The 49,618-nt window shown below is 61.4% G+C and carries 44 protein-coding genes and 2 pseudogenes (1 of these 46 running past the window's edge); 19 read left to right on the top strand and 27 right to left on the bottom strand.

What is annotated here, in order from left to right:
- A protein-coding gene (locus OIU37_RS33305; RefSeq protein ID WP_264259951.1) for an extracellular solute-binding protein crosses the window boundary here: on the bottom strand, positions 1 to 533 show its start. 613 nt of this gene lie to the left of the window's left edge; 533 of the gene's 1,146 nt are visible here — the first part of the coding sequence; its start codon is at positions 531 to 533; the stop codon falls past the left edge of the window.
- A 187-nt stretch (positions 534 to 720) separates the two neighbouring features.
- Between OIU37_RS33305 and msrA the strand changes: the two genes are divergently transcribed.
- Positions 721 to 1,230 (top strand): peptide-methionine (S)-S-oxide reductase MsrA, encoded by a 510-nt coding sequence (gene msrA / locus OIU37_RS33310; protein WP_029875362.1) that lies wholly within the window; start codon positions 721 to 723, stop codon positions 1,228 to 1,230.
- Positions 1,231 to 1,236: 6 nt separating this feature from the next.
- Here msrA and OIU37_RS33315 read toward each other — a convergent pair whose 3' ends face one another.
- A complete protein-coding gene (locus tag OIU37_RS33315) occupies positions 1,237 to 2,109 on the bottom strand; it encodes a LysR family transcriptional regulator (RefSeq protein WP_264259952.1) in 873 nt (290 codons plus the stop codon).
- 95 nt (positions 2,110 to 2,204) lie between these two features.
- On the opposite strand from OIU37_RS33315, the gene OIU37_RS33320 reads away from it, so the two are divergent.
- Positions 2,205 to 2,990, top strand: a complete 786-nt coding sequence (locus OIU37_RS33320) for an SDR family oxidoreductase (protein WP_264259953.1) — start codon at positions 2,205 to 2,207, stop codon at positions 2,988 to 2,990.
- 27 nt (positions 2,991 to 3,017) lie between these two features.
- Positions 3,018 to 3,716 (top strand): ribonuclease activity regulator RraA, encoded by a 699-nt coding sequence (locus OIU37_RS33325; RefSeq protein WP_264259954.1) that lies wholly within the window; start codon positions 3,018 to 3,020, stop codon positions 3,714 to 3,716.
- A 252-nt stretch (positions 3,717 to 3,968) separates the two neighbouring features.
- Here the strand turns inward: OIU37_RS33325 and OIU37_RS33330 are convergent, their stop codons facing one another.
- From OIU37_RS33330 to OIU37_RS33355, 6 genes are read right to left on the bottom strand one after another with little or no spacing between them, the layout of a single operon-like run.
- Positions 3,969 to 5,258: an amidohydrolase family protein gene (locus tag OIU37_RS33330; RefSeq protein ID WP_264259955.1), complete on the bottom strand. Its 1,290-nt coding sequence runs from the start codon at positions 5,256 to 5,258 to the stop codon at positions 3,969 to 3,971.
- 26 nt (positions 5,259 to 5,284) lie between these two features.
- Entirely contained in the window at positions 5,285 to 6,229 is a 945-nt protein-coding gene (locus tag OIU37_RS33335; protein ID WP_264259956.1) for an ABC transporter permease, read from the bottom strand.
- Complete coding sequence (locus OIU37_RS33340; RefSeq protein WP_264259957.1) at positions 6,226 to 7,275, bottom strand: ABC transporter permease; 1,050 nt, start codon at positions 7,273 to 7,275, stop codon at positions 6,226 to 6,228. Before OIU37_RS33340 ends, OIU37_RS33335 begins: the two co-directional genes overlap by 4 nt.
- On the bottom strand, positions 7,265 to 8,797 hold the full coding sequence (locus tag OIU37_RS33345) for an ABC transporter ATP-binding protein (RefSeq protein ID WP_264259958.1): 1,533 nt from the start codon (positions 8,795 to 8,797) through the stop codon (positions 7,265 to 7,267). The genes OIU37_RS33340 and OIU37_RS33345 overlap by 11 nt, the downstream gene beginning before the upstream one ends.
- A complete protein-coding gene (locus tag OIU37_RS33350; protein ID WP_264259959.1) occupies positions 8,794 to 10,206 on the bottom strand; it encodes an amidase in 1,413 nt (470 codons plus the stop codon). The genes OIU37_RS33345 and OIU37_RS33350 overlap by 4 nt, the downstream gene beginning before the upstream one ends.
- A gap of 8 nt (positions 10,207 to 10,214) precedes the next feature.
- Positions 10,215 to 11,201: a BMP family protein gene (locus OIU37_RS33355; protein ID WP_011649722.1), complete on the bottom strand. Its 987-nt coding sequence runs from the start codon at positions 11,199 to 11,201 to the stop codon at positions 10,215 to 10,217.
- 216 nt (positions 11,202 to 11,417) lie between these two features.
- Between OIU37_RS33355 and OIU37_RS33360 the strand changes: the two genes are divergently transcribed.
- Genes OIU37_RS33360 through OIU37_RS33370 form a run of 3 tightly spaced genes read left to right on the top strand, consistent with a single transcriptional unit; the run spans position 11,418 to position 13,590 of the window.
- Complete coding sequence (locus OIU37_RS33360) at positions 11,418 to 12,047, top strand: CDP-alcohol phosphatidyltransferase family protein (protein WP_171605256.1); 630 nt, start codon at positions 11,418 to 11,420, stop codon at positions 12,045 to 12,047.
- Positions 12,044 to 12,664: a 1-acyl-sn-glycerol-3-phosphate acyltransferase gene (locus OIU37_RS33365; protein ID WP_168307735.1), complete on the top strand. Its 621-nt coding sequence runs from the start codon at positions 12,044 to 12,046 to the stop codon at positions 12,662 to 12,664. The genes OIU37_RS33360 and OIU37_RS33365 overlap by 4 nt, the downstream gene beginning before the upstream one ends.
- Entirely contained in the window at positions 12,661 to 13,590 is a 930-nt protein-coding gene (locus OIU37_RS33370; RefSeq protein ID WP_171605257.1) for a phosphatidate cytidylyltransferase, read from the top strand. The genes OIU37_RS33365 and OIU37_RS33370 overlap by 4 nt, the downstream gene beginning before the upstream one ends.
- A 13-nt stretch (positions 13,591 to 13,603) precedes the next feature.
- On the opposite strand, the gene OIU37_RS33375 is transcribed toward OIU37_RS33370, so the two are convergent.
- The 3 genes from OIU37_RS33375 to OIU37_RS33385 form a co-directional block, all read right to left on the bottom strand.
- Complete coding sequence (locus OIU37_RS33375; RefSeq protein ID WP_264259960.1) at positions 13,604 to 13,927, bottom strand: chaperone modulator CbpM; 324 nt, start codon at positions 13,925 to 13,927, stop codon at positions 13,604 to 13,606.
- Between the two features lie 2 nt (positions 13,928 to 13,929).
- The gene (locus OIU37_RS33380) at positions 13,930 to 14,844 is read right to left on the bottom strand and encodes a J domain-containing protein (protein ID WP_264259961.1); all 915 of its coding nucleotides are present in this window, start codon (positions 14,842 to 14,844) and stop codon (positions 13,930 to 13,932) included.
- Between the two features lie 143 nt (positions 14,845 to 14,987).
- On the bottom strand, positions 14,988 to 15,455 hold the full coding sequence (locus tag OIU37_RS33385; RefSeq protein ID WP_264259962.1) for a universal stress protein: 468 nt from the start codon (positions 15,453 to 15,455) through the stop codon (positions 14,988 to 14,990).
- 158 nt (positions 15,456 to 15,613) lie between these two features.
- Between OIU37_RS33385 and OIU37_RS33390 the strand changes: the two genes are divergently transcribed.
- Positions 15,614 to 16,516: an NAD(P)-dependent oxidoreductase gene (locus OIU37_RS33390; protein ID WP_264259963.1), complete on the top strand. Its 903-nt coding sequence runs from the start codon at positions 15,614 to 15,616 to the stop codon at positions 16,514 to 16,516.
- 66 nt (positions 16,517 to 16,582) lie between these two features.
- Here the strand turns inward: OIU37_RS33390 and OIU37_RS33395 are convergent, their stop codons facing one another.
- Entirely contained in the window at positions 16,583 to 17,407 is an 825-nt protein-coding gene (locus OIU37_RS33395) for a phosphoenolpyruvate hydrolase family protein (RefSeq protein WP_264259964.1), read from the bottom strand.
- Between the two features lie 10 nt (positions 17,408 to 17,417).
- Positions 17,418 to 18,614, bottom strand: coding sequence for a Tm-1-like ATP-binding domain-containing protein (locus OIU37_RS33400; protein ID WP_264259965.1), 1,197 nt, complete (start codon positions 18,612 to 18,614; stop codon positions 17,418 to 17,420).
- A 131-nt stretch (positions 18,615 to 18,745) separates the two neighbouring features.
- Between OIU37_RS33400 and OIU37_RS33405 the strand changes: the two genes are divergently transcribed.
- The 8 genes from OIU37_RS33405 to yghU all read left to right on the top strand — a co-directional run bounded on the left by OIU37_RS33405 (position 18,746) and on the right by yghU (position 26,221).
- Positions 18,746 to 19,411, top strand: coding sequence for a GntR family transcriptional regulator (locus OIU37_RS33405; RefSeq protein ID WP_182211147.1), 666 nt, complete (start codon positions 18,746 to 18,748; stop codon positions 19,409 to 19,411).
- A gap of 89 nt (positions 19,412 to 19,500) precedes the next feature.
- Positions 19,501 to 20,754 carry an ABC transporter substrate-binding protein gene (locus tag OIU37_RS33410; protein ID WP_264259966.1) on the top strand — a complete coding sequence of 418 codons (1,254 nt, stop codon included), beginning with the start codon at positions 19,501 to 19,503 and terminating at the stop codon, positions 20,752 to 20,754.
- 59 nt (positions 20,755 to 20,813) lie between these two features.
- Positions 20,814 to 21,761: a carbohydrate ABC transporter permease gene (locus OIU37_RS33415; RefSeq protein WP_372353399.1), complete on the top strand. Its 948-nt coding sequence runs from the start codon at positions 20,814 to 20,816 to the stop codon at positions 21,759 to 21,761.
- Positions 21,758 to 22,585, top strand: a complete 828-nt coding sequence (locus tag OIU37_RS33420; RefSeq protein WP_180695501.1) for a carbohydrate ABC transporter permease — start codon at positions 21,758 to 21,760, stop codon at positions 22,583 to 22,585. Before OIU37_RS33415 ends, OIU37_RS33420 begins: the two co-directional genes overlap by 4 nt.
- Positions 22,586 to 22,587: 2 nt before the next feature.
- Positions 22,588 to 23,679: a Gfo/Idh/MocA family protein gene (locus tag OIU37_RS33425; RefSeq protein WP_171605266.1), complete on the top strand. Its 1,092-nt coding sequence runs from the start codon at positions 22,588 to 22,590 to the stop codon at positions 23,677 to 23,679.
- A gap of 16 nt (positions 23,680 to 23,695) precedes the next feature.
- Complete coding sequence (locus OIU37_RS33430) at positions 23,696 to 24,076, top strand: cupin domain-containing protein (protein WP_129417095.1); 381 nt, start codon at positions 23,696 to 23,698, stop codon at positions 24,074 to 24,076.
- 34 nt (positions 24,077 to 24,110) lie between these two features.
- Positions 24,111 to 25,190, top strand: coding sequence for an ABC transporter ATP-binding protein (locus OIU37_RS33435; RefSeq protein WP_180695499.1), 1,080 nt, complete (start codon positions 24,111 to 24,113; stop codon positions 25,188 to 25,190).
- A gap of 155 nt (positions 25,191 to 25,345) precedes the next feature.
- Entirely contained in the window at positions 25,346 to 26,221 is an 876-nt protein-coding gene (yghU, locus tag OIU37_RS33440; protein ID WP_171605268.1) for a glutathione-dependent disulfide-bond oxidoreductase, read from the top strand.
- A 78-nt stretch (positions 26,222 to 26,299) separates the two neighbouring features.
- Here yghU and OIU37_RS33445 read toward each other — a convergent pair whose 3' ends face one another.
- The 5 genes from OIU37_RS33445 to OIU37_RS33465 are packed head-to-tail and all read right to left on the bottom strand — an operon-like array spanning position 26,300 to position 32,268.
- Entirely contained in the window at positions 26,300 to 27,814 is a 1,515-nt protein-coding gene (locus tag OIU37_RS33445; RefSeq protein ID WP_180695497.1) for an ABC transporter substrate-binding protein, read from the bottom strand.
- 19 nt (positions 27,815 to 27,833) lie between these two features.
- Complete coding sequence (locus tag OIU37_RS33450; protein ID WP_264259969.1) at positions 27,834 to 29,543, bottom strand: ABC transporter ATP-binding protein; 1,710 nt, start codon at positions 29,541 to 29,543, stop codon at positions 27,834 to 27,836.
- Positions 29,540 to 30,391: an ABC transporter permease gene (locus OIU37_RS33455; protein ID WP_264259970.1), complete on the bottom strand. Its 852-nt coding sequence runs from the start codon at positions 30,389 to 30,391 to the stop codon at positions 29,540 to 29,542. Before OIU37_RS33455 ends, OIU37_RS33450 begins: the two co-directional genes overlap by 4 nt.
- The gene (locus tag OIU37_RS33460; protein WP_182211158.1) at positions 30,388 to 31,326 is read right to left on the bottom strand and encodes an ABC transporter permease; all 939 of its coding nucleotides are present in this window, start codon (positions 31,324 to 31,326) and stop codon (positions 30,388 to 30,390) included. The genes OIU37_RS33455 and OIU37_RS33460 overlap by 4 nt, the downstream gene beginning before the upstream one ends.
- A 51-nt stretch (positions 31,327 to 31,377) precedes the next feature.
- A complete protein-coding gene (locus tag OIU37_RS33465) occupies positions 31,378 to 32,268 on the bottom strand; it encodes a proline iminopeptidase-family hydrolase (protein WP_264259971.1) in 891 nt (296 codons plus the stop codon).
- 129 nt (positions 32,269 to 32,397) lie between these two features.
- On the opposite strand from OIU37_RS33465, the gene OIU37_RS33470 reads away from it, so the two are divergent.
- Positions 32,398 to 33,210: a LuxR family transcriptional regulator gene (locus OIU37_RS33470; RefSeq protein ID WP_264259972.1), complete on the top strand. Its 813-nt coding sequence runs from the start codon at positions 32,398 to 32,400 to the stop codon at positions 33,208 to 33,210.
- 64 nt (positions 33,211 to 33,274) lie between these two features.
- Positions 33,275 to 34,177, top strand: coding sequence for a proline iminopeptidase-family hydrolase (locus OIU37_RS33475; RefSeq protein ID WP_264259973.1), 903 nt, complete (start codon positions 33,275 to 33,277; stop codon positions 34,175 to 34,177).
- A gap of 54 nt (positions 34,178 to 34,231) precedes the next feature.
- Here the strand turns inward: OIU37_RS33475 and OIU37_RS33480 are convergent.
- A pseudogene (locus tag OIU37_RS33480) lies at positions 34,232 to 35,144 on the bottom strand (acetamidase/formamidase family protein).
- 358 nt (positions 35,145 to 35,502) lie between these two features.
- Here OIU37_RS33480 and OIU37_RS33485 point away from each other — a divergent pair.
- On the top strand, positions 35,503 to 38,478 hold the full coding sequence (locus OIU37_RS33485; protein WP_264259974.1) for an NAD(P)-dependent oxidoreductase: 2,976 nt from the start codon (positions 35,503 to 35,505) through the stop codon (positions 38,476 to 38,478).
- Between the two features lie 273 nt (positions 38,479 to 38,751).
- Here OIU37_RS33485 and OIU37_RS33490 read toward each other — a convergent pair whose 3' ends face one another.
- Genes OIU37_RS33490 through OIU37_RS33500 form a run of 3 tightly spaced genes read right to left on the bottom strand, consistent with a single transcriptional unit; the run spans position 38,752 to position 41,412 of the window.
- Positions 38,752 to 39,534 (bottom strand): 3-hydroxybutyrate dehydrogenase, encoded by a 783-nt coding sequence (locus tag OIU37_RS33490; RefSeq protein WP_029875400.1) that lies wholly within the window; start codon positions 39,532 to 39,534, stop codon positions 38,752 to 38,754.
- Between the two features lie 11 nt (positions 39,535 to 39,545).
- Complete coding sequence (locus OIU37_RS33495) at positions 39,546 to 40,286, bottom strand: acetoacetate decarboxylase (protein ID WP_264259975.1); 741 nt, start codon at positions 40,284 to 40,286, stop codon at positions 39,546 to 39,548.
- Positions 40,276 to 41,412 (bottom strand): patatin-like phospholipase family protein, encoded by a 1,137-nt coding sequence (locus OIU37_RS33500; protein WP_264259976.1) that lies wholly within the window; start codon positions 41,410 to 41,412, stop codon positions 40,276 to 40,278. The genes OIU37_RS33495 and OIU37_RS33500 overlap by 11 nt, the downstream gene beginning before the upstream one ends.
- 535 nt (positions 41,413 to 41,947) lie before the next feature.
- Here OIU37_RS33500 and OIU37_RS33505 point away from each other — a divergent pair.
- Positions 41,948 to 42,626: pseudogene (locus OIU37_RS33505) on the top strand (ISNCY family transposase); the annotation flags it as partial.
- Positions 42,627 to 42,716: 90 nt separating this feature from the next.
- On the opposite strand, the gene OIU37_RS33510 reads toward OIU37_RS33505, so the two are convergent.
- The 5 genes from OIU37_RS33510 to OIU37_RS33530 form a co-directional block, all read right to left on the bottom strand.
- A complete protein-coding gene (locus OIU37_RS33510; RefSeq protein WP_171605280.1) occupies positions 42,717 to 44,195 on the bottom strand; it encodes a lipopolysaccharide biosynthesis protein in 1,479 nt (492 codons plus the stop codon).
- 278 nt (positions 44,196 to 44,473) lie between these two features.
- Positions 44,474 to 45,502: a polysaccharide pyruvyl transferase family protein gene (locus OIU37_RS33515; protein ID WP_264259977.1), complete on the bottom strand. Its 1,029-nt coding sequence runs from the start codon at positions 45,500 to 45,502 to the stop codon at positions 44,474 to 44,476.
- Between the two features lie 87 nt (positions 45,503 to 45,589).
- Entirely contained in the window at positions 45,590 to 46,348 is a 759-nt protein-coding gene (locus OIU37_RS33520) for a TylF/MycF/NovP-related O-methyltransferase (protein WP_319004768.1), read from the bottom strand.
- A 127-nt stretch (positions 46,349 to 46,475) separates the two neighbouring features.
- Positions 46,476 to 48,362: a N,N-dimethylformamidase beta subunit family domain-containing protein gene (locus OIU37_RS33525; RefSeq protein ID WP_264259978.1), complete on the bottom strand. Its 1,887-nt coding sequence runs from the start codon at positions 48,360 to 48,362 to the stop codon at positions 46,476 to 46,478.
- A 633-nt stretch (positions 48,363 to 48,995) separates the two neighbouring features.
- The coding region (locus tag OIU37_RS33530) for a TylF/MycF family methyltransferase (RefSeq protein WP_264259979.1) at positions 48,996 to 49,618 on the bottom strand (623 nt) is incomplete at its 5' end.

Genomic DNA, 49,618 nt, shown 5'->3' on the forward strand with positions numbered 1-49,618 from the left:
TTGTAGATGAACTGGCCCGGATTGGCCTTGATCCAGGCGGTGAGCTGATCCCAGCTCTTCGGCGCATCCTTCGGATCGAGCTTGGTCGTGTCGTAGGCGAGAAGGACCTGCGAACCGCGATAGGGCAGCGAGTAGGGGGTATCGAAGGCAAGCGGGTTGATATGGTCGTAGCCTTCGATGTTCTCGGCGGAGAACTTGACCCAGAGCCCGGCATCGATGCCGCCGGACGGCAGGCGCGGATCGAACTGCTCGAAAAGGTCGGCCTGCGGATCGGTCTTCGTCTTCAGCGCCGCGAGCGCACGGTCGGCGATGGCGCGCAAGCCGTTATTGTCGCCGGCATCGGTCACCTTCAGGGCAACACCCGGATGTGCCTTTTCGAAGGCCGGACGGATGACGTTGTTCCAGAGGTCGACGATGTTGGCATCCGAACCGCTGTAGAGATCGATCGTGCCGACTGCCGCCGATGCGAAACGCGGAAGAGCCAGCAGACCGGCTGCCGCCGACGATGTGATCAGAAATTCGCGTCTATTCATAACCCGTCTCCATCAGGTGTCGAGGCTCAGCCTCCGCAGGATTGTCCAAGGCCTTGCTAGCGCCGGCGCGTAACATCGACATGACAGGATCGGGCGTCTCGGCAGGGAAATTGCACAGCTGTGCTGATTGCGCCGTGTGGAAATTGGCGGCAGGAGACACTATCTCTTGCGGAAAAGGAGATATCCAATGACCGAAGAACGTGCAGTCCTCGCCGGTGGTTGCTTCTGGGGCATGCAGGACCTGATCCGCCGATACAAGGGCGTGATTTCGACTCGCGTCGGCTATTCCGGCGGCGATGTGCCGAATGCCACCTACCGCAACCATGGAACCCATGCCGAGGCGATCGAGATCGTCTTCGACCCCGCAAGGATCAGCTATCGGGAAATTCTCGAATTCTTTTTCCAGATCCACGACCCGAGTACACGCAATCGCCAGGGCAACGACGTTGGCTTGAGCTACCGCTCGGCGATCTTCTACGTCACCCCTGAGCAGGAGCGCGTCGCTAGGGATACGATCGCTGATGTCGATGCATCCGGCCTGTGGCCCGGCAAGGTCGTCACCGAAGTCGTGCCGGTCAGCGATTTCTGGGAGGCCGAGCCCGAGCACCAGGATTATCTGGAGCGGATTCCGAACGGCTATACCTGCCACTTCGTCCGGCCCGGCTGGAAACTGCCGGTCCGTCAGAAGATCGCCTGAAATTGATCAGGCTCCCATCGCCGCGCGGCTGGTTTCCAGAAGCGCGGCGACGAGATTTGTCCTCGGCGAGGATCGCGTCACCACGATGCCGACGGTGCGAACGGCGGACGAGCGGGGCAGGGGCAGCTTGACGATATCCAATCCCGCCGGCCAGGGCGGCGCCCAATCCGGCACGATCGAGATTCCGAGACCGCGGTCTACCATGACCGCGATCGCTTCCAGCGCGTCGAGTTCATAACGCTCGACCGGGTGGATGCCGATCTCGCGCAGATATTCATCGGCGATGTGACCACCCCACTGGTTGCGGTCGTAGCGGATGAACGGCAGAGTCTGCAGCAGTTCGAGTGGATCTGCCCCCTCGCAGTCCCGCGGAGCGATCAGCACCAGGGGTTCTTGGCGCAGCTTGTTGAAGGTCAACGTCTTCTGCATCGGAAATCGCGGTTCGATGATGAAGGCGGCGTCTAGCGCGCCGTTCAGGACCTCGGCATAGAGGTCCATCGACGCCCCCGGCTTGAGGAAGATTTCGATCAGCGGATAGTCCTGCGCAAGGCGGTGGAGAATGCCGGGAACGAGACCGGTCAGCGCCGTATTGATCGCCCCGATCCGCATCTCGCCTGAAATCGTCGCGGTACCGGCCATCGCCTTCAGGTCGCGTGTATCGCGCACCAGATCCCTGCAGCGTTCGAGAATGGCAAAACCCGCCTCCGTCGGCCGCATGACGCGGCCGGAGCGCACCAGCAGCCGCACCCCGAGCTCGGCCTCCAATGCGCGGATGCGCTGGGCGACGGCCGCAGGCGTAAGGTTCAGCCGCTGCGCGGCTTCCGCCAGCGAGTGCCGCTCGGCAATGACAATGAAGGTTTCGAGAAAACGCGTATCCATCGATAGTTTTTCTATCTCTTGAACGAAGCAGAAGCCATATTTTATTTATAGTCCGTTGCTCCGAAAGATGGCCGATCATTGAGGAGACGGATGGAATGGATTTCGGCCTGAAGGACAAGACGGCCCTGGTGCTCGGCGCCGGTGGCGGACTGGGCAGCGCGATTGCCGTCAAGCTTGCGCGCGAAGGCGCCAGAATTGCCACGGCGGATATCGATCTCGCCGCCGCTGAGAAGACCACGGCTGCGATCGAATCCGAAGGCGGCAAGGCGCTGGCACTGCAATGGGATCTTTCCGATCTCGGTTCGATCGATGCGCATGTCGCTGCAATCGAACGGCAGTTCGGACCGGTCGACATCCTCGTCAACAATACCGGCGGCCCACCGCCGACCACCGTCTCCGGCCAGGATCCGACGGTCTGGAACCAATATTTCCAGAGCATGGTCCTCTCCGTCATCGCCATTACCGATCGCGTGCTGCCTCAGATGCGGGCGCGCAAATGGGGGCGCATCGTCACCTCGACCTCGTCGGGCGTGGTCGCACCGATCCCCAATCTCGGCATCTCGAATGCGCTGCGCCTGTCATTAGTAGGCTGGTCGAAAACGCTGGCGCGCGAGGTCGGGCGCGACGGCATCACCGTCAACATCGTCCTGCCGGGCCGGATCGCCACTGGCCGCATCACCTTCCTCGACGAGCAGAAGGCCAAACGCGAAAACCGCTCCATCGATGACGTCGTCACTGAGAGCACCGGCAGCATTCCGCTCGGCCGCTATGGCCGGCCGGAAGAATATGGCAATGTCGTCACCTTCCTGGCGAGCGAACCTGCCTCCTATCTCACCGGATCGGTGATCCGCGTCGATGGCGGCATGATCCAGAGCATCTAACAGAAACCGAATTGGAACCGATACCCGATGGCCCTCAGCGCTGACGCGATAGCAACCCTCAAGGCCGTCTCGACGGCGACCCTGACGACCGTTCTTCTGAAGAAGGGCCTGCGGAACGTCTGGATCCGCGGCGCCGTTCCCCTGAAGCCCGGCCAGCCGCGCATCGTCGGCCCGGCCTTCACCCTGCGCTTCGTGCCTGCCCGCGAGGATCTGGCGACGCCGGCCTCCTGGGCTTCGCCGATCTCGACCCGCGCCGCGATCGAGGCGATGCCAGAAGGCTGTGTTGCCGTTGTCGATGCGATGGGCGTCACCGATGCCGGCATCTTCGGCGATATCCTCTGTGCCCGCATGCAGAAGAGAGGCGTTGCCGCACTCGTCACCGACGGCGTCGTGCGCGACCTTGCCGGCGTGCTCGATGCCAACCTGCCGGTCTGGTGCAGCGGCGTCGCAGCACCCCCCTCGGTCGCCGGCCTCACCTTCGTCGCCTGGCAGCAACCGATCGGCTGCGGCGGCGTGGCTGTTTTCCCTGACGATATCATCGTCGTCGACCAGGACGGCGCGGTGCTGATTCCGGCCGATCTGCTCGAAGTGGTGCTGGCCGAAGCGCCGGAACAGGAGCGCGTGGAAGCCTGGATCATGACCAGGATCGATGAAGGCACGCCGTTGCCCGGCCTCTACCCGATGAACGCCGAAACCAAGGCGCTTTATGAGGCTTCGAAGAAGTAATCTCCAGGCCCGGGCGAATCGAAAAGGGTCGCGGCTTCCACTGCTCGATTTGTTGACGAACCTCCCCATTTACTCGACGTCATCCTCGGCCTTGTGCCGAGGATCTGCTGGACCGGCTGCAGATACTCGGGACAAGCCCGAGCATGACGAAGAGAAGTTGGCCGACTTTGTCAGCAGTCTGACAGGCCTCAGCTTCGCGGCTCCTTTTGTTTGACTCCGATCTATAGCTGTTCCGGAAGCTACCGCCACATCTCAATAACGAGGCACGTAATCCATGCCGCCGTCGATCCGTGCCGGGCGCCCGTCCAGAAAAAGTTCGCCGATGCGCGGCGCCGAGCGGGCGATGACTTTGCCGCGGCGGATCACTGCCAGGCGGTTGGGTTTCAGCCGCAGCGCTTCCAGCGTGTCGCTGGCCTGGAGAATGACGAGGTCGGCACTGCATCCCTTTTCCAGGCCGTAATCTGCAAGCCCCATCGTCTTCGCCGAATTGACGGTCAGCGCGTCAAAGATCTTCCTCTTGTCGTCGATGCCGGCCATCTGCGCGACATGGATCGCCATATGGCCGACCTCCAGCATGTCGCCCGATCCCATCGAATACCAGGGGTCCATGACGCAGTCGTGCCCGAAGGAAACATTGAGCCCGGCATCCATCAGCTCCCGCACGCGGGTCATGCCGCGGCGTTTCGGATAGGTGTCGTGCCGGCCCTGCAGCATGATGTTGATCAACGGATTGGGGATGACGTTGATCCCGGCCTCTGCCATCAGCGGAATGAGCTTGGAAACATAATAATTGTCCATCGAATGCATCGACGTCAGATGCGAGCCGGCGACGCGCCCCTGCAGGCCGAAGCGGATGGTTTCCGCAGCCAGCGTCTCGATATGGCGCGAGAGCGGATCGTCGGTTTCGTCGCAATGCATATCGACCGGCAGGCCGCGATCGGCGGCGATGCGGCAGAGCGCCTCGACAGACGCCGTCCCTTCGCCCATCGTCCGCTCGAAATGGGGAATGCCGCCGACGATATCGACGCCCATGTCGAGGGCGCGGTTGAGCGCATCGATCGCGCCCGGCGAGCGGTAATAGCCATCCTGGGGAAAGGCGACCAGCTGCAGATCGATATAGGGCGCGACCTTCTCGCGAACCTCGATCATCGCCTCGACGGTCACCAGTCTGGGATCGCTGGTATCGACATGGCTGCGAATGAAGAGCAGCCCTTGAGTGACCGCCAGGTCGCAATAGCGCAGCGCACGATCGACCAGTTCCTCCTTCGTCACGATCGGCCGCAACTCTCCCCAGAGCGCAATGCCCTCGAGCAGCGTGCCCGACACGTTCATGCGCGGCAGACCGAGCGACAGGGTGGCATCCATGTGGAAATGCGGATCGACAAAGGGCGGACTGACCAGCCGGCCGGTCGCGTCGATCTCTTCTTGCGCCTGCGCCTGGAGATTAGGCTCGACAGCGATGATCTTGCCGCCCTGGATGCCGATATCGATGCCGGTTCGGCCATCGGGGAGATTTGCATTTCTGACGATCAGATCGAACATCGGAGCCTCATTGGGACAGAAGTGGTTCAGCGTTCGCCGCGGCGATAGGGCTGCATCAGCGCCTGTGGAACGCGGGCGCGGCGGGCCATGACGGCAAGGGCGGCAATGGAAAGGATATAGGGCGTCATCAAAAAGAGCTGATAGGGCACGAGCCCGCTCAGTGCGGTTTGCAGCCGAAGCTGAAAGGCATCGAAGAAGGCGAAGAGCAGGGCGCCGAAAAGCGCGCGGCCCGGCCGCCAGGAGGCGAAGACGACAAGCGCGATGCAGATCCAGCCACGCCCCTGCACCATGGTCGGGAAAAAGCTGTTGAAGGCCGACAGTGTCAGGAAGGCGCCGCCTATTCCCATCAGCGCGCTTCCCATGATGACCGCGCCATAGCGCACCTTCATCGGATTGACGCCCTGGGCTTCCGCCGCATGCGGATTTTCGCCGGTCATGCGGATTGCAAGGCCGACGGGTGTGCGGAAGATGATGTAGGCCATCAACAGGGCGATGATGATCGCAAGATAGGTCGGCGCCGTCTGGGTGAAGAAGGCCGGCCCGATGAAGGGCAGCGTCGAGAGACCCGGAATGGCGATCGGCTGGAACGGCACGATGGTGGGCGGAGTATTGGCAAGCGGCACGATCAGCCGGAAGACATAATAGCTGAAGCTGGAGGCAAAGAGCGTGACGCCGAGACCGGACACATGCTGGGAGAGACCGAGCGTCACCGTCAGCCCCGCATGCAGCAGGCCGAAGACGCCGCCGGCCAGCGCAGCAATCAGCAGGCCGGTCCAGAGATCGGCGCCGTGATAGACGGAAAGCCAGCCGATCATCGCGCCGAAGGTCATGATGCCTTCGATGCCGAGATTGAGCACACCGGCCCGTTCGCAAAGCAGTGCGCCGAGCGTGCCGAAAATCAGCGGCGTGGCGATCCGCAGGATTGCCGCCCAGAGCCCGGCGGAAGCGATGATGTCCAACAGCTGCATCATCGCCGGATCCTGTATTGGGTAAAGAACAAGGCAATCAGCATCGTCAGCAGCGACAGCGCCACCGTGACATCGGCGATATAGGTCGGGATGCCGAGGCCGCGGCTCATGCCATCCGCGCCCACGAACATGGTGGCGGTGAAAATAGCGGCGAAGACGACGCCGAGTGGATTGAGGTTGGCAAGCATGGCGACAACGATGCCGGCATAGCCGAAGCCGGGCGACAGATCGGTCGTCACATAACCCTTGACGCCCATGACCTCGATCGCTCCCGCCAACCCTGCAAGCCCGCCGGAGAGACAGGCGACCTTCACCAGCGTTCTGCCGAGCGGGACGCCGGCGAAGATGGCCCCGCCGGGGTTGAGGCCTGCGGCGCGCGACTGCATGCCGAACACGGTGCGCGACTGGACGAAATGGACGATGATGGCCAGCGCGATCGCGATCGCAAAGCCGATATGCAGGCGCGAGCGGGCGATCAGCTTCGGCAGCATGGCGTGATCGCTGACGGATTGCGACTGCGGCCAGCCGAAGGCCAGCGGATCCTTGAGGATGCCATCGATCAGCATCGAGACGAACAGCACGGCGATGAAATTCAGGAGCAGGCTGGTGACGACCTCATCGACGGAGAAGCGCAGCCTGAGCCAGAGCGGGATCAGGATCAGCACCATGCCGGCAATGGCGCCGACCAGCAGCAGCAGCGGAATGAGGATGGGGGCGGGAAGATTGCCGAGCAGCTTCGAGCTCGCAGCAGCAACGGCGATGGCACCGAGATAGAACTGGCCCTCCGCACCGATATTCCAGAGCCGCGCCCGGAAAGCGACGGCAGCAGCAAGCCCCGTCAGCATCAGCGGCGTTGCCCGCGTCAGCGTCTCCGTCGCCGACAGCCGCGAGCCGAAGGCACCGATCAGGATGCGCCAGTAGGCATCGATAACAGGCGCGCCGGCGATTGATATCAGAATGCCGGCCAGCGCCAGTGCCGCGATGACCGCGATCACAGGCGTGACGATCAGCAGGTAAAGCGGACGGTGCTCGCGGCGCTCAAATCGCATGGCCGACCTCTGGGGTTTCCTGCCATTCGCCGGCCATCATCAGCCCCAGCCTGCGGGCATCGGCGCTTTCGGCCGCGACGGGCGGGGACAGGCGGCCGCCGACGATCGCCTGTATGCGATCGGCAAGCGCGATCACCTCGTCGAGGTCTTCCGAGATCAACAGCACGGCAGTACCCTGCCGGCGAGCTTCGAGCAGGCGGGCGTGAACGGCGGCCACCGCCCCTTCGTCGAGACCGCGCGCGGGCTGCGCGGCAATCAGGATGCGTGGCCGCCGATGCAGGTTGCGGCCGAGAATGAGCTTTTGCATATTGCCGCCCGAGAGCAGCCGGGCGCGAATGGCCGGGCCGCCGCCTCGAACATCGAACCCGTCGATAATTTCGCTCGCGAAGGCCATGCCCGCCTTGCGGTTGACGAGGCCACGGCGCGAAAAGGCCGGTGAGGCGATGCGCTCCAGTACGGTGTTTTCCCAGATCGCCATTTCGCCGATCACGCCCTCCTCATTGCGATCCTCGGGAATGCGGCCGATCCCGGCTTCGACGACATCGGAAACACTGAGATTGCCGATGGCTTCGCCAAACAGCAGCAGGTCGCCGGCGTTCCGCGCCAGCATTCCGGAGAGAAGATGCGCCAATGTCGCCTGGCCATTGCCCGAAACGCCGATGATGCCGAGGATCTCGCCTTCGTGCAGCCGGAAGCTGATCGACTTCAGCCGATCGATGCCGCCGGTGCGCACCGTCACATCGGCCGCTTCGAGGGCAAGGGCGCCGGGTGTCGACGGCTCGCGCACGGGCCGCGTCACACGGCGGCCGACCATCAGTTCGGCGAGCTCCGCCTTGCTGGTGTTCGACGCCCTACGCTCGGCGACCATCTTGCCGCCGCGCAGGACGACGATGCGGTCGGCCGCGGCCATGACCTCGTCGAGCTTGTGCGAGATGAAGATCAGCGACAGGCCCTGGCGAGCCATTTCCCTCAGCGTCGTGAACAGCCGTTCGGCCTCGATATTGGTCAGCACCGCCGTCGGCTCGTCGAGGATCAGGATGCGGGCATCGTTATAGAGCGCCTTGAGGATCTCGACGCGCTGCTGCTCGCCGACCGACAGGTCGCCAAGGCGGGCATCCGGATCGACCTTGAGGCCGAAGCGCTCGGAGATTGTGAGCAGCTTCTTCCGTGCCGCCGATGTTCCCGAGCGCCAGGACCACAGTTTTTCGGTGCCGGTCATGACATTTTCGAGAACGGTCAGATTGGGCGCGAGCGAGAAATGTTGATGCACCATGCCGACGCCGGCGCGGATCGCTGCACGCGGCTTGCCCTGCGGCACCTCCGCGCCCTCGATCAGGATTCGGCCGGCATCCGGCATGTAATGGCCGAAAAGGATACTCATCAGCGTGGTCTTGCCGGCACCGTTCTCGCCGAGCAGGGCGACGACCTCGCCCTTGGCCAGGGTCATGGAAATATCGTCATTGGCGAGATTGTCGCCGAAACGCTTGCTGACACCTGTAATCTCCAGCACCGGCCCGGTCATGACGGCTGTCCTGCAACGGGAAAACGGTGCTGCCATCGCCCCTCTGCCTCCAGCCGTGCGGCAAGCGACAGGAGACGTGGCTCATGGCCCATCGGCGCCATGATCTGCACCGGCAGCGGCATGGCATGCTCATCCTGTCCGAAAGGCAGTGTCAACGCAGGAAAACCCGAAATATTGGCGAGGCAGGCAAGCGGCGCAAAGGCCGTCATCCGCTCAAGATGCAGATCCGTATCGGCATGATCGGACGGAAAGGAGCCGATCGCAAGAGGCGCAGAAGACAGCATCGGCATCAGGATGCAATCGACCCTGTCGAACAGCGCCCAGAGCTTATGGCTCACCAGGACGGCATCGTTCAGCGTGTTCCAGAGCGATGTAGCCGAAAGCGCCCTTCCGCGCACCGCGAAGGCCTGCGTCAGCGGCTCGGCCCTGCTTTCATCGAGAGCCGCCCCCTCGATGAGAGCGGCGAGGTTGGCGGAGACGATATCGGCGAAGACGCGGCCGCTTGAAGTAACGCTCCATTCGAACTCGGCCCAGCTCAGCGGAACGATGTCGTGTCCGTCGCTCTCGAGCGCACGAGCCGCATCTTCAATTGCCACGAGCCGATCACCCTCAGTCGGATAGGCCGGCCCGGTATCGGCAAGCAGGCCGATCCGCAAACGGCCATTGCCGCTATCGACAGGGAAGGGGTCCGGAAAAGGTCCTCGCGATTTGCCGCTCAGCCTGTCCAAAATCAGCGCCGTATCCCGCACCGAGCGGCAGACCGCGAGTTCGCTCGCGATACCGGCCAGGTGGTTGCCGAAGGCTGGCCCGCCGGGAATGGCGCCGCGCGTCGGCTTCATTCCGACAAGGCCGCAGCAGGCGGCGGGCACACGGATCGAGCCGCCGGCATCGGTGGCATGCGCAATCGCGACGATCCCGGCGGCGACCGCTGCCGCCGCACCGCCGGAGGAACCGCCCGCAGTGCGTGCCGGATCGAGCGGGTTGCGACAGATCGACCCGATCGCCGGTTCGCTGGCGAGCGACAGGCCGAATTCCGGGCTCGTCGTCAGGCCGAACAGGCAGAAGCCGGCGTCGCGGAAACGGGTAGCCAGATCAGAATCCGCTTTGCCGCCCTTTCTTTCGAAGAGACGGGAACCGGCGGTCACCGGCAGCCCGGCAAAGGGGCCGCCAAGATCCTTTGCCAAGGTCGGTACACCGCCAAAGGGCCGGGCGGCAGAGCGTTCGGGCTCGCTCCGCCGTTCCCGGTCGCTGTCGTTCGCCGAGGCGAGGCCTATGGCGGCATCCAGATAGGCGATGGCGCCGAGCGGCTCCTGCCGCTGAGCCGCCTCAAGGGAAGCCTGCATCGCCTCCGTAGCGCTCAGGCTGCCATGCCTGATCGCCGCCGCCAGATCCGTCGCATCACCTTGCATGAGCCGGATTACTTCGGCTCGTCCATCATCTTCGGAACTTCGAAGGTGCCGGCCTTGATCTCCGCCCGCTTGGCTTCCATCGCAGCCTCGGCCTCGGCGGGTGCCACGCCCTTCACGAAGACGATGTCGCTGCCGCCTTCCTTCATCAGGCCGTAGGACGTGTAGTTCCTGCCGACCGGCTTTCCGGCAGCGACATCGGCGATCGCAGCGTCCAGGATCGGGCGGAAATACCACATGGCGTTGGCAAACACCGTATCCGGATAACGCGGCGTATAGTCGATCAGCGAACCGACCGACTTGATGCCGCGCTCCTTGGCGGCATCGGCGGTGCCGATGCGCTCGCCGAACAGGATGTCGGCGCCGGCGTCGATCTGGGCAAGACCGGCTTCACGGGCCTTCGGCGGATCGAAGAAAGTGCCGATGAACGAGACGAGGTGCTTTGCGTCCGGGTTGACCGCCTTGACGCCCGCCGCGAACGCGTTGATCAGCATGTTGACCTCGGGGATCGGGATGGCGCCGACCGAACCGACGACATTCGACTTGGTCATCTTGCCCGCCAGCATGCCGGCGAGATAGGCGCCGTCGTGGTTCCAGGTGCCGAAGACGCCGAAATTGTCGCCGGCCTGCTCGCCGCTCGAACCCAGCACGAAAGCGGTGTCGGGATAGTCGGTCGCGACCTGCCGGGCCTCTTTCTCCACCGCATAGGCCTCGCCGATGATCAGCTTGTTGCCCTGTTCGGCATATTCGCGCATGGCGCGCGGATAATCGGTGCCGGAGACTCCTTCGGAGAAGACATATTCGATCACGCCTTCCTTCGCCGCGTCCTGCAGGGCCTTGTGCAGACAGGAGTTCCAGGCATTTTCGACCGGCGACGCATGAATGCCGGCAACCTTCAGCGGCGCAGCTGCCCTTGCCAGCGGGGCAAAGCCGCTGACCCCGAGCGCAATGCCGGACGCGATCACTGCCCGGCGTGAAATCAGGATATCTTTGGTCATTGATTGTTCCCCTTTTTTACCATTTGGTTCAAAAATCATAGTAGCGCCCAAAAATGTGTCAAGCAGCAAACAGGCTTAAAAATCAGGCTGTTCGACCCATGCTCGCCGCCGGCTCGCCGAAGCGCGGAGGCGATGGGCTGGATTTACAAGGTGTTACATCTTGGCGTGACGACGTCGGCAGGATATGCAAGGATCATCGGGGTTGGGGGACATGAAATGGGGGAAGAAGAGGGCGCCTCGCGGCGACCGATCGCGAGCCGGTCGTCGTCCTGGGCCATCGGCCTGAGCGCGTGGCTGGCGCGGAGCGGCGCGACACCGAACGGCATTTCGCTTTTATCGGTCGTATTCGCGGGTATAGGCGCAGCCCTCATCGTTTTCACAACACATCCGATTGCCATGGTTTGCGCCGCGATCTCGGTGCAACTGCGGCTCGTCTGCAATCTGCTGGACGGAATGGTCGCGATCGAAGGCGGCAAGAAAACCAAGAGCGGACCGCTCTACAATGAATTTCCCGACCGGGTCGCCGACAGCCTGTTTCTCGTCGCGGCTGGCTATGCCTGCGGCTTTGGCTGGCTCGGCTGGCTCGCTGCTCTACTCGCCGCACTGACCGCCTATATCAGGGTCTTCGGAGGATCGGTCGGCCTTCCCCAGGACTTCAGCGGCATCATGGCCAAGCAGCGCCGCATGGCGGTGCTGACGGCGGGCCTCCTCGCCCAGAGCGTCGAGACGCTGATATCAGGCAGCCACTGGTCGCTGATCCTGGCATGCGCGGTCATCGCGGCCGGCAGCCTTGTCACCTGCATCACACGCACGATAACGCTTGCTCGTTCCCTGGAGAGACTATGATCGCGCTCATCCGTCGCCTTCTCGTGCTGTTCGTCCGTATCCTGGTCGGCGCCCGAAGTGAATGGCGGGGCTGCGCGCCCGATCCCCGCCGCCGCATCTATTTCGCCAATCACAACAGCCATGTCGATACCGTCGCCGTCATGGCAGCCCTGCCGTGGCCGGTGCGCCGGCTGACCCATCCGGTCGCCGCACGAGATTACTGGGGAACCAACGCCTTTCGCCGCTTCATCGCCGAGAAAGGCCTGCGCGCCGTCCTGATAGACCGCAAGCCTCCGCCGGACAGCAACCCGCTGGAGCCTCTCGAGCGCCTGCTCGAGGAAGGCCGTTCGATCCTGATTTTTCCCGAGGGGACGAGAAGTGCCACCGATGAGATCGCCCCGTTCCGCAGCGGCATCTATCGCCTCGCCTGCCGTTTTCCAGATGTCGATCTCGTGCCGATCCATCTCGACAACCTTCAGCGCATCCTGCCGAAGGGAAGCATGCTGATCGTCCCGATCACCTGCACGGCGCGCTTCGGCAAGCCGCTCCGCGTCGAACCCGGCGAGGAAAAGGACGCCTTCCTGGCTCGCGCCCGTGCCGCGGTCATTGATCTCGCAGATGGGGGGCATGCGGCATGACCAGCCTGTTCTCCCTTGTGCTGGCCGCGATCCTCGGTCTGCTTGCCGTCGCCTCCGCCATCGGTTTCATCCTGCAGCGACGCGCGACAGAACCCGGCTCCGTCGCCACCGTTCAGAACCTCAACGCCCGTATCCGCTCCTGGTGGATCATGGTCGCAGTGTTCGGCGGCGCGATCCTGCTCGGCGATACGGCCACCGTCATCCTGTTCGCATTCCTGTCCTTTATGGCGCTTCGCGAATTCTGGACGCTGACACCATCGCGGCGCGGCGATCATCTGGCGCTTTTCCTGTCCTTCTTCGTTGTGCTGCCGCTGCATTACGTGCTGCTCGGAACGGAGTGGTACGGCCTGTTTGCGATCTTCATCCCGGTCTATGCCTTCCTGATCCTGCCGGCGGTGGCGACCTTGACAGGTGACGTCAACGAATTCCTCGCGCGGACCGCCAGAGTGCAATGGGGATTGATGCTGACGGTCTATTCGATCAGCCACGCTCCCGCACTGCTCATGCTGGAGACCGGCACGCCGTCGGCGCTCCTTCTCGTCTATCTGGTCGTGGTCGTGCAGCTCAGCGACGTCTTCCAATATGTCTGGGGCAAGCTCCTCGGAAAGCACCGTTTCTCGCCGAATATCAGCCCGTCGAAGACGATCGAAGGACTGGTCGGAGGCGGCGCCTCGGCCATCCTCGTGGGAACGCTGCTTTATCGCCTGACGCCGTTCTCGCCGCTGCAGGCCGCTGCCATCAGCACGGTCATCGTCGTCGCGGGCTTCTTCGGCGGCTTCGTGCTCTCGGCCATCAAGCGCGATCTCAATGCCAAGGACTGGGGCTATGTGATCGAGGGCCATGGCGGCGTGCTTGACCGCCTGGATTCCATCACCTTTGCCGCACCGCTGTTCTTCCACATCGTCCGCTACTGGTTCACCACGTAGAAGCTGGTTCTGGCTAAAGCCGGTCGATCTCCTCGAGGCTCTCGAACAGCCGGCGCTGAACATCCCGCTCCTGCTTGCCGATGGCGGTCATCAGCCTGCCCATCGTCCCCCGCAGGCCGTGCAACTCGTCGACCAGCTCCATGACGACATCGACGCCGGCTTCGTTGACACCCATGTTTCCCATGAGGTCCAGGATCAGCCGGGCGCGTGCGACGTCGGCGTCGCGAAATTGCCTCTGGCCGCCTGACGTCTCAGGGATCAGCCAACCCTGTTCGATCCAGAGGTCGAGCTGGAAGATGTCGATTTTCAAGCAAAGACGGAATTCGAGATCATCCATGATCAAGCCTCCATGTTCTTTCTCGGATCGTAGGAGTTTGCCGTCGCCCATTCCTTCATCAAGTCGGTCAGCCGCTCATCCGGGGCGTCGGGCAGCACGATCTTCAGCGAGATGTAGACGTCGCCGTGTCCGCCGCCGCGTTTTGGAACACCTTTGCTCTTGAGACGCAGGACCTTGCCCGTGTTCGAATGAGGCGGCAGGGTCAGATTGACCGGTCCCGACGGCGTCGGCACGCGAACCTTGCCACCAAGCACGGCCTCACTGAGGGAGATCGGCAGTTCCAGGCGGATATCGTCGCCGTCTCGCGTAAAGAAGCCGTGCGGGCGCACGCGGATTTCGATCAGGGCATCGCCCACCGGTCCACCGCCGATGCCCGGCTCGCCCTTGCCGCGCAGTCGCAAGGTCTGGCCGTCGCGCGTCCCCGGCGGGATCTGTACGTCGAGCGCCGGACCATTCGGCATCTTGACCTCCGTCCTGGTGCCGTTGACGGCCTCGAGAAAGTCGACCTCCATGGAAAATTGCCGGTCACGGCCACGACCACGGGTCTGGCCGCCGCCGGAACGACGTGAAAAGAAGCTGGCGAAGATATCGTCGGCATCGCTGAAATCGGCAAAGCCGGCGCTGTTGTGGTAGGGATCGCCAGGCCCGCTCTTCGACGCGTAGTCGCGGTAATAATTGCGCTGCGCCCGCTCGGCGCCCGTTATATCGATCTCGCCGCGGTCGAAGCGTCCGCGTTTTTGCTCGTCACTCAATATCTCGTAGGCCGTTGAAATTTGCTTGAACCGTTCCTCAGCTTTTTTGTCGCCGGGGTTAAGGTCGGGGTGAAGTTTCTTGGCGAGCTTGCGGAACGCGCTTTGAATATCCTTTTGCGTCGCATCGCGTTTCACGCCCAGAAGCTCGTAGGGATCCTGGCTCATACATGTCTCCGGTCGGGCAGCGAATACTGCTGGTTGGCTTGGCAATGATATAGGTTGTCGGGCCGCCGCCGAGGAGGGGAGGTCGACCACTCTGATCGACGTCAATCCGATAAAGCGCCGCTGTCACGCAAGCTCTCCAGAGCTTAGAACAACGCCGCGTCTTCCGCTGCGGACGCCGAATCTTCCTGTGCGCGATCGGGGCGCCGATCGATAAGAACCGAGCACCCGGCATGGCGCACGACCTTGTCGACGATCGAGGAGAAGACGTAGTCGGTGATATCGGGCACATGGGATGAAACCAGGATAAGATCGGCCGATTTCTCCCTTGCGACGGAGACGAGCAGGGAGGCTGCAACGCCGATGCGAACCTCGATCATCGCCGGAATTTCCATCTCCTTGCAGAGCGATGCTAGTTTCTTTTCGGCGTCGACGATGGCGGTCGTTTCGAATTCCTCGGGAAGCTCCATCAGGTGGCGGCGGGGGATATTCTCGATGACGTGCATGACGACGATGCTTCCGCCTTCGTCCACCAGCGCTGCAGCCCGGCGCAGAAGGCGGCTGGCCGTTTGGCGGGGACCCATGCCGATGCCGCAGATGATCGTCCGATACATTGAAATCCATATCCTCGAATGCGAATGATAGCACCGATCATACCAGTGTCGACCGTCTCGGCATTGACGAATATCAAGAAAACGTGCCGCAACGGCAGCGCGCACCAAGCGGCCAGCTCTTCGGAAGGGCTTCCGGCTGAATCGTCGCAGTTGACGGCATGGCCATCGGCAACATTTCTAACCTGATGACGTCATTGATTGAGGTTCAAATGCCGGATTTTGCGATTATCGGATCGGGCGCGATGGGAAGCGCTGTCGCCAAACGGCTGATCGACCACGGCGCTACGGTGCTGACCTATCTCGAGGGCAGGAGCGAGCAGACGATTGCGCGGGCAAAGGCAGCCGGCATGGTGCCGGTCGGCCGCCAGGAGCTGACGAAGGCCGAGCTGATCCTGTCGATCGTTCCGCCGGCGGAGGCGATCAAGGTCGCCGAACTCGTCGCAGACATATCGTCCGGAACGCAAGCGCCGCCGCCCTTCGTCGACCTCAACGCGATTGCGCCGAAAACGATGCAGGCTTTGGCGGCACGCTTCGAAGGCAGCGGCGTCGAGGTGCTTGACGGTGCGATCATCGGCGGGCCGCCGGTCGCCGGCAAATCAGGTCCGACCATCTATATCAGCGGCGATAGTGCCAAGCCGAGCAGGCTGCTCGAGGATTGCGGCCTGCGGATCCGCAGGCTCGACGGACCGCTCGGCGCCGCCTCGGCGCTGAAGATGTGTTATGCCGGCATCAACAAGGGATTTATCGGCCTTGGCACCGCCATGCTGCTTGCCGCATCGCGTTCAGGTGCTGCCGAAAGCCTGAAGGCGGAGCTCTCCGAAAGCCTTCCCGACGTCGACCGCAAGCTGTCGAGATCCATTCCCGACATGTATCCGAAAGCCTATCGATGGGTTGCCGAAATGCAGGAGATCGCCAATTTCCTCGGCGAGGATGATCCGGCCGCGACCATCTTCCGCAGCATGGCGGACGTCTTTGCCGGGATGGCGAGCGACGTCGAGGGGAGCCGCGTGCTCGTCGGGCAGCTGGACGAGATCATCGGACGCCCTGGAACCGACAACTGACCTCCGCCGCCGGCACCCCACATCGGTGGAGCCGGCAGCAGGCTTCGTGCCCGATCCAGGCCATGCCTATATCGTCGCGAATTGCTCGACTTGGGCCCGGATCGCGACCTCGGTCGGCAAGCGCTCCATCGAACTCGCGCCGTAAAAGCCGTTGCAACCCCTGCAGCGGGCAAGCACATAGGCCGCATCTGCAGGCATGGCGATCGGACCGCCATGGCAGAGCACGATGATGTCGTCGCGGACTGACCTTGCGGCATCCGACCATTCGTTGATCTTCTCCACGCATCCGTCGAGCGTCAGCGCCGTTTCGGCGCCGATCGCGCCGCCTGTGGTCAGGCCGAGATGGCAGACGACGATATCAGCGCCGGCTTTGGTCATGGCAACGGCGTCCTCGCTGCTGAAGACATAGGGTGTGGTCAGCATGTCCTTGGCGTTGGCGCGGGCGATGATATCGATTTCCAGATCGAAGCCCATGCCGGTCTCTTCGAGATTGGCGCGAAACGTGCCGTCGATCAGCCCGACGGTCGGAAAGTTCTGGATGCCGGCAAAACCCATTGCCTTCAGCTCGTCGAGGAAGTGATCGGGCAGCACGAAAGGGTCGGTGCCGTTGACGCCGGCAAGCACCGGCGTGTGGCGCACGACCGGCAGGACCTCGCGGCCCATCTCCTTGACGATCTCGTTGGCATTGCCATAAGCGAGCAGGCCGGCAAGCGAGCCGCGTCCGGCCATGCGGTAACGGCCGGAATTGTAGATCACGATCAGATCGATGCCGCCGGCCTCCTCGCTCTTGGCGGAAAGGCCGGTGCCGGCGCCGCCGCCGATGATCGGCCGGCCCTCGGCAATCTTGCGGCGAAGCTTGTTCAGAATGTCGTTTCTGTCGATGCGGGTCAAAACTCTCTCCTCAGGCATGGATCTCATGGAAGCCGGCAATGAGTGCCGTGGCGAATTCCGGGCTGTTGATATGGGCGTCTATCTCGACGAGACGCCTGTTCGGCGCGTCGCGCCAGCCGGCGCGAATGGCGGAAAACAGCGCCTCGTCGGCTTCGGGATCATGGAATGGCTGACCGGCAGCGTCGATCGCCGAAACGCCCTGAAGCGGCAGCAGGAAGCGGACCGGACCCTGCATCCGGTTGAGCCGTTCGACGATGAAAGCGCCGATCCTGCGGTTTTCCTCCGGCGTGGTGCGCATCAGGGTCACCTGCGCATTGTGGACGTGAAGCCTGCGGTCGCGGAAGGGCGCCGGAACGGTTTCCCGCGCTCCGAAATTCACCATATCCACGGCGCCGACCGAGCCGACATAGGGCAGGCCGGTGCGGATAATGGCGCCGAAGCGATCCTCGGTCGCCGGAAAAACACCGCCGATGAGAAGGTCGGGCACCTCCGTCGTCGTCACGTCGATCACGCCCTGCAGCAGACCGGAATCGGCAAGCTTCTCCATCGACTGGCCACCGACGCCGGTCGCATGGAAGACGTAGATCTCATGCGTCTTGCCAAGCATCTCGCGGATCTGGGTCACGCAAGAGGTGGTGACGCCGAACATGGTCATGCCAATGCCCGGCCGATCATCGCTAGAGGCGGGGATCGGGTTGCCGGCCATGCCGGCTGCAGCATTTCCGGCATTGCCGATCACTCTGCGCGAGATCGCGTTCAAGCCGGCGACGTCGACGACGGAATACATCATGGTGAGATCATTCGGTCCGACATAGGGCGCCACATTGCCCGAGGCGACCGTCGAGACCATCAGTTTCGGCACACCGATGGGAAGCGTCCGCATCGCCTCTGTCACCAGCGCGGTATTGCCGGTTCCGCCGAGGCCAAGCACGGCGCCGATGTCGTTGCGCGATTTCAGGAACGCGGTCAGCGCCTTGGCCATGGCCGAAACCGCCGTTCCCCGGTCAGTCTGCCCGAGCACGGCCGCGGCACCGTCCGGATGAAATTCTGCGACGTCTCGCGCCCGGACATCGGCGCGGACACTTTCGCCAACCGTGCCGACATCGACCAGCACGGCATCGGCTCCGGCCGAAAGAACCACCTCCCTGGCGTAGCTCAGTTCGGCGCCCTTGGTGTCGCAAGTGCCGACGATATAGACCTTTCCCATTGGTTTTCCTCCCCTTTTTGATCGATCTCTGATTTTCTTCCGACAAAATTCCGCATTTTGTATTTTCCATATTGTATATTATTTCGTATATTGCATACTTAAATCACGAACGCCAGACGGAAATGGAGACCATGAACGCACCGCGCCACCTCACCCTTCGCGAGCGGATCTACGAGGAAATCGTTCGCCTGATCGTCTCCGGCGAGCTGCCGAGCGGCGTCTCGATCGACGAAAAGGAACTGACGGAACGCCTGCAGGTCAGTCGCACACCGTTTCGCGAGGCAATCGGCACGCTCGCCAAGGAAGGGCTGATCGAGATCAAGCCTTATCGCGGCTTCTTCGTGCGCAGTTTCACGCCAAAGGAGATCGACGACCTCTACGAGCTTCGCAAGACGCTCGAATGCTTCGCCGTCGAACTTGCCGTTCCGCAGATGAGCGACCGGCATATCGCCGGCTTCGAACGCATGCTGGATGAGGCGGTGGTGGCACTCCGCCGCGGCGACATGGCGACCTACGGCATCCGCGACAAGGAGTTTCACGAGACCATCGCCGAGCTTTCGGGAAGCGCGCCGCTGATCGAAACGCTGGCGCGGCTCGCGCTGCAGATCCAGATCTGCCGCTCGATCGCCAATGAGAGCCGCGATCTGGCCGAAAGAGCGGCTGAGGAGCGCGACCAGATCCTGCAGGCGTTCCGGGCGCGCGACATCCCGCGCGCAAAGGCGCTGATGCACGCGCATATCAGCGATGTTCAGCAGGCCGTCATGGCGCGGTTTCAGAAGGAGAATCCGGCGCGCTAGCCGGATGAAATGCCAGTGGAATGAAGGAGAGGGAGGTCTCCTTTTCAACAAGTGAAAACGTGGCCGTGGAGCGGCCGGAGGAGGGAGCAATGCTGAAATTTCTTGCCCGCAGCACAGCGCTGGCGGCCATGATCGCCGCAAGTTCACTGGCGCATGCCGAAACTCTGAAAATGTGGGGTCCGGAACAGATCACCGAGCCGCTGGTCGCGCAGCTATGGAACGGCATCAAGGCCGATTTCGAAAAGGCCAATCCCGGCGTGACCGTCGAATTCACGCCGCCGACTGGGACGATCAGCAACGGCGCGGTGCAGGCGGCGATCCAGTCGGATGCCGGCCCGGATGTGATCCTCACCAATTCCGGCATCGGCCGCATCAGCGTCGTCAGGAATGCCAAGCAGGTCATGCCGCTCACCGAGCAATATGAAAAGCGCAGCTGGAAAGATGAGATCTATCCCTGGCTCTACACCGAGCTGAAGGGCCAGTTCGGCGGCGAGATCTACGAAGTTCCCGACGGTCTCGATGCTCTTGGCATCTGGTATCACAAGGATATTTTCGAAAAGGCCGGCTGGAAGATCCCGGCGACCTGGACCGAATTCGAAGCGCTGATGAAATCGATCCATGAGACCGGCCTGCAACCAATCGCCATCGGTCCGCGCACGACGGGCAGCGCCGGTCACCTCTTCGGCAACCTGCTGCAATCGGCGAGCGGCAAGGAGGCAATCGGCAAGGCGCTGCGCCGCGAGATCGCCTGGGACGAACCTCCGGTCGCCGCCGGCGCCATCCGGCTGCAGAAGCTGGTCGAGGCGGGCTACATCAAGAAGGAAATGGCCGGCCTCGATCTCGACGGCGCTTCGCGCCTCTGGTTCAACAAACGCGCGGCGATGTTCGTCGCCGGCCCGTGGTTCACCGCCAATGCCCGCAAGGCTGGCTATGACCTCGCCAACGCCGGTTACGCGCCCATGCCTTCCGACATCAAGGGTGCGGCGATACCGACCGGCGGTGTCGGATGGAGCTGGCTGGTGCCGGTCAATTCCAGGCAGCCGGAACTCGCAATAAAGTGGATCGACTTCATGCTGTCCGATGCGGTGATGAAGAAACGCGCGCAGGATCCGGCAAGCACGATGATCTATCCGCGCGAAATTCCGGGCGTCGAGCCGCCGACCGCTGTGCTGAAGGATATCTTCGCGGCTGCCGCCGGCGGCGTCGGCTACAATCCGAGCGTCTATCTGCCCGGCACCGTGCTCGACACCTACTTCCAGGTCATACAGGGCCTGATCTCCGGCCAGATCGGCGGCGAGGACGGTATGAAGCAGATCCAGACGAAGATGGCAGAGGCGAAATAGTGGTCATTCCAGAAACGCCCGGAAGCAAGGTCGTGGCTCCCCTCAGGGATGCGCCTGCCGTGGCGGGACATACGGGCGGCCTGTCCGCCCGTATGTCCGAACGCCGGACGGCTGGGGCCGCCTCATCTGATGGTTCATCCGATGGCGATGCCCGCACCGCATTGTGGCTGATGGCGCCGGCGCTCGCCCTTTATGCCGTCTTCACCTTGCTGCCGATCGCCGCCACCTTCTGGCTGAGCTTCAACAGCTCTGCCGGCTTCAATACCTCCGCCAGCTTCGTCGGCTTCGACAACTATGCCAAGGCGGCACAGGATCCGATCGTCTGGAAGAGCCTCGTCCATACCTTCCTCTGGCTGGCCTATCACGTGGTGATGGCAGGCGGGCTTGGCCTCCTGCTGGCGCTTGCCGTCAGCAGGCTGCGGATCACCCAGGTCTTCTTCCGAACCGCCTTCTTCCTGCCGCATCTGGTGTCGCTGGCGGTCGTCGGCGTCATCTGGGCCAATATCTACGATCCCTTCTTCGGCCTGCTGAATACCGCCTTGACGCGGATCGGGCTCGGCGCTTTCACGCAAGGGTGGCTTTCCGATCCCGCTTTGGTGCTCTTTTCCGTCAATGTCGCAAGCTCGTGGCAGGGCTTCGGCCTTTACATGCTGCTCTTCATCGCAGGCCTGCAGAACATCGACCGCTCGCTCTACGACGCAGCCGAAGTGGACGGCGCCAACGCCTTCCAGAAGCTGATCTACGTGACGCTGCCGGGGCTTCGCGAGGTCACGACCTTCGTCGTCTCGCTGGCGATGATCAACGGGTTAAAGGGTTTCGCCACCGTCTTCGTCATGACCAATGGCGGGCCGTTCTATCAGAGCGAGCTGATCACCACCTACATCTACCGGCTTGCTTTCCAGTCCCAGGACCACGGGCTTGCGGCGGTGCTCTGCATCTTGCTTAGCCTGCTTGCGATCACCATCACCATCGTCTTCAACCGCTGGCGCGCGAGGCTTTCGCAATGAGCGTCCGTAATCGCGAATGGCCGGTGGCGCTGGCGCTGACCCCGGCATTGATCCTGATCCTTGCCCCCTTCATCTGGCTGGTGGTCTCGAGTTTCAAGACCGAGGCCGAGATCGGCCAGGCCGACCCCTTCACCTGGCCCGCCGACCTGATGTGGCGGAACTATCTGGATGCATGGCAGATCGGCGGGTTCGGTGAACTCGTCGGCAACAGCCTCATCAATCTCATCGGCGTCGTCATCCTGTCGCTGATCACCTGCGCGCCTGCCGGCTATGCGCTCGCCAAGATCCGTTTTCCCGGCCGGGAATGGCTGTTCTACGCCTTCATCCTCGGCTTGACCGTGCCGGTCCAGGCGATCGTCATCCCGCTCTACCAGGTGCTTTTCGGGCTCAATCTCGTCAACACGCTGACCGGCATCGTCCTGGTGCAGGTGAGCAACGGCATTCCCTTCGGCATCTTCCTGATGCGGAGCTTCTTCATCGGCGTGCCTGATGATCTGATCGAGGCCGCCAAGATCGACGGCGCCTCCCATCTGCAGATCCTTACCAAGGTCTTTCTGCCGATCTCCACGCCGGCGGTGCAGGCGCTCGTCATCATCAGCGCGCTCTCCACCTGGAACGACTTTTTCCTGCCGCTGATCGTGCTGATCAGTCCCGAGGTACAGACGCTGCCGCTCGGGCTGGTCCGTTTCGCCAGCACCTATGCTTCCGACTACCGCCTGGTCTTTTCCGGGACCGTCATTTCATTCCTGCCGATCATTCTTCTCTACATCCTGATGCAGCGCCGCTTCACCGAGGGGCTGACGCAGGGAGCAATCAAGGGCTGACCATGTCGCATCATGTCCAGCGGGAAATCCGCTACAACTTCGAATACGACCACCGTATCAAGGCCTGCTTCATCGGCGCCGGCGGCCATGCCTATCGCAATGTCTATCCGGCGCTGCGTTACGCGCCGGTCGAACTTGCCGGCATCTGCGATCTCGATCTCGGCCGCGCCGAGAAATTCGCCAAACTTTTCGGCGCCGGGAAAGCCTATACCGATCATCGCGAAATGCTCGCACGGGAAAAGCCGGACCTGGTCTTTCTCGTCACCGCCTATCATCCTGACGGCCGGGTGCAGGCAACCGATCTGGCGCTCGACGCGCTTGCCGCGGGCGCTCACGTCTGGATGGAGAAGCCGACGGCGGCAAGCCTTGCCGATATCGAAAGGCTGCAGGCGGCAAGTGCGGCGGCCGGCCGCATGGTGATGACCGGTCTCAAGAAGACCTTCTTCCCGACCATCGAGAAGCTGAAGGATTTGATCGGCTCGCCCGGTTTCGGCCGGCTGACTTCGATCAATGTCCGCTATCCCCAGAGCCTGCCGAGCCCAGAAGACCGCGCCGATCTCGTCAAGATGCAGAGCTTTCTCGACCATATCTACCATCCAGGCGCCATCCTCAACTTCCTCGGCGGCGAGATCGAACGTGCGGGTTACGAATGGGAAGCGTTGACGGGCGCGACCGTCACCAGCCTGCGCTTCCGCTCCGGCGCGATCGGCACGCTGCATCTTGCCGCCGGCCAGTCCGGCGGCAGCATCTTCGAGCGGGTCGAGATCATCGGCGAAGGCGCCAACGCCATCGTCGAAAACGGCAGCCGGCTGACTTACTTCCGCAAGGCCGACTTGCCGTCCTACGGCCGCGCCGCAAGCTTCATCCAGCCGGACGAGAATGCGGCGCTGTTCTACGAACCGGAGCATTCGCTCGGCCAGCTCTACAACAACAACCTGTTTTATCTCGGTTATGTGCCCGAAATCCTGCATCTGACCGATGCGATCCTCTCCGGCACGCCGATCTCCAGGGGCACGCTCGAAATCGCCAGCGAGATCATGAAGCTCTTCGAATTCTACAGACGCGCGGATGCCGGCGTCACCACCAATCTCTGACAGGGGAGGAACAGCCTTGAGCGATAGCGATGTCATTTTCAGGAAAGCCGGCGGCGAATTCATGCCGACCACATGGGGCGAACTCAATTGGAAGATCACCGGCGACGGCACGCCCGGCGCCGAGATGACCTTCGGCACCTGCCGGATCAATCCCGGCGAGCGCAACCAGTTGCACTCGCATCCGGATTGCGAGGAAATTCTCTACGTCGTTTCCGGCCATTGCGAGCACAAGCTCGGCGATGCGCTCTATCGTCTCGAAGCCGGCGACGCCATCCGGATACCCCGCAATGTCCGTCACTGGGCGCGCGCGCTCGGTACCGAACCGCTCTTCGCCCTGATCATGTTTTCCTCCGGCACCAGGACGGCGGTCAATCATGAAGGCGAGGGCGCGGCCTGAAATCATCCTGTCTCGTGGGGGAGGGACTATCATCATGGCGTCGATTGCGCTTCACAACATCCGCAAGTCCTACGGCAGCCTGCCGGTCATCCACGGCGTCGACGTCGATATCGAAGATGGCGAATTCATCGTGCTCGTCGGACCGTCCGGCTGCGGCAAGTCCACGCTGCTGCGCATGATCGCCGGCCTGGAGACGATCTCGGACGGACGGCTTTCGATCGGCGGCCGCATGGTCAACGACCTGCCGTCGAAGGAGCGCGACATTGCCATGGTGTTCCAGAGCTATGCGCTCTATCCGCATCTGACGGTGGCCGAGAATATGGGCTTTTCCCTGAAGCTGCGCGGTACGGCCAAGGACGAGATCGGCCGCCGGGTGCAATCCGCCGCAAAGATCCTGAAGCTGGAACCCTATCTCGACCGCCACCCGCGCCATCTCTCAGGCGGCCAGCGTCAGCGCGTCGCCATGGGCCGCGCGATCGTACGCGATCCGAAAGTGTTCCTCTTCGACGAACCGCTTTCCAATCTCGACGCCAAGCTGCGCGTGGCGATGCGCGCCGAGATCAAGGAGCTTCACCAGCGGCTGAAGATCACCACCGTCTACGTCACCCACGACCAGACCGAAGCGATGACCATGGCCGACCGCATCGTCGTCATGCGTGACGGCATCGTCGAGCAGATCGGAACTCCGTTGGAGATCTATGATCGCCCCGCAACCACCTTCGTCGCCGGTTTCATCGGCATGCCGCCGATGAACCTGCTCAAGGGCCGCATCCAGGCCGACGCCCCTTCGATCTTCCGCACCAACAGCGGCGTCGCCATGCCACTGTCGCTGCGTCCCGGCACAGCCGATCCCGGTGAAGAGCTCATCTACGGCATCAGGCCGGAACAGTTCGTCATCGCCGACGAAGGAACGCCGGCGAAGATCGTCGTCGTCGAGCCGACAGGGGCAGAGGTACAGGTCGTCGCCCGGATCGGCGAAGAAAACGTCAACATGCTGTTTCGCGAGCGCATTGCCGTAAGGCCCGGCGACACGATCCGCTTCGCCTTGCGGGCCGCCACCGAACACCTGTTTTCAGCAGCAACAGGCAGGCGTCTTCCCGAGGCGGATGCCTGAAGCAGCCGTTTTCTTCAGCTTTGCCAAAACTCTGACGATTGCGTGAAACCGCGCCGACACCTGTGACAAAACCTCATCGCCTCTGCTATGTCAGGAAAAATGCGGCAACCCAACCTGCGCCGCACTCTGTCTGACCAATGCCAGGAGTTTGAAAGATGAGCGGTTCTCCCGACTATACACCCCCGAAGGTCTGGACCTGGAACAAGGCGAATGGCGGCCAATTCGCCAGCATCAATCGGCCGATCGCGGGACCGACGCATGACAAGGAGCTTCCAGTCGGCCGCCATCCGCTGCAGCTCTATTCGCTCGGAACGCCGAACGGCCAGAAGGTCACGATCATGCTCGAGGAACTACTGGCGCTTGGTCATGAAGGTGCCGAGTATGACGCCTGGCTGATCAAGATCGGCGATGGCGATCAGTTCGGAAGCGGCTTCGTCGCAGTCAATCCCAATTCCAAGATACCGGCGCTGATGGACCGCAGCGGGCCAAAGCCGATCCGTGTCTTCGAATCCGGCGCCATCCTTACCTATCTCGCCGAGAAGTTCGGCGCCTTCCTGCCGACCGAGCCAGCCGACCGCGCCGAATGCCTGTCCTGGCTGTTCTGGCAGATGGGAAGCGCACCCTATCTCGGCGGCGGCTTCGGCCATTTCTATGCCTATGCGCCGACGAAGATCGAATATGCGATCGACCGCTTCGCCATGGAAGTGAAGCGTCAGCTCGACGTGCTCGATCGTCGCCTGGCCGAAAGCGAGTATCTAGGCGGCAGCGAATATACGATCGCCGATATTGCCGTCTGGCCCTGGTATGGCGGTTTGGTGAAGGGGTGGACCTACGGCGCAGCCGAGTTTCTGCAGGTCGAGGACTATAAGAACGTGCTGCGCTGGGCCGACACCATTCACAGCCGGCCGGCCGTGCAACGCGGCCGGATGGTCAACCGCCTCTCCGGCGAGCCCTCGAGCCAGTTACACGAGCGCCACGACGCCAGCGACTTCGACACCAGGACGCAGGACAAACTTGCGGCCGCCGAGTAAGCAAGCGGCATCAGCCACTTACTGCAGCGATAGGCTCCGCCGCTTTACGGCGGCGGAGCATCTGCATGCTGCCCGAACTCAATTCTTGACCGTATCTTCCAGGAAGAACCGGCCGAGCGGGTTCTGGTAGAAGTTCTCGATATTCTTGCGCGAGACGTTGATATAGGGGCTGTAATAGAGGTCGATCCAGTTGACGTCGTCTTTGGCCATCTTCTGCAGATCGACATACATCTGTTCGCGCTTCTTCGGGTCGAGCTCGAGACGCGCCTTGGCGACCAGTTCCTTCACCGCCTCGTTCTTGTAGTTGGTCAAATAGTTGTTGTTGGAATCGTGGCCGAGGACGAAGGTGGTCTTCTGGTCCGGGTCGAGAATGTCGTTGGTCCAATAGTTGACCGAGACGTCGTAGTCGCCGGCAACGAGCATGTCCCATTCCTGGCTCGGGTCGACCTTCTGCAGATTGGCGGTGATGCCGGCCTTCTGCAGCTGCTGCTGGACCAGTACGGCCGTCTGTTCGTCGACTTCGTCGCCGGCGCGCACCAGGTAGTTCAGCGTCAGATCGGAGGCGCCGGCGGCCGCCAGCAACTCCTTTGCCTTTGCAGGATCATAAGGCCGCTGCAGATTGTCGGCATAATAATAGAGCGCGCCCTTCGGAACGTAGGAATTGGCGACCGTGCCCTGGCCGAAGGTGACAGTATCGACGATCGCTTTTTTGTCGATCGCAAGGTCCAGCGCCTGGCGGACTTCCTTCTTCCCGAGCGCGCCATGCGCATGGTTGATCAGAAGATGATCCTCGCGGGTCGAAGCGTCGATATCGACGTTGAGGTTCGGGTCCTTCTTCAGCTCTTCGACGCGGGAGAAGGGAACGAAGATCGCCGTATCCAGTTCGCCCGCCTGAACGTTCAGCATGCGGGTGTTGTCGTCAGGCACCGAGATCCACTCGACGCCGTCGAGCTTGACGCGGTCGGCCTGCCAGAAATTCGGGTTCTTCTTCAGAATGACGCGGTCGCCGCGCCGCCATTCCTCGACCACGAAGGCGCCGGATGCGATCGGCTTTTCGCCATAGGCGTCGGGACCCAGCGATTCCATGCCCTTCTTGGAGATGACGGAGGCATTGGGAAGCGCCAGCGTCGAGAGGAACGGCGCCGATTGGTTCTTGAGCTTGATCGTCAGCGTGCGCGCGTCGGTCGCGACCGCCGTGTCGATCACCTTGTAGGAATCGCTCCAGAGCGAGGCGGGGTCGTCGCGGATGCGCAGCAAGCTGTAGGCGGCGTCTTCCGCCGTCAGCGGCGAGCCGTCGGAGAACTTCGTGTCACGAATCTTCAGGGTGTAGGTCAGCCCGTCATCCGAAGTGGTCCAGCTTTCGGCGAGGCCCGGCTCCAGTTTCGTGCCTGTCTTGTCGACGCGGATCAGCACGTCGTAGACATTGGAGAACACCCAGTTGTCGATGTTCTGCGCGGTCTTGATCGGATCGAATGTCGTCGAATCCTCGCGGCGACCGATGGTGAGCACACCGGCGGCCTCGGCATAGCTTGCGCTGAGCGTCAGACCGGCGAGCAAGGCTGCAAGCCCGATTGATTTCCACCTGTTTGTCATGAGTTCGTTCCCTTCGTTGTTATGGCATGCGTTTGATGGGTTGGATCGGCATAGAATGCGGATCGTCCTTGACGTCGGCGTCTTGCAGCAGCCGCTTGTCAGGATCGATGTCGGGAATGGCGGCGATCAGCGCCGCCGTATAGGGATGCTTCGGCCGCGCGAAGACTTCTTCGGAACAACCTTCCTCGACGATTTCGCCGCGATACATCACGACGACGCGTTCGCAGAGATTGCGGACGATCGCGAGGTCGTGGGCGATGAACATCAGCGTGAGGTTCATCTTCGCCGTGAGCTCGCGGAAGAGCTCGATGATCTGCGCCTGGATGGTGACGTCGAGGGCCGCCACGCATTCGTCGGCGATGATCAGCTTCGGATCAACGGCAAGCGCACGGGCGATGCCGGCGCGCTGGCACTGGCCGCCGCTCATGCTGCGCGGTTTGCGGCCGGCGAATTCGCGTTCGAGGCCGACGAGATCGAGCAGTTCGCCGATCCGCGCCGGGATATCGGTCCTCGCGACCTTGCCCTGCACCTTCAACACTTCGGCCAACATCTGCCCGATCGTCAGCCGCGGATTGAGCGCATTGTATGGGTCCTGGAAGACCATCGCCGTCTCGCGCCTGAGCTTTGCCAGGCCAGCGCTTTTCTGCAGCGCCAGATCGACGCCGTCGAAGGTGACGTGGCCCGAGGAAAGCGGCGTGAGGCCGAGCACGGCGCGGGCAAGCGTGCTCTTGCCGCTGCCGGATTCGCCGACGATGCCGACCGTCTCGCCCGGCATGATCTGCAGACTGACGCCGGCAACGGCGCTGACCGTCTTGGCGCCGCCCCTGAGCAGGGCGCCGCCGGCTCTGAAGCGCACATGGAGATCGTCGATTTCGAGCAATGGCCTTGCCGGTTGGCTGGCCGCTGCAAGCTCGAGCAGCGGCGCGGCCGTGTCGCCCGGGATGGAAGGGTGGCTGTTGATCAGATTGATCGTATAGGGATGCTGAGGCCGCGCCAGGATCGTCCGCTTCGGCCCCTCTTCGATGAGCTTGCCGCCGCGCAGCACGGCGATGCGGTCGCAAGTCTGGGCGACGATGCCGAGATCGTGGGTGATCAGAATGATCGACAGGCCGCGCCGATCACGAATGTCCATCAACAGCCGCAGGATCTGCGCCTGGATGGTCACGTCGAGCGCCGTGGTCGGCTCATCGGCGATCAGGATTTTCGGATTGCAGGACAGCGCCACGCCGATCATCGCCCGCTGCCGCATGCCGCCGGAAAATTCGTGCGGGTAGCTGTCGTATTGGCGCACGGGATCGGGAAACCCGACCTGCGCCAGGATTTCCGTTGCCGCGCCGCGAGCCTCGCGAGCGCCGAGTTCCTGGTGATAGCGGATGCCCTCGGCGATCTGGTCGCCGATCCGCATTACCGGGTCGAGATGGCTGGTCGGGTTCTGGAAGATCATGCCGATCTCGCCGCCGCGCACTTTCAGCATCTCGCCATCGTCGATCCGCATGAGGTCGCGCCCTTCCAGCAGCACGCTACCGCTTTCGATCTTCAGCAGCGAGGAGGGCAGCAGGCGCACCAGCGAGCGGCAGAACAGGCTCTTGCCCGAGCCGCTCTCGCCGACGAGGCCGAGAATCTCGCCCTTGCCGAGATCGAGCGACACCGAATCGATGAGCGTACGCGGGCCGGAATCGACATGTGCCTTGACGGTAAGATCACGGACGGACAGCACGGAGCGGCTCATTCATGCACCCCCAGCAGTTCGCCGAGCGCATCGCCCAGCATGCTGAAGCCGAAGGCGAGGCAGACGATGGAGAGGCCGGGAAACAACGTGATCCACCAAGCCGTGGTAATGAAGCTCTGTCCTTCCGCGACCATGACGCCCCATTCGGCGATCGGCGGCTGGACGCCGAGGCCGAGATAGCTGACGGCGGCGCCGCTGAGCAATACCAGCGTCGCATCGGACATCGCAAAGACGATCGAGCCGGCGATCGCGTTCGGCAACAGGTGGCGGAACATGATGCGCGGGCGGCTGAAGCCAAGGCTGACGGCGGCAACGGCATAGTCGCTGCTTTTCAGCACCAGCATCTGCGCCCGGATCAGCCGCGCATAGGAGACCCAGCCGACCAGCGCCATGGCGATGTAGAAGCTGCCGAGGCCGGGGCCGAGGATCGCGATGATCGACAGCATCAGCACCAGGAAGGGAAAGGCGAGGATGATATCGACAAGACGCATGAACAGCGCATCGACGATCCCACCGAAGAAGCCGGCAATCGTGCCGACCGTCGTGCCGATCAGGAAGGGGAAGATGACGCCGATCAGTGCCATCTGCAGGTCGAGGCGCGCGCCCCAGATGACGCGGGAGAGGATATCGCGGCCGAAATTGTCGGTGCCGAAGGGATGCAACAGCGAAGGCGCCTGCAGTCGCACCTCGGCATTCTGCATGATCGGATCGTAGGGCGCGACGAGGGGCGCGCCGATCGCCAGCAGCACGAAGAACAGCAGCAGGCCGGCACTGAACGCAAGCATCGGCCGCCGGCCGAAGAAGCGGCGCCAGCCGGGGGAGGCGGGGGCGATCGCCTCGATGCTCATAGCTTCACCCTCGGATCGACGGCGACAGTGACGATGTCGGCGATGAAGTTGATGAGCACGGTGGCGCAGGCAAAGACCATGGCGACGCCTTGGACCACCATGTAGTCGCGTGAGAAGATCGCCCTGACGAGCAGCTGTCCCATGCCGGGCAGCGCAAAGACGCTCTCGACCACCACCGTGCCGCCGATCAGCCAGCCGATGTTGACGGCGAGCAGGTTGATCGTCGGCACCAGCGAATTCGGCAGGACATGCCGCCAGAAGACGATTCTCTCCGGCATGCCGCGGGCGCGCGCCGCCGTCGCGACGTCCGATTTCAGCTGCTCGATCATTGCCGCGCGCAGGCTGCGCGTCAGTACGGTCGAGAGCGACAGCGCAACCGTCAGGCTCGGCAGCACGAGATGCGACAGCTTTTCGCCGATCGTCGCGCCATAGCCCGAGACCGGCAGGATACCGAGATCGACGCTAAACAGGATAATCAGCATCAGCCCCAGCCAGAAGGGCGGAAAGCCGATGCCGAAGGTCGAGACGATGCGCACCGCATGGTCCGGCGCCCGGCCGGCATTGCGTGCGGCAATCGCCGACATCGGCACCGCGATCAGGACCGAAAGCACGACGCTGGAGACGACGAGGGCGAGCGTCGGCTCGATGCGGGTGACGATCAGCTTCAGCACGTCGATCTTGTAGAGGATCGACTTGCCCATCTCGCCATTGGCGAGGTTTTTGAGGAAATAGACATATTGCAGCCACATCGGCTGGTCGAGGCCGTACTGGGCGCGGATGCTGGCAAGAGCCGCCGGTGTGGCGCGCGTGCCAAGAATGTTGCGTGCCGGATCGCCGGGGATCAGCCGGACCAGAATGAAAGTGATGACGCTGATGCCGAAGATGACGGGCAGGAACTGCAGCGGTCGCGTCAGAACGAATTTATAGCGATGCATGACGGCGATCGCCCCTTTGTCTTCGTCTGGTTCGGTCCGCTTCCTGTTGCATCAGCCTGCCTTGTGCCGGGCGAGAAAATCGAGAAGTGCTGGATAATAGTCCTGCGGGTTCTCATAGAACGGCATGTGGCTGGCATTGGCAAATACCTTCAGTTCGGCATTCGGCAGCGCAAGCTTCATCCTGAGCGCGCATGCCGGTGTCAGCTCATCATGCTCTCCCGTCGTGATCAGCACGGGCAGCGTCAGCCGCGGCAGATCGGGGATGCGGTTCCAATCCTTGAGGTTGCCGATGTAGAGAAACTCGTTCGGCCCCTGCATCGTCGCGTAGGGCGCCATGTTCCAGTCGTCGAGCGAGCGGCGCACCGGCGCCGGCCATTCCGGAAGACGGCAGACATGACGATAGTTGAGGATGGTGACGGCAGCGAGATATTCCGGATGATTGTAGGTGCCCTGCGCCTCGTGCTTCTGCATCATGGCCACGGTTTCGGGGCCGAGCGCTGCGCGCAGCCGTTCAAGTTCCGAGATCAGATGCGGCATGTCGGCGACGGTATCTTCGAGGATCAGCGTCTTGAGGTTTTCGGGATAGGTCAGCGCATATTCGATAGCCAGCCACCCGCCCCAGGAATGGCCGAGCATGTGGACCTTGCCAAGCCCCAATGCCTTGCGCACCGTCTCCGTCTCCTCGACATAACGACCGATCGTCCAGAGCGAGAGATCGTCCGGCCGATCGGAAGCGCCGGTGCCGAGCTGGTCGAAGGCGACGACACGATAGCCTTTGTCGGTGAGGCAGGAATGCGCCTCGCGCAGGTAATCGCAGGGCAGACCCGGCCCGCCATTCAGGCAGAAAACTGTCTCGCTGCCGGTCCCGAAACTATAGGCAACGACGCGATAGCCATCGACATCGATCTCCAATCGCTCGTCCGGCCGTATTTCACGCCACATTGATCGCTCCGGCAGAAGATTTCGCTTGCTCAATATTTGGGCACGGCTAAATTTTTACCTTAAACCGCATTCAGTGCCAGCTATAAGAAGTGATAGGGTGGGCCGCAATGCCGAACCCGGGAGCAGCCCATGCTTGACAACCCCATTCTTGACGACATTGGAACGATCAGACGGCAGTTTACAGCGCACGAAACGCTGGACGGCCGGATCGACCAGGCCTTCGAGGCGATGAAGCAGATCGGCTTCGAGGCGCTGATCTACGACTATACACCCGTTCCCTACGATCTCGACGGCGCGATCATGATACCATCGCTGCTGAAGCTGCGGAATATCTCAGACGACATGCACGACTACTGGTTCAATCGCGGCTATTTCCGTATCGATCCGGTGCAGCAGGTGGCGCTGCGCACCTCCGCACCCTTCTTCTGGAACTACGACCCGGACGCCGACACGCTGATCAACCGTTTCATGACCGACGACACCGCACCGGTGACACGTTATTTGCGCGAACGCGATATGTCGACCGGCGTCACCGTTCCCGTTCATATGCCACGCGGCGACTATGCGACCGTCACCGGCATCCGCTTCGGCCGGAACAAAGAGTTCGAACGGCACGCACTGCGCTATATCGCCGACTTCAACCTGCTTGCTCATGTTTTCCATGAGACCGCCTATTCGCTTTTCGACAGGCGGGCGAAGAGCGTCGGCACGATCCGCCTGACCGAGCGGGAACGGGAATGCCTGCGCCATTCGGCGGAAGGTTATTCCGCCAAGGAAATTTCCCGCATCATCGACCGTTCGGTACCGACTGTCGTGATGCATCTGAACGCCGCAACAAAGAAACTCGGCGCCCGCAACCGCACCCAGGCCGTGGTTCGCGCCACCCATTACCGCCTGCTCGAAGACCGGCCGACCCATAATTGGCCACCCTATAACTTGTGATAGCTGCCTTCCTCGTTGCCGCCGCGTTATGTTTTTTTTCATTGCTAATGAGATGGAGACGCCCGTGGGGGAGGTCACGACCAAAGAAGCCTATCTGCCCTTTCGCGACTATCACACCTGGTATCGCGTCACCGGTTCGCTGGAGAGTGGCAAGCTGCCTCTCGTCGTCGCGCATGGCGGGCCTGGCTGCACCCATGATTATGTCGATTCCTTCAAGGATATCGCCGCCCTCGACGGCCGTCCGGTCATCCATTACGACCAGCTCGGCAATGGCAATTCTACCCGGCTTCCGGAAAAGGGGCCGGATTTCTGGACGGTCGGCCTGTTTCTCGAAGAGTTGGACGCGCTGCTTTCCCATCTCGGCATTCGGGATCGTTATGCCTTCCTCGGCCAGTCCTGGGGCGGCATGCTCGGCGCCGAACACGCGGTGCGCCGGCCGCAAGGCCTGAAGGCGCTTGTCATCGCCAACTCGCCGGCCAACATGCATACCTGGGTTTCGGAGGCGAACCGACTGAGGCAGGAACTGCCGAAGGAGGTGCAGGACACGCTCTCGAAGCATGAACTGGCGGGAAGCCTCACCGATCCGGAATATATCGCCGCCTCGCGCGTCTTCTATGACCGCCATGTCTGCCGGGCGGTGCCGTGGCCGCCTGAAGTGGCGCGGACCTTTGCGATCATGGACGAAGACAACACCGTCTATCGCAACATGAACGGCCCGACCGAATTTCACGTCATCGGGACGATGAAGGACTGGACGATCGAGAACAGGTTGGACCGCATCGAAGCCCCGACGCTGCTGATCTCGGGAAAATATGACGAGGCGACACCCCTGGTGGTAAGGCCCTATCTCGAACACGTTCCCGGCTGCGAATGGGTGCTCTTCGAAAATTCCAGCCACATGCCGCATGTGGAGGAAAAGCAGCTTTGCCTGGCGACCGTTTCCGGTTTCCTCTCCCGGCACGATTGAGGACGCGCGTGCGGTCGATCACGTCGCTGGACCGCACCCTACGCCAGCGTTCGCCTATCGGCGAACCAGCCATTTCTTGGCGACGCGGCAAGCCATCGTATAGGCCGGATCGAAGACATTGCCGACATCATAGCGCACCACCTGGCCGAGCAGATGGCTGGCCGCCGTCCTGTCCAGGCCATAATCCGCCGCCAGCCAGTTCAGCATTTCGCTGGTGGCGTGCTGGAAGCGCCTGATCGAGGGGCCGGGCGTTGCCGATCGTGAAGATGTCTTCGGCCGTTTCTCCACGCGGCCAGACCAGTCCGGCCTTCTTTTCCACCGTCAGCCGCACCGTGACCTCGAACGTCGTCTCGACGCCGGTTCCGACGATCTCGCCATCTCCTTGTACGGCATGGCAGTCGCCGAGAAAGAACAGGGCGCCGGGGGCCGCTACGGGCAAGCGGACCGTGGTGCCGGGGCCGAACAGCCGATAGTCCATGTTGCCGCCATATTCGCCGCTGGTCGCGGTCGATATCGCCTGGCCGAGGCTAGGCGCCACGCCGAAACAGCCGATCATCGGGGCGAGAGGCAGAACGAAATTTTCAAGACCTGCAACCGGTTCGGAAAGCCGGACCGTCAGGGCTTCGCGGTCGATCGCCCAGATGGCGATATCGCGCGGCGGCAGGTCGCGAACCGCCTCGGGATCGACCACATTGGCGGCGACGACACTGCCGGTAAAACCTGTGTCCCTGGTCGGGATCATGCTGATGATCTCGACCTTCAGCGCATCCCCGGGCTCGGCACCTTCCACGAAGATCGGGCCGTTCATCGGATTGGGGCCGGATGCCTGCTTGATGCCGTCCTTGTCATGCCCGGCGGCGTCGAGCGTCTCGGTGACGACGGTATCGCCGTCGGCGATGTGCAGGGCCGGCGAAAGAGAGCCGATGACATTGTGAAAGCGCGTCGGAATGAAGCGGTGAGTGGTCATGAAAATACAGCTCTCGCTCGTTTCGAATGTCTTGAGCCTGCGGCTGAACTGCCCGGCGGAGAGAGTTGCAGACTAGATCAGAGATTGCCGGCAATGCCAATATCCGCGCGGCACCACCCGAAACCGGCAGCCGATGGCGGGTTGCCGAAAGGGGCGTCTTTGTGATCGCGGCAACCGCATAGGGGAGTGCATCACCCATATCCACCCTGGTGGAGGCGACTCTTGCCGCAGCGCTCGAAGGGGTTTTCGGTCACGCGTTTTGCACAGGAAAGATCATTCAGGCAATGGTCGAAACGCGATACCATAACCACGACCTTGGCCGCCTTGCCCACCTTCCTTTCAAACCGATAGGCAGATCATGACAAATATCGAGCAGATGCAGGAACAGCGACTTGAAGCGCTCCGACTGACGAAGTCGGGAACACCGAAGCTGCCGTCCAATCCGTTTTTCGGCGTCGGTCCGATCACAGATGCGACCACCGACGAGGTGGATAGCCGCCTGCGGCGCATCGCTTTCGATACATGGATCGAGAAGACCTATCGCAAGTTCGACGACAAGGGCAACGATATCGGCGGCTTCACCACCGCCGAAATTTCCCGCAGCATGCACCGCGGCTACCCGGCGGATAAAATTCTGACCGACATGATGCGGGCGATCCACCGCTACTTCCACTTCCCGAAGGCGAACCGGATGGCTGTGGGACTCGGCGGCGGTCACAGCGGCTATACCGTCTGCGTCCAGCACCTGATTAACGCCAACGACGCCTCGCAGCGCGTCTACGTCGATACGCCGCGCCCGGAAAGCGATCCGGCTCGCGCGGCAGGCTTCTTCCGTCAGTCCTGGGCCACGCAGCTGATCGAGATGCAGCGCTTCGCCGAAAAGGGCTGCGAAAGCCGCATTCATTTTGCAGCCTCCGAGGGTGTGATCCCGGCGGCCAGCGAGCTTTCCGCTCTCGGCGTGTCGATCTTCGTCGGCGTCGGCCACGAGACGACCGGCGCCAACGCCTATACCAGCCGTGAGATCCACGAGCTGCTGAACTGGATCGATGGCGATCCGGCAAACCGCCATGCGGTGTTCGACGCGACGTCGATGCTGGGCGCCATGCCTTGGGAGCCCGAGCTGGTCGATGCCGTGATGGCGAAATGCTGCTTGTTCATGCCGTTCCAGAAGGCAATCGGCGGGGTGTCGGGGTATTTCGTCGCCTCCTTCACGCCGCATGCTTTGGCGCTCGTCGAGAAGAACCAGCAGGATCCGGCCTGGGCGATCCCGCGCCAGCTCAAGCTCGCGCCGCCGATCGATGCGCGGCAACCGCTTTCAGCCACGCGATCCGTGGATGCCGGACCGTTTTACGATGCCGCGGAAGATCGCATGCTCGGCGGCGTCATCAACACCTACAGCGCGCTTGCCTTTGCCGAAACCACCTTCGGCCTCCTGCAGTCCGAGGCGCGGGTCGGCTCGGTGGTCGAGCTCAACAAGCGGTCTGCGGCCAATCGGGCGGTGATCGACGGCTGGGTCGAGTCGCACCCGCTGTTTTCGCTCACCGTCACCGATGCCGAGCGGCGCGGCGCGGCGGTGACGCTGCTAAAGGTTGAGGACGCCGGCATTACCGATCCTGCGATCCATGCCCGCATTATCGCGCGTTCGAAGCAACTGCTCGGCTATGAGGGCTTTACCCATCCGAACGGGGAGTTCGAGCCCGGCCTCGATGCGGCGCGCTACGTCAACGCATTCCCGGGAACGCCCGGCGACTACCGCGCCTGGGTCGGCGGCATCCGCGAGCCGGCCGATGTCGTCGCGCTGCTGGAGAACCTGCAATATGCCTATCTGCGCGCCAAGATCGTCGTGATCGAGGAGGAACTGGCGAAGCAAGGCATCACGTTCGCGGCGCCTGTGAAGGCCGGCGCGATGGTCCGCAAGGACGATCCCGAACAGGCCTATACGGTGCTGATCGCCGATCTGGTCGGCCTGCGCCTCGGCGCGGATGGGCAGCCCGACGACAGCGAAATCAGGACCTATGTCGAGGAGAAGGGCGGCGTCTTCCATGCCGGCCCGATCGGCGACAGGGCGGCGTTGGAAAAGGGCCGCATCCATTTCTTCTACCAGCCGAATCTCAGCACCGAGGCCGAAATCCTGCCGCAGACGGACAAGGGCCAGTATGACGCGCTGATCGCGGCGGCGACCTTCATCCCGAAGGCTTCCGTCTTCCCGTTCGGCGGCGTGCGCATCGGCGCGGGGACCGGCAATATGGGCTCGGCCTCCTGGGGCGGCGGCAACGGCGAGGGCGGCGAGGCGCCTTTGATGAACACGCCCGGCATCAACAGCCGGGCGACTGCCCAGATGGCGATGAAGGCAATCCTTAAGGTTGTTCCCAACCTGCCCGTCGACAGGCTGCACCAGATGGTTGCCAACGGCGACTTTGATACCGGGCGCCAGCTCAAGGATTTCCCGACCGCCAAGCTGGAGGGCCGGAAAATCGCCATTCTAGGCTACGGCAATATCGGCCGCGAAGTCGGCAAACTCGCCAAGGCTTTCGGCATGAAGGTGGTGATCTACGCGCGCCAGCATCACCAACGCTGGATCGAGTCGGAAGGCTTCGATTACGCCGCAAGTCCGTTTGAAGCGGCGACCGGCGCTGACGTGCTCTCCGTCCATATCGGTCTTGGCCGGCTGGACGCTGCGACGGGTGTCTACTCCAACGCAGGTTTCGTCGACACGCAGGTTCTCGACGCGATGAACGATGGTGCGGTGATGGTCAACTACGACCGGGGCGAGGTCGTCGATGCGGCAGCGCTCGACCAGGCGCTGTCGTCCGGAAAGATTGCCCACGCGGCAATCGACGCCGATCTCTTCAAGGATGCAGCGACCGGCAAGCTCAGCGGACCGATGGTTCCCTATCTGCCGCTCGAAGAGCGCCATAAGGGCAAGCTGGAACTGTTGCCGCACGCCGCCGCCGATACCGACCATCCTTCTCGGGTGACCGGCGCCAAGCAGGCGGTCGATCAGATCTTCGATGTCATCCGCTTCAAGTCGGTCACCAATCTGAAGGGTGACCTGCCGGAAGGGTATGTCTCGGCCGGCGGCCGCACACCGGCCGGAATCGGCAGGGTGACGAAGCGGGTGGTCAGCGAGATCAGCGGCAATTCGGAACTGCTGGACGAATTGCGACGGACCTCGGAAAAGGTCGCCGCGATCCTCGGCGCGCTCTCCGTTGTCTCCGACCCGAGCCACCGCGACCGGATCGTCGATCGCTACACCGGTCTGCTGGCCGAAAATGCCGGCCGGCAGCGGGCGATTCTCGAGCGGCTTGGCCTGTACGGACCGGCGGCGGAGTAAGCCGCGGCGACGCCCGGATGTGCGCCGCTCTTTTCTGACCGAGCCGGCCCGCTTTGCCGCAGTCGGTCGAGCGCCACATTCGGAGCGGCCGTAGCGCCGCCGCATACCGACGACCTGCGATTTGCCGGAGTGGCCCTGGCGGCGGCGCCCCGGCTCCCGGCGCGACATGGACCGAAGCCGAAGGTCTTCCCATATGCAGGCACCGCGGCATCGGCGGCACATGCAACATCGTTGAGCCTTGACGGACCCAGATGCGATGCCTCAGCGAGACCGTTACTGCATGTACCAGCCATGGCTGACAACCAGTGACTGGCCGGTGAGAGCATTGGTCTCGAAACCGGCAAACAGCAGCGCCACTTCGGCGACATCGTCAACCGTGGTAAACTGTGCATCCACAGTGCCGCCGAGCATTACTTTCTTGATGACCTCGTCTTCGGAAATTCCGAGTTCCTTTGCCTGTTCCGGAATTTGCTTGTCGACGAGCGGCGTCCGGACGAAGCCGGGGCAGATGACGTTGGCGCGCACGCCATCCGGTCCGCCTTCCTTGGCGACCACGCGAGCAAGGCCGAGCAAGCCGTGCTTGGCGGTGACATAGGCCGATTTCAGCGGCGAAGCCTCATGCGAATGCACCGAGCCCATATAGATGATCGCGCCGCCCTTCTGCGCCTTCATATGTGGAACGCAAGCCTTGGTGGTGAGGAACGCGCCATCGAGATGGATGGCGAGCATCTTCTTCCAGTCGGAAAAGGCGTAGTCCTCGATCTTGTTGACGATCTGGATGCCGGCATTGGAGACGAGCACATCCACCCGGCCCCACTTGGTTACGACGGCGGCGACGCCGGCATTCACGGCTTCCTCGCTGGTGACGTCCATCGCAAGACCGATCGCCTCGCCCGGGCCCGCAGCCGTCAGGTCCTTGGCCGCCGCTTCCGCCGCCTCGAGCTTCAGGTCGGCGATGACGACCTTGGCACCTTCCGAAACGTATTTTTTCGCGATGGCTAGCCCGATACCGCTGGCCGAGCCGGTGACGATGCAGACCTTGTCCCTGAGCTTCATGGTTCGACTCCTTATTTTGCCAGATAATCATGGACCACTTCGCCGAGGCCCAGCGTCAGGTCCGAGAGAATATGGACGGCGGATTTGACCTCAAGCACCGGCAGGTCGGCGACCGGCGCCAGCGCGTGCGGAAACAGCGCCAGGGCGCCCGGTCCTTCCCACGCGCCCTTCACCGTCAGATCCTCCAGATAGTAGCGCACCAGTTCGCAGATGCGCGGTGTGCAATCGACATGTGGAATAATCTTCAGCATGAAATTCGGCTGCTTCAGGCTTTCGAGGATTTTCCCCTCGTCGAGTGACCGATGCTTGAAGCCCATCGTTGCGGTGGCGACGCGCTGACCGCCATAGTCGAGCGTGCCGACCAGCGCATCCTTGACGGATGTCAGCGATGGCTCAGCCAGTTTCTTCGGAAAGCCCCAGATTTCGCGTCCGCCGGCGATCGGCGCGTCGTCGTTGAGATACATGGAATGCACGTAACCGCCGTGTACCCCTTGATAGGTCACCGGGATGACCTGGCCGGATTCGGTATAGTCGCCAAAGCCGGTCGAGTCCGGCATGCGGATGAATTCATATTTCACCAGCGGCTCATCGAACTGCAGCGGTTCGGGCACGACCCGGCGCAGGGCCTCCGCATCGGTGCGATAGGTGATGATCATATATTCGCGATTGACGAACCGGTAAGGCCCTGGCGGGTAGGATGGACTGGTCAGCGGCATGGCAAAGGCATTGCGAACGACATCTTCAATTTTCATGGTTTTTCCCACGCAGGCGTTGCTCGGCAAGGTCGAAAATCCGTATCCCATTGGTCGGACGCGTTCGGTCGAGCCAATCTGGATGGTTCAGCGTCTCGACCACATCGTCATGGCCGGCCTTCCAGTGTTCCTCCACGGAGAGCCGCGAAAACTCATAGTCCTTAGATCCGGTTTCATAGGCGGCATGCCGATAGATCAGGTGCACCATGGTCACGGCGCAATCATTGCCGATCTTTTCAAGGAGCCTCGCATCGGGATCGTCCTTCAGCTCAGGCGGCAGCTTTTCAGTCAGCCTCTTGGCCGCCATGCGCACCGACTGAAGCTTGCGGAACTGGTCGGTGTTGAGCCGCGTGCGGCTGGAAAAACGGATTTCCTTCTCACGGGCATCGACGTCAAAGACATCCTTCGGCAGCACGCCCTTGGCGCTGAACAAATCGACCTGGAAGATGCAGAGATCCGTCTCCAACTCGCTACCACCGAGAATGCGCTGCAGCGGCGTGTTGGAAACGATACCTCCATCCCAATAATAGCGGCCGTCGATCTCGACGGGCGCAAAACCCGGCGGCAACGCCCCGGAGGCGGCCACGTGTTTGGGCGAAAAAGCACAATCGCGGTTGTCGAAATAATTGAAGTTGCCGCTAACAACATCGACAGCGCCGAGGCTGAGACGGATGGCACCGGAATTGATCAAGTCGAAATCGACTAGACCGGCGAGGGTCTCCTGCAACGGCGCGGTGTCGTAAAGGCTGATCGCGGCCATCGGATCGCCCAGGATGTTCCATGGCGCAAAGACGCGTGGCGTGAAAAAGCCGGGAACACCGGTCAAAGACCCCAGAAAAGCGGAGGATTCGTTGAACCATTTGCGCATCGCATTGCCATTGCCGAGAAAATGGCCGGGCAGTCCGGACGAGACCCGATGCCAGAAGGTCCTTAGGTTATCGACACGCTGATCGACGGGGCTTCCGGCAATGATGGCTGAGTTGATCGAACCGATAGAAATCCCCGCCAGCCAGTCGGGGCGGATGCCAGCCTCATGCAGAGCTTCGTAAGCGCCGGCCTGGTAGGAGCCCAGAGCGCCACCGCCCTGAAACACCAGCACGGTTTTCTCTGTCGGAATAGTACTCACGGGACGCTTTTCCTCAAATGCTGCAGCTGCTAACAAATAACACAGAAAAGGCCATTGAGCTGCACAGGGCAGATTAAGTTTCAGTAATGCAGGAAGGCTTCCGGGTAATCGTATACTAAGTCATTTCAGAGACTTGCTAGTCAAAGCGGCGCATTCTTCGCAACCATTGAGGCTTTTAGTTAGTCCTGCCCAGGGCATCTTGCAATGCAACAAAATGTGACAACGCTGGCCATGCGGCTATGTAGACTGCGAATTCACCCACGCCAGGCCAATCCTTCATTTCAGGCTTGCTACGCCGTTCGACCAGCGTCGTCAGCTGGTTCAATCAACGAAATCTCGCTTCGAGACAGGAGCACTCTTATGTTCCATAATATCCGTTACGCCGCAAATTTATGTAAGGGCTATTTAGTAATGCGACAGTTGGGCCAGTTAGAGATGCGACAGTCTCGCCTCTCGACGTTCTGGTCAACGCCAACGTTGGGAGCAAGGATGACGACCTCCAGTCTGGTCGAGACCGTGAGCGGTCGGAGTCGTCATGTCCTTTATGATCACCATGTCGCAGAAAGAATTGCATCGCCTCGAAGTTATTCAGAAGATCCGCGATCAGCGCCTGAGCGTCGTCCAGGCCGCCGAACTGCTTGGGCTCAGCCGAAGTCAGATGCACAGGCTGCTGCAGGCCTATGGCCATGCCGGTGCGGCCGGCCTGGTTTCGAAGAAGCGATCGAGACTAAGCAATCGGCGCCATAGCGAGGAGTTTCGCAATGCGGCGCTGGATCTCATCCGCGAACGCTATCTGGATTTCGGTCCGACGCTGGCGCGCGAGAAGCTGATCGAACTGCATCGCATCTCGGTCGCCAAGGAGACGCTGCGGCAATGGATGACAGAGGCCGGCATCTGGATCTCGCGGCGTGAGCGAAAGAAGCGGGTTTTCCAGCCGCGCGGCCGGCGCGACTGTTTCGGGGGAACTCGTGCAGATCGATGATTCGCATCACTGGTGGTTCGAGAACCGCGGCCCCAAATGCGCCCTGCTCGTCTATATCAATGACGCCACCGGCAAGCTTTTGCATCGGCGCTTTGCCGGATCGGAGAACACGTTCGACTATCTGCATGCGACAAAGGCCTATCTGCAGCAATGGGGCAAACCGCTGGCTTTCTACAGCGACAAGCATGGTGTTTTCCGTAGCACGCATGCGTCGGAGAAAGACCGGACGACGGCGCCATGTGCCGGAAGGAGGTTCGCACGCTGTCGCAGGCTTCAGCGGTGTGTCTCTTGGGCCGCTACATGCCGACGCAGGGTAGCCGGATTACGCGGGCGTTCGAAATTCTCCGCGGCGAACGAACTGGAGCAAATCCAACGCTTCGCGTTCGGGGCCTGCAGGCTTGCCGCTTGCCAGCCAAAGTACGAAGCTTGCCCCGAAATAGCCGATCCCGCCGATTGGTATCATGATCGCCAGTTGCAGGGACTCTGACCTGTCGGTGATCATGAGGCCGACGCCCCAGACACAGCCAGCCATAACCAGCGCGGCGACGATCGAACGCCAGCAGGCGAGAAGCTGAGCCCTCACTGACACGCCGGTGAGACGCCTCGCCAGGAAGACATACATCAGGATGCCGATCGCGGCGCTGATGCATCGCGCGAACAGAAGACCAACCAGCCCACCCCAGACCAGGCCGGCGAAAATCAAGGGAAAGCGGACGAAGATGAAAGCGAGGTCAAGCTGAAACAGCGACCGCGTGCAGCCGAGGCCCATTGCCAAGGGAGTCACCGGCATTTTAAAGGCGATGATGGCGAAGACCGCGCCCAACACCTGAGCCACCAGCGCGGCCGAGGACCACGCCGGGCCAAGGACCATGTTGATGAAGGGCCCGGCAACCAGCGCGAAACCAATGCCTACCGGCAGCGCCGCCGCAACAAGCAGGCCTTGGGATCGAAGGAATGCATGCCGCAGGCGTTCAGGATCGTCCTGAAGCCGTGCAAAGACTGGGAAGAGCAAGCCTGCGATCGGCGCCGTCGTTTCACGCACTGGCAGCGAGGCAAGCCTGTCGCCTACGGTGTACTGGCCGAGAGGGCCGGCGCCCAGCATGGCGCCAAGCGCAAGCTGGTCGGCGCGCCAGTTGACCTCATTGAGGCCGGAGCTGAGCGCCACCCACCCGGAGAACGAGAACAGATTTCTCCAGTGAGCAAACGAAATGCGCGGCAAATAAGGAAGCAGGACGTACGACATGATCACACCGGCCACCTGCGAGGCGAGCGTGCCGATCACGAGCGCCCAGTAGCTGCGAAGAATCAAGGCGATGACGACGGCGACGACCACGCCAACCACCCTGTTGATCAGGTCGATGAATATCTCTTGGTGAAAGGAAAGGCGCCGCCGGAAGTCCACAAGCCGGGGGTTCACGAGGCCGCTGATCAGCGCGCCGCCTCCAAGCGCGAAGAATATGCCGATCAGACGGTCGTCCTGATACGCCCATGCGACGGGATAACCTGCGCTAACCAGCAGGACGGCGATCGCCGCCGCGCGCAGCATGTTCAGTGTCCAGGCCGTATTGTAATGTTCTCGCTGCGGGCTCTTGTGCTGGATGAGGGCCGAACTGAGCGAAAGTTCGGTTATGGCCGCGATGATCGCAAGGACGATAGTCGCGAGGCTCACTAGGCCGAAATCGGCAGGTGACAGCAGTCGAGCCAGTGCCAGCATGCTAACCACGCCCAGAAGATTTGAGACGACACGTCCGCCGGCGGACCACATTGCCCCGACACTCAGCTGTTTGCGTACACCTTCCAACGTTGTTTCCTCGCTTGCGCTTACAGTGCTAATGCGGTGCAGTTCTCGGGAGAAATATTCATCGGGCCATGGTGTCCAGCTATGTCTTGCTGGAGGTATAAGACGAACGAAAGGTCAGGTACATCGCAACCCTGACGGCTGAGGCAGAAGAAACAGCGAAGCCAAAATCCCAGGGCCAGGCAAGTACTCACTGGATCGGTCGCAGCCTCACTGAAGAGCTGAAAAATGTTGATCTGATTCATCGCAAGAGCATGTCAGTAGCTTTCTTCAACAGCCTGCTAGACCGGGGTGCTCCGGGCGACGGTACGCGCAATCTCAAGGGCTTCCTCATATGTGTCGGCCCAGTGGACGGTGCTGTAGTTCCGACCTGTGTACTCGTACACAGCGCGGTTCTTGCCGAAGCGGTCGGGCAGCAGCACGCTGTGCTGCGAACGCAGGGCGCAGAGAATGTGTGGGTGCATGCGGTCAGTAACCAGCACCTTACCGGTATCCAGCCTGCGGTTGCCGCTCGCGAGCACGTAGCGCGCAAAGCGATCGTAGCTGCCGGCAATCTGCCTATTGACGATCGAACGGAGCGGTGGCGCCAGTGTGCGGACGCGGGAGAAGAAGCGCCCTGGAAACAGGATCCGCATACCCGCGGGATCATGGTGCGTCCAGTCGAACACTTCGACGTCACTTGGCGCAAGGGATCCGACGCCCTCGATATCGTCGCGGGCGAGCCAGATGACATTGTGATCAGGCGCGGCGTGCCTTGGCTGCGGCGGGAGGAGCAGCGCAGAATCGTGGACCGTCTCCACATGGACGTTGCCGGGGAATACGTTGCGCGCTGACTCAGCGCTGACCGGGTCTCTGGCCAAAAGTACAGCATTGCGATGATTTCCGAAGATCGTGCGCGCCTCGCGGCGGTCCTCGTCGTCGACGAACAGCATGGTCGACGGCAGCGACACGAGGCGATTATTGGGGCACGCCTCGGCGACGATGCGCTTGACCTCTGCGTGGCGCGGCCATAGGCGCGAGACCGTGACCCCGCCCGAGAAGAGTATCGTGCCGTCCCCGACAGCGCGAATCATTTGCTGAAGATCGAAGTTGTGCCCATGCGCCGTATAGGCGATGGGCGCATTACGTTGCTTCAAATAGTCCATGGCGGCCACCCACATCATGTGGTTGCCGACATTGAAGTCGAACGGGAACTGCAGAAGCGCTACAGGCTGGCATTCGGGGATGTATCGGTCGAGACACTCGCGAATCGCTCGCGCCTGCTGCGCCTTTTGCGCCGCGTCTTTAGGCGAAAGTTCTGTACCGGTCATGTGCGCCTACCCTCGATTATGCACCCCAGCGATTGGCGAATGCTGGAGCCTGTCTTTTCTAGTGGCCTACCAGGCGACGGAGAAGGTTCAGTGCGTTCGGGTCACAAGCATGTGTCCAGCCGAGAGGTCAAAGTCCAGTCCCTCCCGTCCTGCGCGAGAGAAGTAATCGTCTGCCGCCTTTCGGCACCCAGACCAATCCGAATAGGCGTGAAGTGCGACAGCGCCGCCGACGATGAGATGAGGCATAACCCGCTCTAGACAGGCGCCGACAGGCTCGTACCAATCAACATCGATATGGGCCAAAGCGACCGGCTCAGCGACTGTAAGCGTGTCTTGCACCTTACCCTTTATCAGTTGGACGTTGTTGGACTCGCCGGGATAACCAAACCTAGCGAAGTTGTTCGTCACCGTCGCCATCAGGTCATCATCATAGAGATAGTATTGCTCGCCTCCAAGGCCGACGGCTTCGCCGGCAGTGATCTCAGCGTACCGAGCTTTCATGTCGTCGCCATCGTGCTCCGAAGGCGGAGGGAGCATCTCGAACAGGTCGTACACGCGCATAGCGCGCTGAGGCGACTTGGCGGAACACATGAGAATTGCTGAACCGCCGCGCGCGCAACCTGCCTCAATGATCAACGCTCCGCTCGGGGCGGTACGACGCACTACCTCAAGCAATTGATGAAGTTGACGATCAGTCGTGTAAGAAAGGTGTTCGGCGCGCACCCTTGACCAAGCCTGTCGAACGGCCCTTGGGTAGGCGGTCCGACGGGCGCGTTCCAAAAGCGCGTTGAAGCGCCAACGCGCCCCACGCGCAACCCTATGTACTGCTTTCATAACGCCCCCCATCTCCCCAAAACAGCGTCCGCCTCGGCGAAGCCTTACTGAACTCCCTACGACTCCCCTTGGCGGGGAAGCCCGCTAGCGTCGTGTCTTGCCCTTCTCATCGACGTACTCGTCGTAACTTGGCGGTTCATCAGGACAAAGTAAGCCAAGAGGAGGGGGTCTGCGGTCTTACATCCATTTCGGAAAAAAGATTGACCGTCATCTGCTGCGCGCGGCTATCTACGCATGGCATATTCCTTATCGGAACAGTAACGACTAGAGACACCAAACCCTTTATCCAGTTCTTTATTCTTCTCCGCCAACTTCTCGTGAGCTGAGGCGGTTGGAAAGCCCAACTGTTGTCCAAGCCCCATACCCATTGAATTGATCCAGTCGAAAACACTCGCGCTCCACTCACTGCTCTGTAACAGATAGCATGGGAGATATTTGGACGTGTGCCACCTGGCAGTGGCGGTAGAATTTCGTTGGCACGTGTAGAGGATTTCGAAAGAATGACGAGTCCGTCAGGAGATTCTTCGTTGTCTAGAACCGCATCCCATTCGTACCCAACCAGTCCCTTCAGCCTATCGCCGTTTCTTAAACCTGTGTGCGCGTAGATAGGGTCAGCAGCATTAGAAACGATGAAATCAAACCCCTCATAGATGCTACCTTGATCGGATACATAGCCCACCCCCATCAGTGCATTCTCCGGTCTATTGACCTCCTTAGAGCGAAACAGTGAAGTTGACGCAGGAGGATCTAGCTGAGCCACCGGATCGAGAGATAGGCCGGCGCCAATACCCGATGAATCCTTGTATATGGTAACAACGCGGTTCGACTGCCCCCGGCTTGAGCAGTCGAACCGAACCTGCCAATAAGCAGTATTAGCAGAGTAAAAGGCGAGATGAATACCATTATCGCGTGCCAACTCAACTCGATCTCGCTGTTCCATCGACCAATACTCATCATGACCAACCGAAAGAAATATTCGGTGCGAAAGAATTTGTAAAGGGTTGCTGTGAACATCCAAATTGGTGTAATAGGATACATCGTAACCCTGCGACTCCAACCAACGGACCATGTTGTACTCCCAGGTGAGCATATTATTACAATTGAAACCATCAGTATTGCTGAATCCGAGATGGGCTGCATCATAGGGGCGATCAAAACTTACCTGATATGCTCTTGTGTTACTGGTGCTATTAGCATCATATACACTGAAGCCGCCGAATATGTTATACGCTTGAGCAGTCGTTACTGCATCCTGAAAGCCTATGTCGCTGGGGTGATTATCTTTGCGCAGAACAAACGGGACAAGCGACTGTTTGCCGCTTCTGCAATCAGTTAACTTGATAACATAAAGTCCGCTTGTCCAAGCTGCAGATGTTTTCAGTTCATACGATACGTCCCATAAACATTCGATCAAACGCGTGCCAGGATTGGTCATGGTGGGGCTTGATTGAGTTAATCCGTCTAGACCTAGCGCGCTGGCTATAAGTCGACCGCCTGCACCGCCGTAGTAGCCAAGGCGATAGACCTCAAGATTATATTGTCCAGCGGAAGACAAAGAAACCTTTAGGTTCAGGGAGTCTCCTGCATTTATACTTGTTGCATCCGCATAAGCCTCGATCTCGTGGTTCGTCGCCAAATTTGTAATCTTCCAATCAGTTGTGCCGGCATTTAGATTTTCGATTACAATTGAGTTTTGAGAGTCCACTCTGATGCCCTTACTGGTGAAGTTGTTAAGGCCCTCGGTCGTGGATACAACTGCTAGAGCTCGGATTTGGCTGCCAAGAAGACCCGACGGTATTCTGATGCGAGCACTCGTCTCTCCGGCAATATTCGTCCATGCCCCGTCAACTTCTTGCTGCCAACCGTAAGCCGCCTCCTTCTCAGGACTTTGGCCGCATTCATTGAAAACATTTGCGGTCAGCGTATTTCCAACAGTGGCGCTCCCTCTCAGGAGAACATAATAGGTGTGTTCCTCGTTCGACGAAGTGGGTATCTTTTGCGCGCCACTCTTGACACTGCCTTGCATGGGTCCCCCTGACCGTTATCCCACATTGGTGCGTAGTGATTATTTATTCGCTGGGCGTGGCCGCGTTTCGGGAGCCTATAATTTCAGAGCCTTCCGATGGCAGTACGAAACCAGCGTTCTGCAACGACCTATCGAGAGGATTTATAGACCCTTAGTAGGTTCCCCTCAACGGCCAATTGGCCCGACTTAGACCGCTTTTCGGCTACGTAGCGGGGGGCTATCACTGCTCGTTTGATTGCATCGGCGCGGCCATTCATCCTCCAATTGGGGGTCTGTTGATTCGCTCCTCCTGTGAACTGCCCCCCATTTCGGTAACCGGTGTTCCGCTCCCACGTTGTCTTCCCCACCTTGATCTGTGGTCAACGCGGCTTGCCAAACTGGCCCCGCCTCTGGGCGGGGTTGTCTTTTGAGGCACGCCCACTACGGACGCATGTCATCTTGAGGCTTTCCAATGCGCGGTCACGCAAGCTGTCGAAAGAGCTGGCGCCAACCGGCCCGGTCCTGTCGGACGAAGCGCCCTCAAGCAGATGGTCGCGTACGGGCGACTTAGTTGCCCGTCTTGCGGCACTACCAGGTGACAAACCGGCGCACGCCCTCTTGGACACCAAAAATGTCTTCTTGGACGGAGAAGGTTCAGTGCGTTCGGGTCACAAGCATGTGTCCAGCCGAGAGGTCAAAGTCCAGTCCCTCCCGTCCTGCGCGAGAGAAGTAATCGTCTGCCGCCTTTCGGCACCCAGACCAGTCCGAATAGGCGCGAAGTGCGACAGCGCCGCCGACGATGAGATGAGGCATAACCCGCTCTAGACAGGCGCTGACAGGCTCGTACCAATCAACATCGATATTGGCCAAAGCGACCGGCTCGGCGACTGTAAGCGTGTCTTGCACCTTACCCTTTATCAGTTGGACGTTGTTGGACTCGACGGGATAACCAAACCTAGCGAAGTTGTTCGTCACCGTCGCCATCAGGTCATCGTCATAGAGATAGTATTGCCCGCCTCCAAGGCCGACGGCTTCGCCGGCAGTGATCTCAGCGTACCGAGCTTTCATGTCGTCGCCATCGTGCTCCGAAGGCGGAGGGAGCATCTCGAACAGGTCGTACACGCGCATAGCGCGCTGAGGCGACTTGGCGGAACACATGAGAATTGCTGAACCGCCGCGCGCGCAACCTGCCTCAATGATCAACGCTCCGCTCGGGGCGGTACGACGCACTACCTCAAGCAATTGATGAAGTTGACGATCAGTCGTGTAAGAAAGGT

This window comes from Rhizobium sp. BT-226, assembly GCF_025847085.2.
Lineage (GTDB): Bacteria > Pseudomonadota > Alphaproteobacteria > Rhizobiales > Rhizobiaceae > Rhizobium > Rhizobium sophorae.

What these genes read in the sequence shown, in the direction of transcription:
- msrA (WP_029875362.1), top strand. Translation starts at nt 721, where the DNA reads ATGACCGAAGAACGTGCAGTCCTCGCCGGTGGTTGCTTCTGGGGCATG.
- OIU37_RS33315 (WP_264259952.1), bottom strand. Translation starts at nt 2,109, where the DNA reads ATGGATACGCGTTTTCTCGAAACCTTCATTGTCATTGCCGAGCGGCAC.
- OIU37_RS33320 (WP_264259953.1), top strand. Translation starts at nt 2,205, where the DNA reads ATGGATTTCGGCCTGAAGGACAAGACGGCCCTGGTGCTCGGCGCCGGT.
- OIU37_RS33325 (WP_264259954.1), top strand. Translation starts at nt 3,018, where the DNA reads ATGGCCCTCAGCGCTGACGCGATAGCAACCCTCAAGGCCGTCTCGACG.
- OIU37_RS33330 (WP_264259955.1), bottom strand. Translation starts at nt 5,258, where the DNA reads ATGTTCGATCTGATCGTCAGAAATGCAAATCTCCCCGATGGCCGAACC.
- OIU37_RS33335 (WP_264259956.1), bottom strand. Translation starts at nt 6,229, where the DNA reads ATGATGCAGCTGTTGGACATCATCGCTTCCGCCGGGCTCTGGGCGGCA.
- OIU37_RS33340 (WP_264259957.1), bottom strand. Translation starts at nt 7,275, where the DNA reads ATGCGATTTGAGCGCCGCGAGCACCGTCCGCTTTACCTGCTGATCGTC.
- OIU37_RS33345 (WP_264259958.1), bottom strand. Translation starts at nt 8,797, where the DNA reads ATGACCGGGCCGGTGCTGGAGATTACAGGTGTCAGCAAGCGTTTCGGC.
- OIU37_RS33350 (WP_264259959.1), bottom strand. Translation starts at nt 10,206, where the DNA reads ATGCAAGGTGATGCGACGGATCTGGCGGCGGCGATCAGGCATGGCAGC.
- OIU37_RS33355 (WP_011649722.1), bottom strand. Translation starts at nt 11,201, where the DNA reads ATGACCAAAGATATCCTGATTTCACGCCGGGCAGTGATCGCGTCCGGC.
- OIU37_RS33360 (WP_171605256.1), top strand. Translation starts at nt 11,418, where the DNA reads ATGGGGGAAGAAGAGGGCGCCTCGCGGCGACCGATCGCGAGCCGGTCG.
- OIU37_RS33365 (WP_168307735.1), top strand. Translation starts at nt 12,044, where the DNA reads ATGATCGCGCTCATCCGTCGCCTTCTCGTGCTGTTCGTCCGTATCCTG.
- OIU37_RS33370 (WP_171605257.1), top strand. Translation starts at nt 12,661, where the DNA reads ATGACCAGCCTGTTCTCCCTTGTGCTGGCCGCGATCCTCGGTCTGCTT.
- OIU37_RS33375 (WP_264259960.1), bottom strand. Translation starts at nt 13,927, where the DNA reads ATGGATGATCTCGAATTCCGTCTTTGCTTGAAAATCGACATCTTCCAG.
- OIU37_RS33380 (WP_264259961.1), bottom strand. Translation starts at nt 14,844, where the DNA reads ATGAGCCAGGATCCCTACGAGCTTCTGGGCGTGAAACGCGATGCGACG.
- OIU37_RS33385 (WP_264259962.1), bottom strand. Translation starts at nt 15,455, where the DNA reads ATGTATCGGACGATCATCTGCGGCATCGGCATGGGTCCCCGCCAAACG.
- OIU37_RS33390 (WP_264259963.1), top strand. Translation starts at nt 15,614, where the DNA reads ATGGCCATCGGCAACATTTCTAACCTGATGACGTCATTGATTGAGGTT.
- OIU37_RS33400 (WP_264259965.1), bottom strand. Translation starts at nt 18,614, where the DNA reads ATGGGAAAGGTCTATATCGTCGGCACTTGCGACACCAAGGGCGCCGAA.
- OIU37_RS33405 (WP_182211147.1), top strand. Translation starts at nt 18,746, where the DNA reads ATGAACGCACCGCGCCACCTCACCCTTCGCGAGCGGATCTACGAGGAA.
- OIU37_RS33410 (WP_264259966.1), top strand. Translation starts at nt 19,501, where the DNA reads ATGCTGAAATTTCTTGCCCGCAGCACAGCGCTGGCGGCCATGATCGCC.
- OIU37_RS33420 (WP_180695501.1), top strand. Translation starts at nt 21,758, where the DNA reads ATGAGCGTCCGTAATCGCGAATGGCCGGTGGCGCTGGCGCTGACCCCG.
- OIU37_RS33425 (WP_171605266.1), top strand. Translation starts at nt 22,588, where the DNA reads ATGTCGCATCATGTCCAGCGGGAAATCCGCTACAACTTCGAATACGAC.
- OIU37_RS33435 (WP_180695499.1), top strand. Translation starts at nt 24,111, where the DNA reads ATGGCGTCGATTGCGCTTCACAACATCCGCAAGTCCTACGGCAGCCTG.
- yghU (WP_171605268.1), top strand. Translation starts at nt 25,346, where the DNA reads ATGAGCGGTTCTCCCGACTATACACCCCCGAAGGTCTGGACCTGGAAC.
- OIU37_RS33445 (WP_180695497.1), bottom strand. Translation starts at nt 27,814, where the DNA reads ATGACAAACAGGTGGAAATCAATCGGGCTTGCAGCCTTGCTCGCCGGT.
- OIU37_RS33450 (WP_264259969.1), bottom strand. Translation starts at nt 29,543, where the DNA reads ATGAGCCGCTCCGTGCTGTCCGTCCGTGATCTTACCGTCAAGGCACAT.
- OIU37_RS33455 (WP_264259970.1), bottom strand. Translation starts at nt 30,391, where the DNA reads ATGAGCATCGAGGCGATCGCCCCCGCCTCCCCCGGCTGGCGCCGCTTC.
- OIU37_RS33460 (WP_182211158.1), bottom strand. Translation starts at nt 31,326, where the DNA reads ATGCATCGCTATAAATTCGTTCTGACGCGACCGCTGCAGTTCCTGCCC.
- OIU37_RS33465 (WP_264259971.1), bottom strand. Translation starts at nt 32,268, where the DNA reads ATGTGGCGTGAAATACGGCCGGACGAGCGATTGGAGATCGATGTCGAT.
- OIU37_RS33470 (WP_264259972.1), top strand. Translation starts at nt 32,398, where the DNA reads ATGCTTGACAACCCCATTCTTGACGACATTGGAACGATCAGACGGCAG.
- OIU37_RS33485 (WP_264259974.1), top strand. Translation starts at nt 35,503, where the DNA reads ATGACAAATATCGAGCAGATGCAGGAACAGCGACTTGAAGCGCTCCGA.
- OIU37_RS33490 (WP_029875400.1), bottom strand. Translation starts at nt 39,534, where the DNA reads ATGAAGCTCAGGGACAAGGTCTGCATCGTCACCGGCTCGGCCAGCGGT.
- OIU37_RS33495 (WP_264259975.1), bottom strand. Translation starts at nt 40,286, where the DNA reads ATGAAAATTGAAGATGTCGTTCGCAATGCCTTTGCCATGCCGCTGACC.
- OIU37_RS33515 (WP_264259977.1), bottom strand. Translation starts at nt 45,502, where the DNA reads ATGACCGGTACAGAACTTTCGCCTAAAGACGCGGCGCAAAAGGCGCAG.
- OIU37_RS33520 (WP_319004768.1), bottom strand. Translation starts at nt 46,348, where the DNA reads ATGGGGGGCGTTATGAAAGCAGTACATAGGGTTGCGCGTGGGGCGCGT.
- OIU37_RS33525 (WP_264259978.1), bottom strand. Translation starts at nt 48,362, where the DNA reads ATGCAAGGCAGTGTCAAGAGTGGCGCGCAAAAGATACCCACTTCGTCG.